We start from the raw sequence: 57538 nt of genomic DNA, 5'->3' as shown, positions 1-57538 counted from the left end.
CGCCTGCTGACGGGGCCACGGTGGCGGATCGGTGCGCGTGACCTGGCGCTGCTCGGAGCCCGGGCCCGTGAGTTGACCCACCGCGAGGGCGCGGGGCAGGAGGTGCCCGACCTGTTCGGCGAATTGGCCGAGGCCGTCTCCGACACCGACCCCACCGATGTGGTCAGCCTGCTCGATGCCACCGGCGACCTGGGGGAGGGACCCTACTCGCCCCAGGCCCGGGAACGGTTCTCTGCCTTCGCGGCAGAGATGGCACGACTCCGCCGACACTCCAGCGAGCCCGTGCTGGATCAGGTGCGCCGGGTGATCACGCTGCTCGGCCTGGACATCGAGCTCAACACCAGTGGACGCATCGGCGCCTCCGACCAGCTGGCTGCGTTCATCGACTGCATCGCCGACTACGTCGACGTCGACGGTGACTCGTCGCTCTCGGGCCTGCTGGCCTGGTTCCAGGCGGAACTCGACCACGGTGTGGGACTGGAGCAGGCCACTCCCAGTGCCCGGGACTCGGTCAAGCTGCTCACGGTGCACCGGGCCAAGGGTCTGGAGTGGGAGGTCGTCTACCTGCCGGCGTTGGTCGACAAGACGTTCCCCTCCGACCGGCTCACGGACAACTGGGTGACCACGGCCAGCGCCCTCCCCGCCGTGCTGCGCGGTGACGCCGACTCGATCGACCAGTTGCCCGAGTCCCTCACCAAGCAGGCACTCGATGACTACGCGGCGGCGCAGCGGGCCTCCAACCGGCTGGCCGAGGATCGGCTCGCCTACGTGGGGGTCACCCGGGCCAGGGAGGAACTGGTGGCCACCTGCCATGTGTGGCGACCGGCCCAGGCCAAGCCCAAGGAGGCCAGCAGCTACTTCACTGCTGTCGCCGCGCAGGCGATCGAGCAGGATCGCGTCGACCATCTCGCGGGCCCCACGGCTGATGTCAACCCGATGCTGGGCGGGGCCGAGACGACCGCGTGGCCGGTTCCGGTCGACGACGCACAACGCGGCCGGCGCATCGACGCGGCCGAACGGGTGATGCGAAGGATCGCCGACCCCGACGCGCCGTTGCCCGATCTGTCCACCGAGGACGCGAACCTGCTGGCGTCGTGGGACGCGACCCTGGCCGCCCTGGAGGACGAGCGCGCGGCTGATCTCGCCGACCGTGACCAGGTGACGCTGCCGGGCTCCCTGTCCGTCACCCAGGCGATGCGGCTGGCAGCCGATCCGGCGGAGTACCTCAAGCGGATCCTTCGACCGATGCCAGCTGCGGCCTCACGCTCGGCGAGCCTCGGCACGCAGTTCCACGCCTGGGTGGAGTCGCGACTGGGCCAGCAATCGCTGCTCGAACCTGAACCCGAGGACTCAACCGACGACGGTGACCCCGCCACCACCGCCAGATTGGCGGCCCTGCAGCGGGCGTTCGAGGCATCATCGTGGGCGCAGCGCACGCCCGTGGCGCTCGAGGTTCCCTTCGTCCTCACCGTCGGTGACGGATCCGCAGAGGGCGGAGCCGTGCAGCTGCGGGGTCAGATCGACGCCGTCTACCCGGGAACCGATGAGCACACCGATGCTGTGCTCGTGGACTGGAAGACCGGGCGCGGCGCCGCGGACGAGAACCAACTCGCCATCTACCGGCTCGCTTGGGCTCGCGCCCACGGGCTGCCCGTCGAGCGGGTTGCTGCGGGGTTCGTCTACGTGGGCAGTGGACGAGAGCACTGGTCGCAGCGTCACCTCGACGAAGCAGGCATCCTGTCGCTGATCACGGCTGCCCGACGTGATTCCCAGGACAGCACCACCTCGTGACGGGCACGAGGTGTCGGCCGCGGCGAGTGGACCCGCCGGGGGGTCCGGATCGGGCGGATAGGGTCGGGGCGTGGCCAGCATTCCTCGTAGCACCCGCGTCCTGCTCGACCGGCAAGCAGACTTGCGCTCCGACCATGGAGCCCTGGTGGGCCTGTGGCAGAAGGAGACCTCGCGACTGGTGGGGATCGACGCCTCGGGGGCCCTTCGCGGGGGCTTCGAGCGCCGACCCACGGGCGAGTTCGACCCCCAACGACACGTCTTCCTCGGGGTGGGTGGAGGTCGTGAGTGGTTCGCCGTCGAGGTCGGGGTGGACGCCGACACCTCCTCCATCCACACCCTGAGGGAGGGCACGCTCCACAACCTCGAAGAGGAGGTGGTTGCCACAGCCGCCGCCGTGCTGGGCTGGCACCGGCGCGAGCCTCGCTGCGAGAAGTGTTCGGGGACGACGTCGGTGGCCGAGGGCGGATTCGTCCGGTTGTGCAACGACTGTGGGGCGCAGGTCTTCCCCCGCACCGACCCAGCCATGATCGTGGTGCTGCTCGACCCCGCCGACCGACTCCTGCTCGCCCACGCGGTGGGGTGGCCCGAGCGTCGAATGTCGCTGTTGGCCGGCTTCGTCGAAGCGGGCGAGTCCCTGGAGGCGGCGGTGGTGCGCGAGGTCGATGAGGAGGCGAGGCTGCGGGTGACCCACGTCGGCTACCTGGCCAGTCAGCCCTGGCCGTTCCCGCGGTCATTGATGCTGGGCTGCGTCGCCCGGGTGGAGCCCGGGGAACCGCGCGTGGACGGGGTCGAGCTCGACCAGGCCACCTGGTTCAGCCGGGCCTCCATGGACGACGCTGTCGCCTCCGGGGACCTGGTGTTGTCACCGATGGGATCCATCGCACGCAGGATGATCGAGGCGTGGCGCGCAGGGTCGGTCAGTGCTGCGGACGCGGCTGTTGCGGTGGTTCGAGACGCAGGCCGCTGACCCGTTCGGTGTTGCGCAGGACGGCCGCGCGGACGGCGTCGGCTGTCCCGACCAGACGCACCCGATGGATCGCCCTGGTGACTGCCGTGTAGAGCAGTTCCCGGGTCAGCAGGGGCGAGGTCTCCGGTGGCAGCACCATGGTCACGGAGCCGAACTGTGACCCCTGCGACTTGTGCACCGTCAGCGCGTGCATCGTCTCCAGTCCGTCGACGAGTGAGGGTGCGATCAGACGAGCGCCCTCGGGGGTGGGCAGCGCGAGCAGGGTGGCGGGATGCCGTGCGGTCGCGGACCCACCGGAGGCCGACGGACCACGGATCGCCCCTGGGGTCGACTGGGGCGCGACGATCACTCCTGCGTCACCGTTGAACACCCCGATGTCGCGGGAGTTGGCGGTCACCAGGATCGGCCGGCCCGGATACCACTCCCCGGCCACGCCGTAGCCCTCGATGCGATGGCGCAGCAGGTGCTGCACCTGTCTGGTCCACCCGCCCACGCCGTGTCGTCCCTCGCGGTGGGCGAGAAGGATGCGATGGGCGTCGAGGGCGGCGAGCGCGGACGTCGCGTCCCCCGCCAGGGCCGCGGCATGCATCGCCTCGCCCTGGCTCACGAGTTCGTCGACCAGCCCGGGCACATCGGTGAGGTCTGGTCCGTCGGCACCGACCCAGGTGATCGACTCGTCCGAGCACCGCAACAGCCTCACGACCTCGTCGGCATCGCCCGCTTTGATGGCTTGGGCCAGGGTGTGGATGTCTCCGGGGTTGCGCCAGTTGCGCTGGAGTTCCACCACCGCCGACTCCTTCGAGGTCGCGGCGGTCGTCAACCCGCTCACGGCGACGTCGGCGAGCACCCGTCCGGCGTCCACGCTGCTGAGCTGGTGGGGGTCACCCACGACCACCAGCCGCGCCGTCGGACGCAGGGCCGAGAGCAGGGCCGAGAACATGGCCGTGTCGACCATGCTGGCCTCGTCGAGCACCACGACGTCGTGCGGAAGGGGATTGCCCGGCCCTCGGGTGAAGCCATTGCCCAGCCCGCGTGCCCCCAGCAGGGAGTGCAGCGTCTGGCCGGACGGGATGTCGGGCAAGGGCAGGGCAATCCCGGCCGCTTCGGATCTGACTGACTGCTCGAGCCGGGCGGCGGCCTTGCCACTGGGGGCGGCCAGCGCCACGGTGAGGTGCCGCTCGGTCTGGCTGGTCAGGACCGCCAGCAGCCGGGCCACCGTCGTGGTCTTGCCCGTGCCGGGGCCGCCGGCGATCACCGAGGTCCATGACCTCGCCGCCACGCTGGCGGCGAGCCGCTGCAGGTCGACCTCGCCGGGCTGGAGACGGTCACGGGCGAAGAGCGCGTCGAGGGCCCTTTCGAGTTCTTCCTCGTCGATGCGAGGGGGTTCTGCCGACTGACGCATCGTCAGGGCATGGCCGATCTCGCGCTCGTGGGTCCACCACCGGTTCAGGTAGAACAGCGTGCCCGCCAGCCAGTACGGACGGCGGGGGTCGTCGTGCCCCGGCTCGGCGCGACCCACTGACTCCGATCCGGCGATGGAGACGGCCCATGAGGCTGGCTCGGGCCACGGCAGGGCCTGTACCGCGGCCAGTCGATCCGCCGACGTGGTGTCGTCGCTCTGCCCGTCGCCATCGGTCACCTCAGCCAGCACGCGGTCGCGGATGGTCGACAGGTCAACGCAGACCGAGCCCTGGCGCAGTTGGCGGACAGCCAGCGCTGCGGCCAGTTGCACCTCCGGTTCGGTGATGGCGCACAGGCGGCAGATCACCTGAGCGAGTTGCACGTCGGGAACCTGCAGCACTCCGGCCTGGTTGAACAGTGCCAGGACGCCGGTGGCGCTGATCACGGTCCGAGGGTCGTGGGGGACCTCAGCGGAACTGAGCCTGGCTGCCGTGTTCACATCGACTCCTCGGAGCGTGCAGTCAGGAGTGCGTCAGCGGCCAGGACGAGAGCCGCCGAGGGCCGCCAGGCGAACACCCCGTACGGGGACGATGGTGTGCTGGCGGCGTCGGGACCGGCCATACCGCGGACGAAGAGGTAGCCCACGCCCCCCAGATGGATGGTGGGGTCGTAGCCGGGTTGCCGCCATCTCAGGAACCGGTGCAGGGCCACGCAGTAGAGCAGCGCCTGCAGCGGGTAGTGGGCCACCACCATGGCGTCGGTCATGGCCTCGGTCGTGTAGTCCTCCACGCGCAGGTCGCGGCCCGCAGGCAACCAGATGCGGTTGGTCTTGTAGTCGACGACGAGGTGGCGTGATTGGCCACCCTCGCCCGGGATCCGTAGCACCGCGTCGATGGAGCCGGTCAACCAACCGCTGAGTCGTTCCTCGGCGGCCGGACTCTCGGCCAGCGCCCGACCGTATTCGGCCAGCGGGTCGTCGGCCGGAACCAACGCACGGTCGTCGAACAGCCCCGCCAGGTCGGCGAGGGTGGCAGCACGGTCGGAGTGGGCGGCCATCGGCAACTCGAAGTCGAGTTCGGTGAGTCGGTCACGCAGGGGGATGTCGACGAGGGCTCGCCCGGCGGCCAACTGCCCCAGAGGAGTCCGCACGACGAGCCCGAGGCCGGCCGACAGCTCCGCCAGCCCCACGTCGGGGACCGGGTGCTGGGCATGGGTCTGCGCCACCACCCGCGCCAGCTCGGACGGCAGGTCGTCGCTCGTCCAGTCCAGCTGCTCGAGGGCGAGGTGCACCAGGCCTCCGAACTCGGTTCCGCCGGGCAATCCGGTCAGGGGCTGCGGGAACCGGGTGGCGGGGACATCCGAGGACGGCTCGGCGTCCGGCCGGGCTGAGGGTCCGGCGTCGGACAGGTCGGACACGGCCGGGTCGAGCAGTTTGTCGCTGCCGGCGCCTTCGTCGGTGGCCGGTTCGTCCTCGGTGGGGAGATCGCCGACCGGAATGCCGTGCGCGTGACGGGTGAGCCCGGTGTAGGAGGTGCGTCGCCACTCCTGGTCGAGTTGGCGCGTCCATGAGCGGGCCCGCTCGGGCAACACCGACAATGCCGTGCCCACGGGTGGCAACGGGGGCGGGGCCGACTCGCCCACCAGTTGCACGTCGATCAGGGGGGACCACAGCTCGTGGATCTGCTCGGCACGCTGCCGATCGGCGGTCACGTAGGGGGCAGGGACGCCGGGGGCGTCCGGCTGGTGCAGCAGCCGGTTGATCGCCGATTCACCGGTGCTCGGGTCGGCGCTCCACCAGATGCGCAACAGGTACTGGGGCCGGGTGGCGGCGACGTAGGCCAACCGCAGGAGTTCGTCGCGGTCATCGGCATCGATGCGCTCACGCTGCGCGGGCGTGGGCGCGGCCGCGATCACGGGTTCTCCCGTCTCGTGCAGCACCTGGGGGTGGCTGCGCTCCGGCTTGCGGCGAGCGGCTGTGGTCAGGTCGGGCAGGAACACCACCGGCAGGCTCAGACCCTTGGCCCGGTGAATGGTCATGACCTGCACCGCACCGCCATCTGCCTCGAGTCGGCGCGTCTGCTCGTCGGCCACCGCACGGTCATGCATCCGCTCGTCGAGCCACCGGGCGAGGTGAACCGCCAGGTTGGCCCGCGGCTGCGATGCCCCGATCACCGACGCTTGGGCGTGCAGGAGTTCGGCCAGGTGGCGCAGGTCTGTGAGCCGCCGTTCGCCACCGCGCCTGGACAGGAGGCGAGCCGGGACGCCACGTCGGGTGGACAGTTCCTCGAACATCGCTGCGACCGAGCCCTGCTCGAGACTTCGTGCGGCGCGACGCAGGTCGAGGCCGATGTCGGCCAGCTCGGCGTCGCTGACGCGGGCCAGGTCGGGGACCTCCAGTCCGAAGAAGTCCGTCAGCGCCGACCTGCGCAGAGTGGCCGAACCCGGTCGGACGAGAGCCTGCAGCAGCGCGGCCCAGTCCGTCGCAGCAGGCGAGGTGAACACGGAGTCGGCGCCCGCGAAGACCACGGGAACACCGGCCGAGGCGAGGTGTTCCCTCACCTGCTCGGCCCGCCGGTTGGCCCGCACGACGATGGCGACGTCCTGGGGACGGATGCGTCGTCCGGGCTGGTCGGCGGGCAGGTCGGGTTCCCGGACTTCTGCATTCGCCAACACCGACTTGACCTGCTCGGTGAGATCGCGCAGCACGATGGGCCACTGCTGACCGTCCCGATCGAACTCGGTGCCCTGGTCGGGCACCACCAGCCGCAGTTGCAGCGCCGGGACCGGCCCACCGTCGATGCCCCGCACGACCGACGAACTGCCGCCCGTGGCAGGGGGGCAGGTGATCTCGCGACCCAGGTCTCGTCCGCGGAACAACCGGTCGACCTGCGACACGAGCTCACTGGTGCTGCGCCGGTTGGTGCGCAGGGTGAACTGCTGGTCGGACGCGGCGCGGGCCGTCAGGTAGGCGTAGACGTCAGCCTGTCGGAAGGCGTAGATCGCCTGTTTGGGGTCGCCGATCAGGAACACCTGGCTGTGGTGGTGGAAGGCTGCCCGCACGATCTGCCACTGCAGGGAGTCGGTGTCCTGGTACTCGTCGATCATCACCAGCCGGAATCGACGGCTCAGCGCGTTGCGGGCAGCGGCCGCCGTCGGTGGTAGCCGGTCACGGTCGGCGGCATCCACCTCAGCCTGCAGGGCGCGATGGAGCCTGACCACCATGTCGTCGAAGTCATAGCTGCGCGACTGCCACTTGCGTTGCTCGATGCCTTCCCGAAGATCGGTGCCGAGGGCGACCTTCTCCAGGGTCGACGCTCCCGAGGGGGTGTCGAACCTGGCCTCACCCGACCGGACGAGGTCCATGAGTCGCCTGGCGTAGCTGAACCACGGCACGTTGGTGGTCTCGGCGGCGTGGTAGCGACGGGTGTAGGTCTCGTGCAGCACGTCCTCGAGCAGGTCGGCCGGATTCTCGACGAACTGGGCCGTGGCATCGAAGTCGGCGAGCACCCCCAGTTCGGCCAGCATGGCGTGGCAGAACTGGTGAGTGGTCGCGATCGTCGCCTGGTCGAAGTCCTGTCGTGCCCGCTGGAGTCGTTCGAGGCGCAGACGGAGCACCTCCGGTGGGCCGGCGAGCAACAGGTCACGCACACCATCGTGGAGCACTCCCGCCGTGGCGGGCCGCCTGCCGTCCAGTCTGGCCTCGAGCCCGTCAACCGTCTGCACCAGCCGGTCATGCAGCCCGGTGCGCAGTTCGCTCGCAGCCCTCCGGCCGAAGGTGACGAGCATCACCTGCGGCATCTCGTACCAGCCCTCAGCCAGGGCGCGGGTGGTCAGTGCGGCGATGGTGGTCGTCTTTCCCGTGCCCGCGCTTGCCTCGATGAGGGTGGTGGACATCATCGGCGCCATGGACAGGGGGTCGAAGTCTCTGACCTCGCTCATGGCAGCACCATGGCCTTCCGGATCGGTGCGAAGAGGTGATCGCCGAACTCGGCCACGGTGAACTCCAGGTCGGCGTGCACGGGGGCCTGCAACAGCGACGTCTGTGTCGGAGGCAGGAATCCGCTCCAGTCGTCGTCGCGTTGCAGAGTCCGGAACTCGCGAGCGATCTGCTTGTCGAGCTGGGCGCGTTCCTCCGATGGCATGGCCGCCGACCGCTGGCCGACCAGGTGGAGCAGCCTGACCGGTGACACCAGGATCGAACCCAGCCCGAGCGACCGCCACTCGAGGAGGTCGACCAGCAGGTCGCGACAACGTGCTGGACTCGGGGCCTGCAACACCATGGTGCGACTGTCGAGGTGCAGGCTGCGGGCGCGAAGGGGGGAGTCGAGTGCGACCGAGACGGCCAACAGCGTCAGCCATGACTCGAGCAGGGCGGCGCCGTTGAGTCGGGCGTACGAGACGGAGAACACCGTGTCGTGCCGCATCCTTGCCACTCCGCTGAGTTGCCAGCGCCCCAGGCTCAATGACAGCGGTTGGTCGAGCGGCTCGCCGGGCACCTCTGAGGCTGCCGCGGCGAGGTCTGCCGCCGTCTTCATCACCTGCTGCAGGGAGGCTCGTCCCAGCTGCCCCGGCGGTACGTCGCCACCCAGGGCGGCCGCCGTGCGCACCTGCTCGGGGGTCGCCCCCGCCAGCAATTGCTCCAAGGCCTGCTGTCCCACGCCGAACTCCGTCAGTCCCCACAACTCAAGGGGCACCTGCCGGCTGGACTGCCGCCCGTCGCGGTTGAGGCTGGTACCGATGGCGTGACGGAGCATCGCCCGGGCGGGGTTGCGCCAGAAGCCGGTCAGATCGGCCAGGGCCACCGCCCCGGGTGCCACGTCGGGGAAGCGCCACTGCAGGGGTGTGGGCTCCGCGGGTGCGGGTAGTTGCTGGGCTTGCGCCAGGGCCTGCGCGGCGGCGAGGGCCTCACCATCGAAGCTGAACGGATGCTCGTCGGTCCGCGGGTCGGAGACGAAGTTGACCGGGCTGTGGGGTTGCAGCGACATCGAGCGGGCCTTGAAGCCGGGGCAGACACGTTGCAGGGCCGCCGTCAGCTGGGCCACCGCCACGGGCGGTTCGACAGGTGCCCCGGTGCGCGGGTCGGATCCTTGGTGCACGACCAGCAAGCGCTGCCTGGCTGCGAGCAACGTCGTCAGCAGCGCTCCCTGCGACTGCACCCGGGGGTCGTGCTCGGCATCGAGCTGGCTGGCCAGCAGGTCGTCCCCCCAGCGCCTGGCGTGTTGCGGGAAGACCCGTTCGTCAAGTCCCAGCACGGCAACCACCCGATGCGGGATCCCGCGCAGTTCCTCCCACCCGACCGCGTGCACCGCACCGTTGCCGAACGCCGGCCTGGAGGGCCAGTCGGCGGCGAGGGTGCGCATCACCTGATGGACGTCATGCTGGTCGAGCGGGGCGGAAGAGGCAGCGGCGGAGGCCCAACGGCGAACGGCAGCGACGGTCGCGGTGATCGCTCCCTGCTGGTCCCACGGGAGATCGACGAACAGTTCGACAGCCCGCTGGATCCGTTCGGCCCACACTGGTGCGGTGGCAGCCTGCCGGAACTCCTGGTCGAGCCAACGCACGCGCGAGACCAGTTCGGCCAGCTGACCCACCAGCCGCAGGTCACCCGCCTCGACGTGGGAGATCGGCAGCGCGGTGCCGACCCAGGTGAGGGGCCTCTCCGCGAAGGTCGCACCCGCAACCATGCGCTCGATGGCATTCACCCACGTCCCCTGGGGAACCCCGGGCATCCCCAACTCCGCCCGCGTCCGGGAGTCGAGCCCCCACCGCAGCCGGGCACGTTCCACCAGCGCGCGAATGCGTTCGTGGTCGTCGTGGGAGAAGCCGAACCTGCGCGAGACGGGAGGAAGGGACACCAAGGTGTTCAGGTCTTCGGCGCCGGCCCGTCCGATCACCAACGCGAAGAGTTGGTCCACCACTTCGTGCACGGGGCCGCCCGTGCCGGAGCGCTGGGGCACCTGCACCCTCAGCTGGTGGCCGGGGTGCACGAAGCCGTCACTCTCCCTGGCCCCGAACGAGGCCTGCAGCAACGGTGCGTAGGTGGGCAGATCGGGGCAGACGATCACCACATCACGGGGCTCGAGGGTGGGGTCGTCCTCGAACAGTCCGCACAGGGCGTCCCGCAGCACCTCCACCTGTCGGTCGGGCCCGTGGCTGCGCAGCACCTGCACCGAGGTGTCGGGAGGACCCGTGCGGGAGTCCCCGGTGAGGATGGCCTCGCCCAGACGCCCGAGCACGGTCGTCGGTGCCCGGTCGACATCGTGGGCGGGGACCACCGCGGCGCCCAACTCGACCCAGCCGGCGACGGCGACCTGCTGGGCCTGCTGCAGCGGGTCGAGAACGGGGTGCTGGCCCTCGGATCGGGTCACGAGCTGGAGGCAGCGCAGGGGAGTGGCCCTGGCCAGGGCCACGGTCACTTCTCGTTCGTCGTGCCGCAGGGGTGAGAGGGCCGCGACACAGATGCGTTCCCAGTCGAGAGTGACCCGGGTCAGCCCCTCCAGCAGGGACTGGTGCTGGGCGCGGGGATGGTGCTCGCCGATGCGCTGGGCGCAGCGTCGCATCAGTTCGAACTGCCAGCGTTCGTGGTCGGCCAGCGGCTCGCCCGTCACCGTGACCGGGTTCCCGAGGCTCCATTCCTCGATCATCGCTGGTGCCAACCGGGAGTACCGGTGCACCAGACGCGCCCACCGATGGGCGGTCGCCCACAGGCGTCCGGGGCGCTGCTGCACTGGTGAGGGGCCGGGGCGCAGGTGTGCGCGCAGGGCGTCTGCCCAGCCGGGAGGGGTCGGGTCGTCGAGCACCTCGCACAGCACCTCACAGGCCGCCAGGGCCAGAGCGGGGACCGACCACGGGTCGCCGTCCTCGGTCAGGCCGAGCCGGTCGCGGAGATGGTGTCGGACCTGGTCCATCGACCAGAAGTCGACGCCCGCCGTGATGCCGAAGGTCAGTGCCACCTGCTGGGAGAGCCAGCGTGCCTGGCCCGGACTCGAGACGATGACGAGTTGACGTGCGAAGGGGTCCCGCAGGGGACCACCGACCCATGAGGCGACCTCGGACGCCACCGTCTCGCCCCGCGTGCACAACTGCACCTCGAATCCGGGGGACGGGTCTGTGGCGTGCGGCACTGTCATGATGCACCTGACCCTAGAGGCAGGCTGCGACATTTCCGTGGCCGGCCAGGTGACTGGGACGGGAGTGCGATCGAGGGCCCGATCGGGGGAGGACGACCAGGGGGTGATCCAACCGGGTCGAACTTGTCGGTGGCCGTGGCTACAGTCGCTCGGGTGAACCCGACCATCGCCACCGTGCTCGACGCACTCGATCCGGAGCAGCGACAGGTGGCTGAGGTGCTCGACCGCCCGATGGTGGTGATCGCTGGTGCCGGGACGGGCAAGACCAGGGCCATCACCCACCGCATCGCCCACGCCTCGCTCATCGGCGCCAAGGATCCTCGGCGCACCCTGGCGGTCACGTTCACCACGCGGGCCGCGGGCGAGATGCGCTCCCGGCTCGACCAGCTGGGTGTGAGCGGGGTTCAGGCCCGCACCTTCCACTCCGCTGCCCTGCGTCAACTGCAGCACTTCTGGCCACGCGCCCACCGGCGCGAGTTGCCACCTGTGACGGCCAACACGTTCTCGCTGGTGGCCGAGGCCGCGGGTCGCCACCGCCTGCGCACCGACACCGGCCTGCTGCGCGACCTGACCGGCGAGATCAGCTGGGCGAAGGTCACCAACGTCGCCCCGGGGGAGTATCCGCGGCTGGCCCGCGCAGCCCACCGATCCGTCTCCGGGCTCGACGAGACCACGGTGGCCCGAGTCCTGACCAGCTATGAGCAGGTGAAATCGGAGCGTGACCTGATCGACTTCGACGACATCCTGTTGCTGACCGTCGCACTGCTCGGCGAACACCCCGAGATCGCAGACGAGGTGAGGGGCCGTTACCGCCACGTGCTGGTCGACGAGTTCCAGGACGTCTCCCCGCTGCAGCGCAACGTGCTGGCCGCGTGGCTGGGCGATTCGGACGACCTGTGTGTGGTGGGCGACCCGCATCAATCCATCCACGCCTTCGCAGGGGCCCGGCCTGCCTATCTGACCGATTTCACGCTCACCCATCCCGATGCTGCCGTGGTCAGGCTGGTCCGTGACTACCGGTCGACGCCGCAGGTGGTCGGTTTGGCCAACGCCGTGCTCCGCACGGGCTTGGACAAGGCCGTCCCCCGCACGGGGCTGGACGGTTCCGTGCTCCGCACGGGCGACCCGCTGGTCAGCGGTGTCCCGACCCTGGTGGCCCAGCAACCCGACGGACCGCCACCCGAGGTGGTCGGTTCGGCGACGGAGGCCGACGAGGCCCACGACGTGGTTCGGTGGCTCCGCTCGCGCCACAGCGACGGAGTGCCGTGGGACGAGATGGCCGTCCTGTTCAGGATCCGCGCGCAGTCCCCGGCGATCGAGGCGGCGCTGGACGATGCCCGGATCCCCTACGTGGTGCGGGGGACTGAACGCTTCTACGAACGTGCCGAGATCCGTCAGGCGCTCGGTCAGGTGATGGCGCAGGCAGCACAAGGGCCTGACCAGCCCGGGCTGAGTGCCCTCAGTGGCATCCTGGCCGGCTTCGGTTGGCGCGAGACGGCACCGGAGGGTGCTGGCTCCGCACGCGAACGGTGGGAGTCGTTGACTGCGCTGCTCGACCTCGCCCGTGACTTCGACGACGAGTACGACGGCGTGACCTTGGGCGTGCTGGCCGAGGAACTCCAGAAGCGGGCCGACCTGCAGCATGCGCCCACCGCCAAGGGCGTCACCTTGGCCACCATCCACTCGGCCAAGGGTCTCGAGTGGGACGCCGTCGCGGTCACGGGCGTGCACGAGGGGAGCCTGCCTTTCGTCCTCGCGACGACGGACGAGCAGCTGGCCGAGGAGCAGCGCCTGCTCTACGTGGCCGTGACCCGGGCCCGCTTCCACCTGCGGGTCAGCTGGTCGCGCAGTTCGACGCAGGGACGCGGCAGCCGCAACCCGTCGAGGTTCCTCGGCTCGCTGGCGCCCCGGGTGAGTGCGCCCGAACGGGTGCGGGGAGCCGGACGCAAGCAGCGCGGGACGGCCCAGAGCGAGGTGTGCAGGGTCTGCGGCGAAGGGCTGCGGACGGGCTCGGACCGCAAACTGGGGCGTCACGTCGATTGCGCCAATGATGTCGACGAGATGTTGTTCGAGGCGCTGAGAACGTGGCGCAAGCAGGTGGCCGACGAAGCCTCGATGCCGGCCTTCGTCATCTTCACCGATGCCACCCTGATCGCTCTGGCTGAGCGGCGCCCCACGGATGGGGACGACCTGCTGAAGGTGCCGGGAGTGGGTCGTGCCAAGGCCGACAAGTTCGGCGAGCAGGTGCTGTCGATCATCGCGGCTGCCACCAGCTGAGCCTGCTGCGTTCCTGGCGGAGCGGGACGTGGCAGATCCGGGGGCGCGCTGGCAGACGGAGGCGACGGCCCACCCTCCGGAACTTCTGCCGGAAATGTGTCACTGCTTGCCATAAATGGGTTGCCAGCCAGAGGACCGTGCAGGGTAGTCTTCTCGGCAGGTCATGGGGTCCCATGTCCGTACGGCAAACAAGCTGCACCGCACGGTGGAGCGAGCACTGAGAGGAGGGCAACAAGATGTCGAACATCACAGGCGAGTCGAACCAGATCGTGGTGACCCGGAACGTGGTTGTTCTGCGTCCCGCTGCGCGCGTTGCCCTCACCACCACTGCGTCTCGCTTCGGCAAGCCCTTCGGCGCCCTCTATGGCGCCTGGATCACTGCCAACCCCACCCCTGCGGATCGCCGCTTGAGCGGAGACACCTGCTGACAGGTCTCTCTCCAGTCAAGGCTCAGGCCGTGAACCCGCCCCGGGATTCACGGCCTTCGTGTTTTCCGGACTCCGCCACTCCATCCCGGAAGAAACCACCTCATGAGCCTCGACATCCTGCTACCCGACCTGGCAGCCGATGACTTCGACCTTCCCTGCCATCGTGTCGACCCCGAACTGTTCTTCTCCGACGTACCCACCACTGTCGAGGAGGCCAAGGCCATCTGCGGGCCCTGCCCGCTGCGCGCCGAATGCCTCACCGGCGCCATCGAACGGCGTGAACCGCACGGTGTATGGGGTGGCGAACTGTTCGACAACGGGGTCGTCATACCCCGCAAGCGTCCCCGTGGGCGTCCTCGCAAGCACCCCCTCCCCGGCGAGGTGGCTGCCTGATGGGCACTGATCCCGCGGGCATCGACCCGACCAGAGAACCTGGCCTTCCCATGGGAGGTCAGGTTCTTTGCTTGTGCGGGCGATCGGCGCGCCGGGTCCCATGGGGGAGAATCGTCGCCATGGCTGAACTCCTGTTCGTGTGTTGGGGCAACATCTGTCGCAGTCCCATGGGGGAGGTGATCGCGCGGAACTGGGCCCGGCATCAGCGCATCGATGTGGACGTCGCCAGCGCCGGGGTCAGCCGCGAGGAGGAGGGTCGTCCCATGGATCGACGTGCCCGAGAGGCGTTGGTCGAGCACGGTTTCGACGTCGGGGGCACCCGTCCGGCCCGCCTCGTCAGCCAGGACATCTTCTCCGCGGCCCGACTGGTGGTTGCCGCCGAGGCCTCACACGCCAGGCGGATGGAGCGGTTGTCGAAGGCTTCGCCTGACGTCTCGGTGAGATTGGTCAGCGATTTCATCCCCGGTGCGGTGTCCGGCTCAGCGCTGGACGACCCCTGGTACGGCGACCTGGACGACTTCCGAGACACCAGGGCCGCCCTGATCGACGCCATGCCAGGTGTCTTCGCCGAACTCGACGCCCTGAGGGCGGCAGGGATCAGTCGACGCTGACCGAGCCGGTCACCGGTAGGGCGGTCTGGCAGGGGCAGTCCGGATGGGCCAGCCATTGACGGCACCACGGGCCGGCGGTCGACGACGCAGACCACACCGTCGCGGTGTCGACCCCATCCCCGGCCGGTGGGAGAGCCTGTGGCGACCGGGGAGCGCCAGCCGAGGTGACAGCGCCGACCAGGAGGGATGCCTGCCGCGCGGCCCAGCCCACCATCGCCTCGTCAGTGGACGCTCGCGTACGGGAGAGGGTGGCCACCGTCGTCGGCCACCGTGGGTCCCCGGCGGCCTTAACGATGTCGTCGCAGCACAGGCAGGGGCCTCGTCCGGGAACGACCATCGGTCCCACGTGGGCGGCCGCTCGGTGCTGGGTGACGATCAGATGGGTGAGCCCGCTGCGCTGGAGGTGATCGGTCACGGCACGGTCGGGAAGCACGGTGGGGGTGACCACCACGGCCACGTCCACGCCCTCGGCGGTGAGGTCGGCCCAGTGGCCTCCCACCACGAGGGTGCGTGGGGAGTCGACCCGCGAACGCAGCCACTGGTGCAGGGCACCGGCGCCCGTGGAGTCCCGGCTCCTGGGGTAGAGCCCTCGGTCCGGCGCGGACACGTCCACCAACACCAGGGTCGTCCCTGCTTGACGGCACGTGGCCAGACAGAACTCCTGGGCGAGTCGACCCGAGCCGATGACCGCGACCGTGCGCGGCCGGGGCTGGGTGTGGAGCGCGCCTGCGGACGCCAGTGCCCCGCACAGGTCCAGCCATTCGTCACGCCTGTGGGCTGGGAGGGTTGCTGCCAGTGCCACGGCACCATCGGTGCCCGTGCAGCGTCGCAAGGTGCTGACCAAGGTCGCGTCGAGGTCCCCGAGGTGCCAGATGCGCCCGACATCATCGATCAGCCTCCAGCCTCCGTCGTGGACGAGGTCGCCGGTCAGCAGGACTGGGGGGTCAGCGGTCATCCCCTCATCCCACCCGGCGATGAGTTGCCGGGGAGCCAGCGGGGGGTTCCGGACAACACCGGGACAACACCGGGACGACGCCGAAACATCGCGCCGCCTGCGACCTGCCCCGGAAACCAGAACGGACGACCCCCACCGGGGGTCGTCCGTCGCGGTGAATGGAGTTCTCAGGCCTTGCCGAGGATGCGGTTCAGGTTGGTGCCGCACTCGGGGCACTTGGCCTTGGCCATGCGGGTGCCCTTGTCGTTGACGACGACATTGCCCTCGGCGGTGCGCTTGGCCTTGCACTTCACGCAGTAGAACTCGCCGTTGTAGGTCTCGTCTGCCACTTTTCCTCCTTGTGTATGGGTTGACCCACTCGTGCCTCTCACAGAGTCCCGAGCGGGCAGCTACCGGATCACTGTAGCCAAGCCGGTGGCACTTGCCGGCGAACACGCGCTCGACGTGGCCCCTTTCCGGGCGAAGAGAAACCCCCGGAACCGGCTCGCTTGCCTTCCCCTGCACGCGATCGGCCCTCCGGGGGCTTCACGAAAAAGGTAGTGGGCACGTGGATCAGGCGTCAAGCGCCGCATCCGTCGCGAGGCTGACCCGACCAGGGCCGTGACCCGCGGGTCAGCCTTCGGCGTGATCAGCCCTCGGGCTTGTCCGACTCCTCGGCGAGCAGCTGCGCCAGGGCGCGGTCCATCTCGTCGCCCTCCGCCGGGGCCTCCGCCTCGGGAGTGGCGAAGCCCATCGGGTCGTCAAGGGCTGCCGCTGTCGGCAGGAGGTCGGGATGGCTCCAGAGGCGATCCCGTTCGTGCTGCCCACGCAGTTCGGTGACGGCCGCCCACAGGTTCGCCGCGTCACGCATCCGACGCGGACGCAGCTCCAGTCCCACCAACGACGCGAAGACCTCCTCGGCCGGACCGCCCGCACCCCGCCGCCTGCGCCACGACTCGGCGAGCGCCGCATGGTTGGGCATGTAGCGACCGGCAGCCTTCGCGACCAGTTCGTCGACCCATCCCTCGGTCAGCGCCAGCAGGGTCTCCAGACGACCGAGCACCTCGACCTGCTCGGGCGTCCGACTGGGTTCGAACAGCTTGCCCTGCAGCTGCTCGGAGAGCTCCTGCATGCGTTGCGGGGTCATCTGCTCCATCTCGTCGAAGTCGAACACGCTCTCGACAGCGGCTTGGTCAATCCGCGTCTCACGGGCGTAGTGCTCCACATAGGCCAACAGCTGGGGGCCCAGCCAACCGACGTGGGCGAACAGTCGCTGGCGTGCCGACTCGCGCAGGGTCAGGTAGAGACGCACGTCGTCCAGGGGCAGTTCGAGTTCCCCGAACTGGTCCTGGACATTCTTCGGCAGGATAGTCACCCGCGGCTCAGCCAGCAGCTGGAAGCCGATCTCGGCGCCGGATACGACCTTTCCCGAAAGGCTGGCGAGAGCTTGGGCGAACTGCAGCTGGTACATGCCGGCCGCCATCTGCTTCATCATGGGCGCCAGCATCTGGGTGAGGCCGGCCATCGGGTCATCGGCGGGAAGTTCGGCCTGCTGCTGGGTGAGCAGACCCATCATCGCGTCGGCCAGCGAACCGATGATCGGGTCAACGATCGGTTTCCACGACGCGACAGTCGACTCGATCCACTCCGCCCGGCTCCACGCCTGAGGGGTGCTCGCCACCTGGGGGAACTCGCACACCTCGTCCAGCCACAGATCGGCCAGCCGGACCGCGGACTGGACCGCGGACTGGTCGTGCAGGGTCGGGGTCGGGTCCGGACCCGCTTGGGCGGAGAGTTGCCGGGTGAGCTGGCGCACCTGCGTCCAGTTCAGGGATCCACCCTCGGGCTGCTCACCCGCGCCGGTGGAACCGGGCATGCCGGACAGTCCGGGAAAGCCCCCGAACCCGGGGAACGGCCCACCAGCCAGCAGGCCACCTGGGAACTCGCCCCCCTGGGCACCCAGCATCTGCTGCAGCCGGGCAGCCAACTCGTTGAAGTCGACCTGGCCACCGGCACCGGTCAGACCCAGTTGTTCGAACAGGGCCTCGAAGGGGTCCTTGGGCTGGTCGTCCCCGCCCGGGGTGGGCGAACCTGGGGTGGTCGGCGGTGTCAAGGGATCCTCCTGGCTGCTGCAGACCTTGCGGTCCGTGTCTGCTCCATTGAACCGCAGCGCGTCCCTCGACCCAAGGCCCCTGCGTCGCTGATGGCCCGGTTCGGGGGCACGGTAGGGTTCAGGCCATGACGGTCGGGCGCGGGACACCTCATCGGGTGGTTCGTGCCCTGGGACGGCGCCGTCGTGCCGCGCACGATCCCTGGTCGTCGAACAGCATCACGGCACTGGTGGCGGCCGTCGCCTTCGTCGGGCTGGGGCTGGTCATCTTCCTCGCGCCGATCCCCTTCGTGGCGTGGGCCCCGGGCGGCACCCTCGACGTCGCCGGTAAGGACCAGTCGGGCAAACCGCTGATCCAGGTGGGGGGAGTACCCAGCCAACCCGAGAACGGTCGGCTCTTCATGACGACGGTCTCGGTCACCACCGTCGACGGCCACCTCGGACTGGCAGAGGCCCTGGCCGACCACTGGCTGCCGCGCCATGACGTGCTTCCCCGTGAGGTCATCTACCCGCCCACCAAGTCCGACCAGCAGGTGAAGGCCGACGAGGTGGCCATGATGGACACCTCGCAGCGCGATGCCGTCGTCGCGGCTCTGAGGGCCGCGGGCCAACCGGTGCTGGAGTTGCCGCAGGTCCAGGGGGTGAGCGTGTCAGGGCCCTCCAACCAGAAGCTCCAACCGGGTGACCTGATCCTCAAGATCGACTCGGTGGCCGTCCAGACCAATGAGGACGTGCGCAGCCGCATCCGTCGCCACAAGGTGGGGGAGCAGGTGGTCTTCACCGTCGAACGCGCCGGCAAGCAGCTCACGGTCACCATCACCACTGCGGCCTCGGCGAAGGACGCCACCGTGCCGATCGTCGGGATCACCACGGCCACCGGCTACAAGTACGGCGCCACGGTGCAGTTCTCGCTCGATCCACGCATCGTGGGGCCCAGCGCCGGGCTGGTGTTCGCACTGGCCATCTACGACCGGATCGACCCCTCCGACATGCTCGCGGGTCGCAGTGTCGCCGGCACCGGCTCGATCGGACCGGACGGCAACGTCGGGGCGATCGGGGGCATCCAGGAGAAGATCGCCGGGGCCGAACGGGCCAAGGCGACGATCTTCCTGGTGCCGGCCGACAACTGCAAGGACCTCGCCGGTCTCGAGACCGATCTCCGACTGGTCAAGGTGGCCACCCTGCGCGACGCCATCTCGGCGCTGGCGCAGTTGCAGCAGGATCCATCCGGCAAGGAGGTGCCTCGCTGTTGAGCGAGCAGACCAACACCCTGATCGCGGCACTGGCCGAGATCGAACGACATGTCAGCCGCGCGGGTTGGGACCAGCCGGCACGGCTGTTCGCGCTCGTGCGCACCGATGTGCTCATCCAGCAGGAACCCAGCCTCGCCGCACACCTGACGGCAGGATCACCCGACTCCCTGTCGAGCATCGAGCAGGAGGACTTCGTCCTGGGTGACAGCCTGTTCGCCACCCTGTCGCGCATCCAGTGGCCGGCGACCGTCGCCGGGTGTGCCCTGGCCCTCGAACGGTCGTTCCTCCCGCCGGCGCTCGACTCCCAGATCCCGAGCGATCCGGCGGCCGCCGAGGAGTTCGTCCACCACCATCCGCAGCGCCAGGACGCACGCGTCGTGGTCGGCGCCCTGCGTGACGGCACGCAGCACGGTCTGGGACGACTGCTGAGCCATCCCGACGAACTGCTGGGCGGGGATGACTTCGTGCCCGGTCTGGCCACGGCACTATTGGGGACACTGAGATGACGACCGCAAGCATCCGCCACCCGGCCAAGACGGAGCACCGCTCCCGGTTGGGGTGGGTGGTGCTGGCCGTGGGTGTGTTGGTGATCGGCTGGCTGGTCGCGAGCCGGATCACCACGTCGGCGATGTGGTACTCGTCGGTGGGGGTGAGGTCGGTCTACGTGACCCGGCTGGTGACCTCGCTGCTCCTCTTCCTGGTCTTTGCGCTGGTGATGGGGGTCTCGGTTGCCCTGACCGTCATGGTCGCCCACCGCATGCGTCCCAAGGTGCGCACCCCAGCCGCCTCGCCCGTGCTGGCCCGCTACCGCGAACTCATCGAACAGCGGTGGTGGACGACGAGTCTGCTGCCCGCGGGCGTGCTCGGACTGCTCGCCGGGCTCGCCGCCGCCGACCAGACCGACAGATACCTGGCGTGGCGCAATGCGACGGACTTCGGCACCCGCGATCCCTACTCGGGGCTGGATGCCTCCTTCTTCGTGTTCGCCCTGCCGTGGTGGATGTTCGTCGTCGGGTTCGTGATCGCGGTGCTGGTGGCCTGCCTGGTGGTGGCGGGTGTGACCCACCTCGCCAACGGGGCGCTGCGGGCGATGGCTCCCCGGCTCGGGGGCCGCCCGGGCACGCGCCAGGCCTCGTCGCCGTTCGACTCACCCGCCCAGGCGCACCTGTCACTGCTGATGGCTGCCCTGCTGGTCGCCTACGGGGGACTGCAGTTGCTCGAGCGATTCACCTACCAGGTGAGCCCCAACTACCTGTTCACCGGTGTCGGCTACGCCGACGCCCATGCCCGCATCACAGGCAAGCTGGTGATGGCGGTGGTGTCTTTCCTGTGCGCCGCCGGGCTCGTCGTCAATGCCAAGTTGCGGCGGTGGCCCCTGGTCGGCTCGACCCTGGTGGTGATGCTGGTCACCTCGATCGTGGTGCAGGGGATCTATCCAGCGGCCCTTCAGCGACTGAGTGTTCGTCCGAGCTACCAGTCCAAGGAGTACGACTACGTGGCGGCCAACATCAAGGCCACCCGTGACGCGTACGGCATCGCGGGCACCGAGATCACCGACTACCCCGCCGTCACCACGGCCACAGCCGGCCAACTGAGGCAGGACGCGGAGGCACTTCCGTCCATCCGACTGATGGATCCGGCCGTCATCTCGGCCGCGTTCGAGCAACAGCAGCAGGTGCGCGGCTACTACTCCTTCCCCTCCGAACTCGATGTCGACCGCTACACCCTCGACGGTCAGACCACCGACGCGGTGGTCGCCGCCCGTGAGGTCGACGTGGACAAGTTGGCCGACAAGTCGTGGAACAACCTGCACACCGTCTACACCCATGGCTACGGCCTGGTCGCCGCCTACGGCAACCAGCGGGAGTTGAACGGTGAGCCGGTCTGGCTCGAGGGTGACCTGCCCTCCCGCGGCAAGTTGGGGGTCGAGCAGCCGCGCATCTACTTCGGCGAGGAGTCCAGCCAGTACGTGGTGGTGGGCGCACCCTCGGGCACGGCTCCCGTGGAGCTCGACCTGCCCACCAGCGGTGACCTCGGCAAGGACCAGAAGGTGACCTACTCCGGCGCCGGAGGGGTGTCGCTGCGCAACTGGCTGGTGCGGCTGATGTTCGCCACGACGAACGTCGACGCCAACCTGCTGTTGTCGAACCAGGTCAACGCGGACTCGAAGATCCTCTTCGACCGCGAGCCACGGGTGCGCGTGCAGCAGGTGGCGCCGTGGTTGACCGTCGACCAGGACCCGTACCCCACCGTTGTCAACGGACGAGTCGTCTGGGTCGTCGACGGCTACACCACCAGTGACTCCTACCCGAACTCCCAGCGGGTCGACCTCCGGGCGGCCACGACTGATTCCCAGTCGATCGGCGTCGCCCAGAAGAACGTCAACTACCTGCGCAACTCCGTGAAGGCTGTCGTCGACGCCTACGACGGCACGGTCACGCTGTACGCCTGGGACGAGACCGACCCGATCCTGCAGACCGAGATGAAGGTCTACCCGGGGGTGGTGAAGCCCAAGTCGGCCATCCCCAGCGCGCTGCTCAGCCACCTGCGCTACCCGCAGGACCTGTTCAAGGTGCAGCGCCAGGTGCTGGGCAAGTACCACACCACCAATCCGCTGACGCTGATGCAGAACTCCGACCTGTGGCGCGTGCCGGCCGACCCCACGCAGAGCGGAGGCAAGCTGGAGCCCCCGTACTACCTGACGATCAAGTGGCCGGGCGACTCCTCACCGGTGTTCAGCCAGACCTCGGTCTTCGTCCCCGACAAGCGCGAGAACCTGCGCTCGTACATGGCCGTCAACGCCGACGCGACCAGCGCCGACTACGGCAAGATCCGGATCCTGCGGATGGACGACTCGCAACAGATCCCCGGCCCCTCCCAGACGATGAACGCCATCACCACCAACACGGTCGTGGCCGAGAAGCTGCGTCCCTTCCTGAACCAGGGCAGCGCGCAGGCCATCTTCGGCAACCTGCTCACGCTCCCCTTGGGGGGTGGCCTGCTCTACGTGCAGCCGATCTACACCCAGCGCCAGTCGAGCGCCAACGGGGGATACCCCGCCCTGCAGTTCGTGGTGGTGCGGTTCGGTGAGCACGTGGGCATCGGTGACACCCTGCAGGAGGCGCTCGACGCGGTCTTCGGTGGTGACGCCGGTGGACAGACCGAGGAGAAACCGACCAGCCCGACCACCAATCCCACGACCAATCCCACCGCCGCGAAGCTGCTGGCCGAGGCCCAGGCAGCCTTCACCGCTGCCGACTCCGCCCTCAAGCAGGGCAACCTGGCCGAGTACCAGAAGCAGTTGACCATAGCGCGCACCAAGGTCGAGGAGGCCCTCAAGGTCGTCAAGTAGCTCGCGGGATGGCGTGGGCCTCGGCCCGGCTGCTGACGATCAGTCGTCGGCCCGGTGGGGGAGCACGGTGAACCCGCGGGCCTTCAGGGCGGGTCGCAGGGCATCAGCGGGGCCGACCATGACGGTCTGCTGGCTCTGCGGTGTGACCACCCGACTGAAGACCGCGGTGGCCTCGTCGGGGTCGGTGGCCGACATGCGCGCGAAGTAGCGGTTGATCCAGTCGACGTCGAGCCCGTCGGTGGCGATGGCCGCCGCCTGCCCGACGATCGCCGAGGCGGTCTCGTAACGCAGCGGTGCGATGGTGACGAGTTGGGCCCGGGCATCGTCCACCTCGCGATCGGTGAGCGGGTGGGACCCGAGGTCGAGCAGCGGGATGGTCTCGGCCAGGGCATCGGCGGCGACCTCGGTGCGCACGCTGGTGCTGACCTGCCAGCGCGAACTGCTGGACGAGGGTCGGTGGCTGAAGCCGATGCCGTAGGTGTAGCCCAGGTCTTCCCGCAGCCGCTCGTTCAGTCGGCTGAGAAAGCTGCCACCCACCGCGACACCGGCCAATTGCAGGGCGGGCAGGTCGCGGTCGCGCCGTGACAGCCCCACCCCACCGATGCGGAGGTCCACCTGCACGGCCTCGGGACGATCCACGAGGTGCACCACCCCCGCGCCCGCTGGGGGCAGGGCTGTGGGAACCTCGGCGGTGGTGACGGCGGGTGTGGTCGGGCGCACCCAGTCACCGAGCGCCTCGGTGACCAACCCGATCAGGTCGGGATGGTCGCCGGCGATCACGACCCGGGCGACGTCCGGACGCCAGGTGCTGGCGTGGAACGCGGCCAGGTCGTCGCGGGTGATGCGATGCAGGGTCTCGGCGGTGCCCCCGCTCGGACGGCCCCGTCGCTGGTCGCGGCCCCACATCAGTTGCCGGGTCGACCGGTTCGCGGTGGCCGGCCCGGAGACTCGCTCCTGCTCGATCTCGGCCAGGCGCAGGGAGACGTGACGGGAGAGGTCAGCCGGGTTGTGCTCCGGGGTGGTGAGGATCTCGCGGAAGAGGTCGAGGGCCGTCTGGATGCGGGTGGTCGGTGCGTCCAGGCTGCAGCCCGTGAAGTGGTGGTTGATCGCGCCGTCGTAGGCGGCGCCCGCCGACTCCAGGGCTTCGGCCAACCGGGGGCCGGGATGGTCGTGGCTGCCCTCGTCCGAGGTGCGCAGGGCCATGGTTGCGATGCCCTCCAGTTGCCTGGGCTCGACGGAGAGGTCGATGTCGAGGGTGAGGTCGAGCGCGATGACGTGCTGGCCGGGCAGGTTGTAGGCCCAGACCTCGAGGCCGTTGGCCAACCGGGCGATCTCGGGAATGGGGAACAGCCAGGGGTTCGCCGCGATCACCGACGGCCGCAGGTGGCGGGCGGTGGTGGGCTCGGTGATCGGGGTCATCGACGGGCTTCCTTCTCCGAAGCGGGCAGGGGGTTCGAAGCGGTCAGGTAGTCGAGGGTGAAGACGTCCTCGGGGGCGAGGTGCGTGCCCAGCGCGCGGCTGACGTCGTCGGCGTTGACCGCCGACAGGTCGGCCAGGTGGCGGTTGATGGCCGTCGGGTCGCCCGTGGTGGACGTCCACTGGTTGATCTCGTCGGCGCGAGCCTCCACGGTCGCGAGTTCTTCGAGCCACTCGCGCTCGGTCTGGGCATCGGCCCGATCGAGTTCCTCGTCGGTGGGCCCTTCGGTGGCGAGTGCCACGATCTCGGCCAGGAGCAGGTCGCGCACCTGCGCCGCTGACGACTCCGGACGGACGCGGGCGCTGACCAGGGCAAGGTTGGTGCCCGCCACCAGTCCCAGGGTGGAGGCGCTCACACCCTCGGCCACCTCGAGTTCACGGACGAGTCGCTGGTGCAGCCGGGCCGACTGCCCACCTGAGAGCAGGCCGAGCGCCACGTCGAGGGCGAGGTCGTCGCCGGAGTGCTGGGGGGGAACGGGCCAGACGAGGTGGACGGTGTCTCGGGGGACGTCACGGTGTACGACATGCCTGGCACCCCGCAGGTCGACCTGGGGAAGGCCAACGGTGGCCCGGGTCGGGCGCTCTCGCGCGGGGATGGCACCGAAGTGGTGCTGGGCGCGGGTCAGGGCCTCGTCCGCGGTGATCTGGCCGGCCAGGACCAGGACTGCATTCGACGGGCAGTACCAGTGGTCGTAGAAGGCCTGCACGTCGGCCAGGTCGGCGGAGTCGAGGTCGGCCATCGAGCCGATCGGGGTGTGCCCGTAGGGATGGTCGGCGCCGAAGGCCAGGGAGGTCAGCAACTCGAACGTGTCCCCGTAGGGCTGGTTGTCGTAGCGCTGACGCTTCTCCTCCTTGACGACCTCGCGCTGGGTGTCGAGGTTGGTCTGGTCGACCTTGAGGGCCTCCATCCGCTGCGCCTCCAGCCACAGGGCCAGATCGAGGGCCCCCGGGGTGACGGTCTCGAAGTAGTTGGTGCGGTCGAAACTGGTGGTTGCATTGGCGCCGCCACCCGTGGCTTGAATGGCAGCCAGGTGCTCGCCCACACCCACACCGGTCCAGGTGCCCTGGAACATCAGGTGTTCGAAGAGGTGGGCGAAGCCCGTGCGCTGGGCGACCTCATCGCGTGACCCCACCTGGTACCAGAGGTTGACGGCCACCCCCGGGCTGGAGGGGTCGGGGTTGACCACCACGCGCAGCCCGTTGTCGAGGGTGTGGTCGATCAGGTCGTAGTGCAGTCCGGACGAGGCCATGGGGTTCAGCTTGGCACAGGTGGGCCAAGGGTGCCCTTCGCCCGTCGGCGGGCCGACCGGTGCTCAGCTGAAACGACCGGTGGTGAAGTCGTCGCCGTCCGTGGGGCGGGGGAGCACGGGCGGCTCCTGGGCGAGGCAGCGCTTGGCCGTTGAACGGCTCGCCCTCGCTTCTGCCGTCAGGTCGTGCAGGGTCTCGACCAGCCGGCCGACGCTGAACGGCGTGGCTGCGATCACGGCTTGGAGGCAGATGCGGTCATCGACCACGGAGTAGTCGAACGGCCATGCCGAGGCGTTCAGCCGCTCCACCGCGATCGCGGCCCGGCCGGGATCGACCAGATGGGCGAGCACCGTGGAGCGCAGGACCACCCGTCCGAGATCGTCGCTCGGGCGAACCGAGACAGGCACCGACCCCCACATGCCCTGCACCCAGCCATCGGGCGAACGGTGGAAGGCCTCACCCTTGAAGTCGAAGGCACACTCGATGAGCATGTCGAGGTGGTACCTGTCGACGATCTCGACCTCGTCGTCGGCCTCGCGGGGCAGGGCGGGCGCGTCGAACGGCTCGACCGCCCGGCTCTGGATCAGCGGCTGGGCGAGCAGGGCCGGGTGGAGCAGTCCGTACGACTCGCGCAGGGCCGAGCAGACGTGGTCGGCCGCGCGGGTGCCATTGGACAGCGCGAAGACGCGCACGTAGTAGCCCGGCAACTGCCGGAGGTGTTGGAAGCCGAGGGCCCGGAGGTGGGCCATGCCGGCTGGGGTCAACCGACGCGAGGCCGGCAACAGCTTGTTGTCGAGGGCCAACACCGTCAGACCGGTGGCCGTCTTCGTCACCTCCATCAGCTTCTGGCTGCGGTGCCCGGCCAGCTGACGGATCGTCACCTTGCTCTCGAGTTCGAGCGTCTCCAGGCTCACCTCGAGCAGTTCCGCGAACTCGTCGAACGCCTCGTCCGTCGCGGCATCCAGGTCAAAGAAATCTGCGTTCATCGCCATCCCCCTTCGGTCATTCCCACGTTCATGACCATAGGAAGGGGCTCTGACAATTTCTGGGCAGAACGAAAGGCGGCCGTGGGAGAGAACCGACGGTATGTCAGCATCCTATTCCTGATTCGTACAGATGTCCAATACCAGGAGCTGTTCGAGCTTCTCCATCAGCCCTTTCGCGGGCGGGTCCGGCGTCTACACTCACGGCGTGAACACACCCGCGTCCAGCCAGAAGGACGACTCCCCGGGCACCGAGAGCATGGTCACCGTCGTGATCGCGCTGGTGGCCAACACCCTCATCGCGATCGCCAAGTCGGTGGTGGCCCTCCTGACGGGCTCCGCCTCGATGGTCGCGGAGGCGGCTCACTCCTGGGCTGACACCGGCAACGAGATCTTCCTGCTGGTGGCCGAACGCCGATCGGCCAAGGAGGCGGACGACTCCCACCCCTTGGGCTACGGTCGCGAGGCGTACGTGTGGTCGATGATCGCAGCGTTCGGATTGTTCGGGGCGGGGTCCATCGTCTCGGTCTGGCACGGCATCACCGCACTGAGCGCGCCGGAAGCAGAGGCGAACTACACGTGGGGGTATGTCGTCCTGGGCATCTCCTTCGTGCTGGAGGGCATCTCGTTCCTGCAGGCCCTGCGGTCGGTGCGAAGCCAGGCGCGCAGCCTCAGCCTTCATCCCCTGCACTTCGTCAGTTCCACCTCCAACCCCACGCTGCGGGCTGTGTTCGCCGAGGACGCCGCTGCCCTGGCCGGTCTGCTGATCGCGGCTCTGGGCATCGGCCTCCACCAGGCCACGGGCAATCCCGTGTACGACGCGGTTGGCTCGATCCTCGTCGGGGTACTGCTCGGGGTGGTCGCCATCTTCCTGATCGCGCGCAATCGTGACTTCCTCACCGGGCAGGCGGTCAACGAGAAGACCAGACAGGCCGCGATGAACATGCTGCTGGAGCAGACGCTGATCGAGCGCGTCAGCTTCCTCTACCTGGTCTACGTCGGTCCCGGCAAGGTGTTGCTGATCGCGGCGGTCGACCTGGCAGGGAACCTTGCCGAGTCCGACCTCGCCCACGAGTTGCAGGTGATCGAGGATCGCCTCAACAACCATGGCAACATCGAGCGCGCCATCCTGACGCTGAGCGCGCCCGAAAGGGCAGGGCTCTGAGTCGCCTGTTCTGACCCCCTGTTCTGGGGTCAGGTCTTCTGTGTGGCCGATGCGGGCTTTGTTCCCAGGAGCAGGTTGAGTCCCCATCCTGCGGCCGTGATGAGCAGGATGGCCCCGACCATGGACAGCAGTTGGCGTGGGGTCGTCAGGATGCCGAGGCTCACGATCAGCGTCGTCGCTCCGGCTGGTGGGTGCGGGGTGCGGAGCCAGGTGAGCACCAGCGTGGTGAGCGCGACGGAAAGGGCGCCAGCGGCCACGTGGGAGGGCGTGAGCCCACCGACCGGCGCCGACGGTGTGTGCTGGAGCCTGAGCGCATACAGGCAGACGACCCCCATGATGAGCCCGGTGCCGTGACCCACCACGGCGTTGACCGGACGAGAAGAGGGCTGCTCGGGTGATTCGAAGAACAGCATCACGGTGGGGCCGAGGCTCGGGAAGAGCCATGGCAGACGTAGCGCGATCCCGACGGCACCGGTGAGACCCAGGACGATCAGCGAGAGCGCGGCTGCGTACAGCGCGGGCCCCAGTGTGGTCCGTCGTGACGTGAGCCGTTCCAGCAGCGACGGGGTCATCATGTCAGCGCGCTGCGACAAGGGCCTGGGGTGCCGCCTGCTTCATGCGGGTCTGCAGCCAGCGGAGCTGGACCGAGGTCTCGTGGTCACAGTGGGCCACCACATCCAGGAGTTCCTCGTCGTGAAGCGCCGAACCGGCCTGCTTGAGCATGGTCCAGGTCACGTCGACGAAGCTGCCCAACAGGTAGAGGTCCTGCAGGTCGCGAAGCAGTCCCAGTGGGCCTTGGCGCGTCGTGGACAGACCCTCGGCGTGGAGGCGTTCCGGTTCGCCGTCGGACGCTTTGCCGTAGCGCTCGACCACGGGCTGCAGCCGATCGCTGTGTTCGTCACATTGTTTGGCCAGGGTGTGACACAGGGCGTACACATCGGGTTCGGAGGCGTGGCCATCCGCGACCTGGCGGAACGACTCCGCCAAAGTCGTCTCGGCGCGGTGGAGCATTCCCAGGTAGATGTTCACGTTCATGGCCGGCCCTCCTGCCCTTGACGTGCGCCCGAGAACGCGGCGCCTGAGGCGCCGGGCTTGATCGCCTCGGGGAAATGTGGCGGGGGTGCCGCATCCACCTGTTCCGTCGCGTGCGCGTCGCTGCCGCCCACGGTCGGCCTCATCCGGTTCCTGGCTGCGGCGACCGGGCGTGACGCGGTCGTGGTGGGTGCCGGAGCGGGTCCGCTGGCGTCGCCGATCTTCTCCACCTTCACAGCCGCATTCTTGAACACGGGCTGCTTCGAGACGGGATCCCACTCGGTGAGCGTGAGCTCGTTCGCCGCCGTGGGGTGGGCGCCCGGGGAGCCACCGGCGTCCCAGTACCCGTAGTGGAACGGTGCGAAGACGGTGTTGTCACGAATGTCGCTGATGCGTACCGGCACCTCGATCTTGCCTCGCCGTGAGGTAACGCGCACCAGGTCGCCCTCCTGGATGCCGAGCCGCTGGGCGTCGTTCGGGCTCAGCTCCACCCAGGCGCTCGGAGCGGCTTGCCGGAGAGGCCGAGACCGTCCCGTCTTGGTCCGGGTGTGGAAGTGGTAGGCGGTCCTACCGGTCGTGTAACGCATCGGGTAATCCGAGTCGGGCTCCTCGTGGGGCGGGGAGTAGTCAGCCGTCTTCAGGATGGCGCGTCCCGCCGGCACGGTGGCGCGGAACGCCTCGGAGCCGACGGTCGCGCCCGTGAGCAGATCGTGGCCGTAGCTTTCGCAGTAGTCGGGATCCGTGGCGAACACACCGTCCTCATACAGCCGTTCGCGCCCGTCCGGGTTCTCCTCGTTGCAGGGCCACTGGATGCCGCTGCCGCCTCGTAGCCGGTCGTAGCTGATGCCGGTGTAGTCACACGGACGACCACGCGAACACTCCTGCCAGGCACGGAAGCCGTCCTCGGGACCTGACCAACTCAGCAGGGGAGCACCGCTCAGGTTGGTGAACCCCATCCGCTTCGAGTAGTCGAGGAAGATGTCCAGATCGGTGTGCGCCTCCCCGGGAGGGTCCACCGCCTTGTCGGAGAGGTGGACGGTCCGGTTGACGTTGGTGAAGGTTCCTGTCTTCTCGCCCCAGCCCGCGGCGGGCAGCACGACGTCGGCGACCTGTGCGGTCTCGGTGAGGTAGAGGTCCTGCACCACGACGAAGAGCTCGGGCTTCTCCAGGATCCTGCGGATCCGGGAGAGGTCGGGCATCGAGACCGCAGGGTTGGTCGCGGAGATCCAGAGGAACTCGATGGAGCCCTGCTCCGCGTAGCGGAAGATCTGCATCGCATGCGTCGGCGGTGCCCAGTGGGGGATGGTCAGGGGATCGACGTCCCAGAGGTCGGCGAGTTCCTGCACGTGGTTCGGGTTCTCCCAATTCCGGAACCCCGGCAGGTCGCCGTCCGCCCCGCACTCGCGATTGTTCTGCGCTGTGGGCTGGCCGTTCATCTGCAGGATGCCGCAACCCGGACGCCCCAGCAGCCCCCGGAGCAGGTGCAGATTGTTGACCTGGCAGGACGACGCGGTGGCCTGCGCGGACTGGTAGAACCCCTGCAGGACGGTGGACAGGACCCGGGCAGAGGTGCCGAAGATCCGCGCGGCTTCGCGGATGTCGTCGGCACCCACGTCGCAGATCCCCGCCGCCTTCTCGGGCGTCCAGGCCGCCACGGTCGCCTTCAGCTGGTCGAGGCCCGTCGTGTGCGCCTGCACGTACTCCTCGTCCCACCAACCGTTCGCCAGGACCTCGTGGATCAGCGCATTCATCAGCGCCATGTTCGTGCCCGGTCGCACGGCAAGGTGAACGTCGGCGTGGCGGGCCACCTCAGTGTCACGCGGATCGACGCACACGACCTTCGGTCGGTCGGGTCCCTCGATGCGGTCGAGCACTCGCGACCACAGCACCGTCTGCGTCTCGGCCATGTTGTGCCCGTACAGGAAGATCGCGTCACAGCTGTCGATGTCGGTGTAGGACCCCGGCTGTCCGTCGGCGCCGAAGCTCTCCTTCATGGCCGCTGCAGCTGTGGCCGTGCAGAGGCGGGTGTTGCCGTCCATGTGGGGGGTCCCGATGCCCGCCTTCCCGATGATGGCGAGGGCGTAGTACTCCTCGATGAACAGCTGGCCGCTGGTGTAGAAGCCGTGGCTCAGCGGGCCACGGGTCCGCAACAGCTCCCGGCTGCGTTCGGTGATGCGGTTCATGGCGGTGTCCCAGTCGCATTCGACCAGTTCGCCGTTCTCGCGGATCAGGGGGCGCGTCAGACGGTCCGGATGCGACATGCCCTGCCAACTGGCGAACAGGCCCTTGGGTCCCAGGCGGCCATGGTTGACCAGGTCCCCCGCGCGCCCCCGGATACCCACCATCGCTCCGTCCTTGACGGCGATGTCGCAGGCGCAGCCGTTGCTGCACAGCACGCACGCGGACTGCACCCACCGGTCGATGTCGGCCTCCGTGACGCCCTCGGCCAGGGCTTGGTCGACGCGTACCGGCCACAGTCCGTCTCGTGGGTAGGGAGTCCTGGTTCCCCAGATCTCGGCAATCCGATCAACCACGATCGTCTCCTCCTCCATGCGAGGCCCAGAGGTCCCCGGCCGGCACCGTTGCCGGGACCAGACTTACCACCGGGCCCCGGTGGAGTAAAGCGATTCGGCCACGGTGGTCGCGCGAGCAGTCACGCTGGTTGTGGAGGGCCTCGCACGAGGGCTCCAGTCCTGCGCCCGGACTTCTGCGCGCTCCCGAGGCGAGGATTCCGTCCACACGGCCCTCGTCCCACATCCCTGGTCTGGTTAGCATGGCGCATGACCAGACCGGTGATCCGAGCGACCGTCATCACGGTGTCGGACGAGGTGGTGAACCACACCGACGACGACCGGGCGGGGGCACTCGCCGAACGTCTGCTGGCGGCCTTGGCTGTCGACGTGGCGCGAATGGTGGTCCCCGACGATCCGACACAGCTGCTCGCTGCGGTGAGCTCGGCGATCGCCGACGGATCTCGGCTCGTCATGACCTGCGGAGGGACGGGAATCGGACCCGCCGACCGGACGAGCGATGCGGTGGCCGAACTCCTCACCTTCCAGATCCCGGGCATCGCCGAGGAGATCAGACGCCGCGGCATCGCCCACGCCGCACCCGCGGTGGTGTCACGCGAGATCGCGGGAGTCATCGTCCGGGCAGGTGAACCCTCGGTCTTCGTCCTGTGCGCTCCCGGCTCGCGGGGCGGGGTGCAGGACGCGGTCGACGTGATCGGTCCGGTTTTGCCCTACATCTTCGCGGAACTGGACGGGCGCTAGGTGGCTCGTCGCGAGCGCGGTTCTTGGCGGAGTCGCCCTCGTCCCTCACCCGGTCTGCCGCCCGGAGGCACGTGGGACCGGCGCTACTGCGGTAGGTAGAGGTCGAGATTGCGCATCATTGTCCTCAGGAGTTCGCGCTCGTGAACCTGTTCACCCCGGTCACTCCCGAGGCCAAGGCCAAGTTCGGGGTGTAGCTGTAGCCGGGGGAACCAAGAAGGCCTTGCGAAACCGGACATGAATCCAGTTTCACAAGGCCTTTTCGTAGCGGGGACAGGATTTGAACCTGTGACCTCCGGGTTATGAGCCCGGCGAGCTACCGAGCTGCTCCACCCCGCGTCGGTACTTGTAGAAGCTTACACAGACTCCGGCGAGAGCTCAAATCGCGGCGGGCTCCTCCCCGAACGGGTCCCCTCAGGACTTCTCGGCGAGGGCCTTGAGGCGCTCGATCGATGCCAGCAGGGCCTCGGGCTGCAACCTCTTGCCGTAGTCCACACGTCCGGGGTGGCTCTGCTGGGAGTAGTCGTAGCTGTGCGTCACGCGGGTGCCGTCCTGGACGCGCTCGAAGTCCCAGCGCCAGACATGCCCGGTGGGCTCCTCCCCGGCGTCAGCGGGGGCCCAAGCGATCGTCCGGCCCTCCTCGAACGCGACGACTCGGTTGTGCTTGACCTTGCCCGAGGTGTTGTTCATGACGAACACGTCGCCCACGGCGTGCACTCTCTGGCCTTGGTCGGCGTTCGAAAGGTTGTCGTTACCGTCCCACGAGGGCTGCTTGGCGGGATCGGCGACAAGCTCGAAGATGACCTCAGCGGGTGCCTGGACGACGGCCGAGGCACTCACGGTGCTGTCTTCGAGGCTCTTGCTCAGATGCTTCTCGTTCTGGGTGTTCTCGCTCATGGACACCATGGAACCATCTGCGGCCTCATCCCGACAGGGTGGAGGACGAAGCCGTCAGGTACCGGGGATCTTGACCAGGACCGCACTCAGTTGGCCGATCGGCAAGGAAGCGGTTGAGTCCGTGGTCACGCTCTCCACTCCCGACTGACCCAGCGCTGTCCACGTGACCCGCCAGGTGGCCCGGGTGGTCACTCTGTAGCTGCCCTCCGGCAAGGAAGCCTTCGTGTACGCGTGACCGCAGGTGGGGGAAGCCTCCCCATGCGGAGCGCGAGCGGCGGAGTAGGGAGTCGTGGCGGTGCAGTGGACGACGGTTCCGTCGCCCATGTCGACGTCGAGGGCTGTCCGGCGGGCGTGCAGGGTCACTGTGTAGCCGCGAACGGTGGTCGAGCTCGACAGGGTGCCCGACGTGTCGGTCCACAACCAAAGGTTGTAGTGGACCGGGATCATGCCCCACTCATTGCCCTCGGGGTCGGGTCCGAAGGAAGTGGTGGGCGCGGGCAGATGAAGGTTCGTGACGGCCTCGAGCCCCAGCAGTGCCGGGTTGGGAGGCGGCGCCTTCTGCTTCGGGGGAGCGAGGGGTAGTCCCGGGGCGCACACCTGCCGATAGGTGTTGTTGAGAGCGATGCTGCCCTCGGCGCTGAGCAGGTTCTTGGTGCGCAGATCGGTGAACATGGTGTCGCAGCCGGACGCCATGTTGTTCCACGTATTGGTGATGGACGACTTGGTGCGGGTGCGCGAGTGGCCGTTGGTGAGCTGACCACCAGTCCCACCTGCGTCGCTGTTCTTCGTCTTGATCCCCACACTCACATCAGCGCCGGAGGTGGACCTGTGGTCGTCATACCTGATGGCGGTCTCTCGCTTCTTGTCCTTCGCCTCCGCATGCGAAGCCACGCTGATGGTCAACGCTGCGCACAAGGCTGCCGCGAGCAGCGAACGAACTAGACGCATGACTTGACCCGCTCGCTCGACCAGTCGGAAACCTTAAGCTCTCCTGCTGAATCCCTCTTCACATACACGACGTACCTTGCAAAGGTGCCTGTCTTCGTCGAGCCATCTGGGTACTCGAAGGTCCATTGCGATGCGTCACGGCAGGAAGAGACAGCTACCAGAGCCCCGTCCGGATCATCGGCGAGCTTGGTCCCAGACATCCTTTGTCGGCTATTCGAAGTGGCATGAGCCCCGTCCTCCCAGACCTTCCAAAGGATGTTCAGCCTTGCCTCTAGGCCGTCGCCAGGCAGCATGATGTCGGTGATGGATTTCGGGCGGGTGCCACGAGGGACCCCGCTCCTTTCCAGCGCCGAGACGACATCGAACTCCTTCTGGTTCAGGGCCAAGGCCTCCTTCACCAGCGCCGCATCCGGACTCCCCGACACCATGGTTGGCGACCCTGACACCGAACTCGCGGTCGACGCCGCGGGACTCGCGCTCGTCCCCGTCGCCGTGGGACTCGAGGCGCTGGGTGTCGCGCTCCTGGGTGCCGAGACACTGGGCGTCTCCGTGGGACTGCCTCCACCACTCGTGCACCCGGCCAGCAGAACTCCGAGCGCCAGCATGGGCGCCACCACCCGCAGGGGGAACGTCGGCGTCATCGGGCCTCCTTGCGCGGGGCGCGTCCTCCGCGCCCTTCCTCACGCCGTCGACACTCTCACGCAGAGGGGTCGGAGCTCGAGGGCCTTCGAAGATCTGTGGACAACCCCGTCAACCGCCCACGAGCTGTGGACAAGACCCGTCAGTCCATCTCGGGAACCAGTTCACGGGCATCGGGATAGTCCAGCCCCGTCAACTCCAACAGGTCGACACAGATCGATCGCAACTGGGCCACCACCACCGACGACGACAGCGAGCCCAACTCGAGGTGGCTGGTCTCGCGCGCCACGGCCACGATCCGCTCGCGAGCCCGCTCCGGCAGCCTTCGTGCCCGCAGTTCGGCAGCACAGAACTCCGTCACCGAGGCCACCTCTCCCATCAGCCTGAGGTGCTCGTCCGAGATCTGCTCCTCGCGCCACACCAGCACCACCGCGCGGCGAGCCAGCACTCGGAGGTTGCGGGTGAGCCGGTCGAGCGGCGCGACGAGGTCGGCCACCTGCTGCACGTGGTCGCGCTCCCCGCGCTGGAACGGTGAGTAGCGCACCACCGCGACTCCTTCAGCCGCCGCAGCCGACAGCGCCGACAGCGCGCGCTCGGAGCCCCGCGCCTGGATCAGGGTGCGCTCCGCCGCCTCCTGGTCGCCGGCGGCCAGCGCATCCCGGGCCGCATGCAAGGTCTGGGCCACCTCGGTGAGCACCTGCGCCGCCCTGATCCGGGGCCTCTGCACCGGCGAGGTGGGTGCGACCATCGCGAACGCCAGGGCGATGGCACAACCGAGCAGCGCGTCCACGAACCTGCTGCCCGCGCGGGTGGGGTCGGGCAACAGGGTCATCACGGTCGCGGCCTGGATGCCCGCCTGGTTGATCATCAGCGGACGAGCGCCCACCCAGGTGGCCACGCTCATTGCCGCGAAGATCACCAGCGCCACCTGCCACCAGCCGGTGCCGAAGACCACGATGAACGCATCGCCCATCAGCACCCCGATGGCCACCCCCAGGCACACCTCCAGCACCCGACTGGTCCGCTGCCCGAACGACATGCCCAGCGCGAGCATGGCCGAGACGGGGGCGAAGACCGGCAGGTAGCGGTGCATCACGTCGTTGGCGATGAACCATGCCAGCGCTGCCGCGAGGGCGGACTGCGCGATCATGAAGGCGCGCCCCCGCCACCGCAAGACCCGGGTGCGCTGCTCGGCCAATGACCAGCGGGCCGTCCGCTCGCTGACGTCGAAGGCTCGCAGGGTGATGCGTCTGGCGGCCACCGCCGCCCGGTTCGGCCGCGGGTCGGGGTCGGGCGTGCTCATGGGCCCAGTGTCCCAGCCCTGCCGTCCTGACCGCCCGCCGGGTGGTCACGCCCTCGCAGCGGTTCGGCTTGTAGACTCTTGCCCGTCTCTGGGCCGACCGGGTCAAGGGCAGAGGGAAGGAACCCCACCGGATGGGTCAGAATTCTTGGGGACGGACCCAGCTGGGGCGCCGCAGCCTGATCGCGGGAGTGGCGGCGGCCGCCGTCGTCGCGGCAGCCGGCTGCAGCACGTCGAAGACCGGCGAGCAACCCTCCTCCTCCAATCCCGGGCGGAGCCTGTTCATCGGGGCCGTGACGATGCCTGAGACCTTCGACCTGGTCACCAACAACGATGCGGCCATTCCACAGGTGTTGCTCTACAACGTCTACGAGACGCTGGTGAAGATCGACGGTGACGGCCAACTGCGTCCCCTGCTGGCGACCGCCTGGACCGTCTCGGATGACCGGCTCACCTACACCTTCACCCTGCAGAGCGGCGCGAAGTTCGCCTCCGGCACGCCGGTCAACGCCGACGCCGTGATGAAGTCGCTGAACCTGCTGCGCCAGACCGGCAACGCCGTGATCAAGGCGCGTCACCAGATGGTCGAGACGATCGAGGCGACCGACGACAAGACCCTGACGGTGACGCTGTCGAAGCCCAGCCAGGAGTGGCTGTACTCGTTGACCTCGAGTTCAGGCGTGGTCATCGACCCCGACGGGTTCACCACCCTCGCGACCAAGCCGATGGGCTCGGGGCCGTTCGCGTTCGACTCCTGGAACAAGGGCTCCGACATCACCCTGGTCAGGAACGGCAGTTACTGGGGTACGGGCACCCGCTTCGACAAGGTGACCTGGCGCTATTTCAAGGACGCCAACGCCATGAACGCCGCCATGCTGTCGGGTGATCTCGACATCATCTCCAACGTGGCGGCTCCGCAGACACTTCCGCAGTTCTCCGACCCGGCCAAGTTCACGGTGCTCGAGGGGACCACCAATGGTGAGGTGGTGCTCGGTTTCAACCACGACACTCCGGCGCTGAAGAACCTCAAGCTGCGGCAGGCGATCTGCCACGCCATCGACCGTCAGGCCGTCATCGACACGGTGTGGGGTGGCAAGGGAACCCTGATCGGCTCGATGGTGCCTCCCACCGACCCCTGGTACGAGGACCTGTCGAACACCTACCCCTACGACGTCGAGAAGGCCAAGCAGTTGGTCGCCGAGTCGGGCATCAAGAACCCGACCCTGCGCCTGCGGGTGCCGAGCCTGCCCTATGCGACGGGTGCGGTGCAGTTGCTGACCTCACAACTGAAGGCCGCCGGCATCACGCTGAAGTCCGACGTGCTGGAGTTCCCCGGACGCTGGCTCGACGTCGTCTACACCAAGGGTGACTACGACCTCACCATCGTCGCGCACGTCGAGTCACACGACCTGGGCAACTGGGCCAACCCCAAGTACTACTGGCACTACGACAACCCGACCTTCCAGGCGTTGATGGCCGAAGCCGATGCTTCCGACGAGCAGACCGCCATCGAGAAGTACAAGCAGGCTGCCAAGATCCTCGCGGACGATGCGGCCGCGGACTTCTTGTTCCTGTTGCCGAACCTGATCGTCACCAAGCCCGACATCCACGGCGTCTCACCCAACGCCACGTCGTTGAGCTTCGACCTGACCACGGTCACGTCCAAGCTGACCTGAGACAGTCGGCCCATGTTGCCACTTCTCGGGGAGACCGGGCGTCTTCGACTCGTGCTCGGTCGAGTGGCTGTGCTGGTGGCAAGTCTGCTGGCAGCGTCCGCGATCGTGTTCTGGCTCGTCAACGCGCTGCCGGGCGACGTGGCGCAGGTGATGCTCGGCAACTCCTCCGATCCCGCGTCGGTGGCGGAGTTGCGGGCCCGACTGGGGCTCGATCGTCCCCTCCTGGTGCGCTACGGCGACTGGCTCGCAGGGCTGGCCACCGGTGACCTGGGCCACTCGGCCTTCACGGGTGAGCCGGTCGGTGGGCTGGTGGCTCGTCCGTTGACGGTCACCTTCTGGCTGGTGGCACTCGGCACTCTCGGTTCGCTGGTGGTCGCCGTCCCGGCAGGTCTGTGGGCGGCGCACCGGCGCCGTCACTGGGACGGCTTTGCCGTCAACGCCCTCAGCCAGGTCGGTATGGCGGTGCCGGCGTTCCTGGCCGGCATCGCCCTGGTGCTGCTGTTCGCGGTCAACCTGCGCTGGCTGCCCGCCAACGGGTACGTGTCGTTCGGGTCAGACCCGGCGGGCTGGCTCCGGACGATGCTGCTGCCGGTTGTCTCGATCTCGGTCATCCAGGGCGCGGCCCTGACCCGCTACGTGCGCTCGGCCTTCGTCGAGGTCGGAACCTCCGACCACATCCGGACGGCCCGCTCGATCGGCTGGGGCCGGTTGTCGGCGTTGTGGCGCCACGGTCGCAGGGAGGCCTCGTTGCAGGTGGTGACCGTGCTCGGGCTGCAGGTGGCGGCCGGTTTCGCGGGCGCCATCGTCGTCGAGCAGGTCTTCGTGCTGCCCGGACTGGGCTCGATGCTGATGAACGCCGTTGCCAGTCGCGACCTGATGGTGGTGCAGTCGGTGGTGATGGTGCTGGTCGCCATCGTGTTGGTCGTGATGGCGCTGCTCGACCTCAGCTACGTGGCCCTTGACCCCCGCTTGCGCACGCGTTGCGATGGACGAGGAGGCCAGTGATGCGCCGCGCCTCGCTGGTGATCGGCACCACCCTGGTCGCCCTGACCGTCCTGTCGGGGCTGCTGTCACTGGTCTGGACCCCCTTCGACCCGGTCGGCGTCGACCCTCGCTCCGCCCTGCAGGCACCCAGCGGCGCCCACTGGATGGGCACCGACCAACTGGGCAGCGACGTCTTCTCCCGGTTGATCAGCGGCGCGCAGATCTGCTTGGTCGTCGGACTGGTCTCAGTCGGCATCGCGGCCGTGGTCGGTATCCCGCTGGGAGTGCTGTCAGGCATGGGCCCGGACTGGTTGTCACGCCTGGTCGTCCGCGTGACCGACGTGCTGTACGCCTTCCCGGCGGTGCTGCTCGCCATCTTGTTGGCCGCAGTCCTGGGCGGGTCGACCGTCACTGGCCTGATCGCCATCGGCGTGGCCACCATCCCGGTGTTCACCCGGGTCACCAGAGCGGGTGCCCTGCAGGTGATGAGCCAGGACCACATCACGGCGGCCAGGGTCGCCGGGATCGGCTGGTTCACCATCGCGCGCCGACACGTCCTGCCCAACATCGCGCCGCTGCTGGGGGTGCAGGCGTCGGTGAGCTTCGCGATGGCTGTGCTCGCCGAGGCCGCGCTGAGTTACCTGGGCCTGGGTACCCAACCGCCGACGCCGACCTGGGGGCGGATGCTCTACGACGCCCGCGTGTTGCTGTTCTCCCACCCGGGCCTCGCGCTGTGGCCCGCGGCCGCGATCGCTGCGGCGGTGCTGGGGTTCAACCTGCTCGGTGACGGGCTGCGCGACCTGCTCGACCCCCGCCTGCGGGAGGTGCGCTGATGCCCCCGATGCTGCAGGTACGAGACCTCACCGTGCGGTTCGGACGTCGCCAGCAGTTGGCCGTCGAGGGCCTCGACCTCGACCTCGACAGGGGAGCACGGGTCGGTCTGATCGGCGAGTCCGGCTCTGGGAAGTCGGTGACGGCCCTCGCCATCATGGGGCTGCTGCCCGAGAACGCCCTTGTGACCGGGTCGATCCGGCTCGAGGGCACCGAACTGGTCGGCAGGTCCGACCGGCACCTCACCCGGCTCCGCGGAGACGCCCTCGGCATGGTCTTCCAGGAGCCGATGACCGCTCTCGACCCCACCATGAAGGCCGGTCGGCAGGTGGCCGAGGTCTATCGCCTGCACGGCCGTGGGGGTGCCAAGGGCCACGCCCGGGAGGCCGTCATCGGTGAACTGGCAGCCATGGGGCTGGACGAGCCCGAACGGGTGGCCGACTCCTACCCGCACCAGCTCTCCGGTGGCCAGCGGCAGCGGGTGCTGATGGCCATGGCCCTGGCCAATCGCCCGAACCTGGTGATCTGCGACGAGCCCACCACCGCCCTCGACGTGACGGTGCAGGCACGGGTGCTGCAGACCCTGCGACGGCGGCTCGACGTGGTCGACGACGCCCAGCAAACCGGTGCGGCGTGCCTGTTCATCAGCCACGACCTCGCCGTCGTCGCCAGCATGTGTGACCACCTGCTCGTCATGCGGAACGGACGGGTCGTCGAACGGGGATCCCTGCACCAGGTCATCTCCGGCCCGCGCCACCCCTACACCCGCGGGCTGATGGCCACCAGCCGCCTCGACCTGGCCACCCCCGGCTCACGGCTGCCCACCATCGAGGAGGGGGCATGACGGCTCTGTTCACGGCCAGCGACCTGGTCGTCCGCTTCGGACGCACCACCGCCCTCGACGGGGTCACCCTCGCCATCTCCGCGGGTGACCGTCTCGGCATCGTGGGGGAGTCCGGATCGGGCAAGACGACCCTGGTCCGGTGCCTGCTGGGCCTGCAGACGCCCAGCGCTGGCGCCCTCACCCGAACCCCCGACGCCCAGCTCGTCTTCCAGGACCCCCGTAGTTCGCTCGACCCGCGCATGCGGGTGCGCGACATCGTCGCCGAACCGCTCACGTCGCGCCGGTTGCGGTCGCAGTACCCCCGGGCGGTGCGCCGGGCGCGAGCCGCCGAGGTGCTCACCCAGGTCGGACTGCGACCTGACGAGGGGGACCGCTACCCGCACGAGTTCTCGGGAGGCCAGCGCCAACGGATCGCCATCGCGAGGGCGCTGGCGCCTCGTCCGACCGTGCTGTTCGCCGACGAGCCCGTGTCGGCCCTGGACGTGTCCGTGCGGGCGCAGGTGCTGAACCTGCTCACCGACCTCGTCGACACCGAGCAGCTCACCCTCGTACTGGTGAGCCACGACCTGGCGGTGGTGCGCCACCTGTGCGAGCGGGTCGTGGTGATGAGAACGGGCAGGATCGTCGAGCAGGGACCCACCGAGCAGGTCTACGGCGATCCGAGGGAGGACTACACCCGCGAGCTGCTGGCGGCCGTCCCCACCCTGGGATCGCTGGATGAGCGTGGACCAGCCGATGGGCTGCGGCGCTGAGACTCCCGCCCGTGCCTTCCCCAGCGCTCCTAGGATGGCCCCGTGAAAGCGCTGCTCCTCGAGAACATCCATCCTGAAGCCACCCGCATCCTCACCGAAGCGGGATTCGAGGTCGAGAACCGGTCGGGCGCACTGGCCGAGCAGGAGTTGATCGACGCCCTCGACGGGGTCGATTTCGTCGGCATCCGTTCGCGCACCTACGTCACCGAGAAGGTGCTCGCCGCCCGCGGCAGCACCCTGCAGGCGATCGGGGCGTTCTGCATCGGCACCAACCAGATCGACCTGGCCGAGGCGGCCCGCCACGGTGTCACCGTGTTCAACGCTCCCTACTCGAACACCAGGTCGGTGGTGGAGCTCGCGATCGGGGAGATCATCATGATGGCCCGCCACCTCGGCGACAAGTCCTCGATGATGCACGCAGGTGTCTGGGACAAGTCGGCCAAGGGTGCCCACGAGGTCCGCGGACGCACCCTCGGGATCGTCGGGTACGGCAACATCGGCTCCCAGCTCTCGGTGGTCGCCGAGGCCTTGGGCATGCGGGTCATGTTCTACGACGTCGCCGACAAGCTCGCGCTGGGCAACGCGCGCAAGGCCGAGAGCCTCGACGAACTGCTGGGGGAGTGCGAGACCATCACCCTGCACGTGGACGGGCGTCCCTCGAACGCCAACTTCTTCGGGGCGGCCGAGTTCGCCAAGATGCGTCCGCGTTCGCTGTTCCTCAACCTGTGCCGTGGCATCGTCGTCGATCACCACGCCCTGGTGGAGAACCTGCGATCCGGCCACATCGCCGGTGCCGCGATCGACGTCTTCCCCTCCGAGCCCAAGGCACCCGGGGAGCCCTTCGTCTCGGAGCTGCAGGGACTGCCCAACGTCGTGCTCACCCCCCACATCGGTGGGTCGACCCAGGAGGCGCAGACCGACATCGGACGATTCGTGGCCGGCAAGCTGGTCGACTTCCACCGCTACGGTGCGACGGGCATGAACGTCAACCTGCCGCAGATCGTCGCGCCCGCCCAGGACGGTAGCCGGGTGTTGCACCTGCACCGCAACGTGCCCGGCGTGATGGCCCGGCTCAACCAGTTGTTCGCGGAGCACGGTGCCAACATCGGCAGCCAGCAGCTGTCGACCAAGGGCGACTACGGCTACTCCGTCACCGACATCTCGGACGTCGACACCGATCTCGTGCAGAAGCTCGAGCAGATGCCCGAGACCATTCGGGCCCGCATCCTCTGAGCCCGTCGGGCGTCAGTCGGCGTCCTCGGCCAGCCTGGCCAGCACCTCGTCGTGCAGCAGCCCGTTGGTGGCCAGCGCCCCGGGACCGCCGACCCCGTCGGCTCCGTCCACGTTGGTGAACCGGCCACCGGCCTCACGCACGATCACGTCGAGGGCGGCCATGTCGTAGAGCTCCAACTCGGGCTCGGTGGCGATGTCGACGGCTCCCTCGGCCACCAGCATGTAGCTCCAGAAGTCGCCGAAGGCGCGGGTGCGCCAGCACTCGCGCATGAGGTCGACGAACTGCTGCCCACGGCCGGTGCGCACCCAACCGTCGATGCTGGCGTAGCTGAGCGAGGAGTCCTCGACCCGCGAGACCTTCGAGACATGGATGGGGGCACCGCGCAACAGGGTGGTTCCCGAGAACGCGCCGCCACCCTTCGAAGCCCACCAGCGTCGCGACAGAGCGGGAGCCGACACCACCGAGGCAACGATCTCACCGTCCACCGACAGCGCGATCAGGGTGGCCCAGACGGGCACCCCACGGACGAAGTTGGCGGTGCCGTCGATCGGGTCGATGATCCAGCGACGAGGCCCCCACCCGGTGTCGTCCCCCTCCTCGCCGTGCACGGCGTCGCGGGGCCGAGCCTTCTTCAGCGTCGCCCTGATTCCCTGCTCCACGGCGGTGTCCGCATCGGTGACGTGGGTCATGTTCGGCTTCATGGACACCTCCAGGTCACGGGCCTTGAAACGGCTCATCGTGATCGAGTCGGCGTTGTCGGCCAGCAAATGGGCGAGTCTGAGGTCGTCGGTGAAGTCTCCAGCCATGCGGGTCAGCCTAGACCGTGGCGGGGTGGGGTCAGTGACCGGCCAGTTCCATGCGTCGGTACGACTCCACCCTCGCTGCGGGCAGTCGCCCCTCGGCAACTGCCTCGTCGAGGGCGCAGTCGGGTGCATCGGCGCGGTGGGTGCAGCCGCGCGGGCAGTTCTCGGCCACCTCGGAGAGGTCGCCGAACGAACCCAGCACCGACTCCCGGTTGACGTGGCTCAGCCCGAAGGACCGGACCCCGGGCGTGTCGATCACCCACGACTCGTCCCCGTTCAGCGTGGGCAGCACCAAGGCGATGGCCGAGGTGGACGTGTGCTTGCCACGACCCGTCACCTCGTTGACCTCACCGATGGAGCGGTGTGCATCAGGGATCAGCGCGTTCACCAGCGTCGACTTGCCCACCCCCGAGTGGCCCACGAAGACGGTCACATGACCGGCGAGCAGAGCGCGGATCGTGTCGAGGTCGGCGCCCGGTTCGGTGACCACCACGCGCACGTCGAGCGGCTCGTAGGCGGCGATCAGGTCGGCGGGGCTCGCCAGGTCGGCCTTGGTCAGGCACAGGATGGGGTCGATGCCGGCATCGAATGCAGCCACGAGGATGCGGTCGATCATGCCCACCCTCGGTGGCGGGTCCGCCAGGGCGGTCACGATCATCAGCTGGTCGGCGTTGGCGACGATGGGCCGCTCCCACGGGTCGTTGTCGTCGGCCGTGCGGCGCAGCACCGTGGTGCGCTCCTCGACCTCGACGATCCTGGCCAAGCTGCCCTGGTCGCCGGAGACATTGCCGTCGAGGCGCACCTGGTCACCGACGATGGCTGCCTTGCGTCCCAGCTGGCGCGCCTTGGTGGCCGAGACCATCACCTCGCCGACCAGGCACCGGAACCGGCCCCGGTCCACGGTGATGACCCGACCGATGGGCAGCGCGGAGTAGTTCGGACGATCCTTGGTCCGTGGTCGGGTGCCCTTGCCCGGTCGTCCGAACGAGGCATCGTCCTCGTCGCGGATCGAGCCACGCACTGCCCGGCTCAAGCGTGGGCTCCGACGTGGTCAAGCATGCCGTCCCACAGGCCGGGGAAGTCACGAATCGTCTTGTTGGTGCAGGTGACGTCGCTCAGCACCATCCCGTCGACGACCAGTCCGGCGAGCGCCCCGGCGTGGGCCATGCGATGGTCGGCGTAGGTCTCGAACCTGTCCGGAGCCCTGAGCCCCGCACCGTGACGTCCTGTGCCACGGATCACGAGGCCGTCCTCGGTCTCGCGCACCTGGGCGCCCAGTTTGGTGAACTCCGTGCGCAGGGCCGCGAGCCGGTCGGTCTCGTGGCCACGGATGTTGGCGACCCCCCGAATCGTGGTCTGGCCGGTGGCGAACAGGGCGACCGCGGCGGCACAGGGGGTGAGGTCTGCCCCGTCGCGGAGGTCGAGGTCTGCGCCCTGCAGGTCCCCGGACGAACGAACCGTCAACCCCACCGGGGTGAGGTCGGTGGTGCACCCGAACGCCTCCAGCACCGTGCGGAACAGGTCCCCCGACTGGGTGGTGTGGCGGGGCCACCCCTCGATGGTGAGTTCTCCCCCCACGATCGCGGCGGCCGCCAGGAAGACGGACGCGCCCGTCAGGTCGGGTTCGATCTGCGTGTCGAGGGCCGCGACGGGGCCAGGCAGCACTCGCCAGGTGCGGTCGTCGATGCGTTGGGCGTCGACGCCCCGGTCGCGCAACATGGCGACGCTCATCTGGATCGGCGGGATCGAGGGGAACTGTGCCCCCGTGTGGTGCACCTCGACCCCGTGCGGGAATCGGGCGGCGCACAACAGCAGCGCCGAGATGAACTGGCTGGAGCCCGTCGAGTCGATCTCGACCCGCGGGCCCGCCAGTCCTCCAGCGGGCGCGGTGACGGTCAGCGGCAGGTGGTCGGAGTCGATGCTGCAGCCCAGTTGGCGCAGGCCGTCGAGCATTGGCTTCATGGGTCGCGCGAAGGACTCTTCGTCGCCGGTGAAGGAGGTGGAGCCCCCCGCGGCGGCGGCCAGTGGCGGCACGAACCGCATCACCGTGCCGGCGAGACCGCAGTCAATGGCGTGCTCGGGCTGGAGGAACTCGGCCGGTGGGGTGACCACCCACGGCTCGCGGGGGTCTGGCGACACCTGGATGTCAACCCCGAAAGCTTCGAGGGCGCCCCGCATGAGGTCGGAGTCGCGGCTGTCGAGCGCTCCGCGAAGTCGGGAGGGTCCATGGGCCAGAGCGGCCAGGAGCAACGCCCGGTTGGTCTCGGACTTCGAGCCGGGCACAGAAACGTGCGCACGGATTTCTCCGTGCGCACGCGGTGCAGACCAGGGGAGGACGTGGCTCACGAAACCGCCTTCGCGATCTGCTTCTTGGCTGCCTTGGCCTCCTTGGCGATCTGCTTCTTCCGCGAGGAAGTCTCCTTGGACAGCTTGCGCTGTGCCTGCTCGGCGCGCCACCCCAGGCCGGGGCGGCCCTGGGTGTCGCCAGCGGCGATCATGGCCGCGCCGAGCAGGGCGACGTTGCGCAGCAGCAGACTGCGGGCGTGCGCCCGCTCCTCGGCGTTGGCCCCCTTGGGTGCGCGGGAGGCGATCACGTGGGGGACCATCGACAGGGCCAGCACTCCCGCACCCAGCTGCCGTCCGATGCCCGTGGCCAGCATCAGACCACCGGCCACCTGGGCGCCACCGGAGATGCGCACGAGGGTCTCGGTGTCGTCGGGGATGTGGTTCGCGACGCTCGGGGGCGCCAGCCGCTGGGCGAGGGGCACCACTTTGGTGGCAATCGGCTCGGCGCTCTCGACGAGCTCCTGTGGCTTGGTGAACGACTTGATGCCGTTGGCCACGAAGAAGCTGGCGAGCATGGTTCGACCTGCGAAGCGGAGAAGACTCATGGGCCCATTCTGCCCTGTTGGGGGCAGGGGTGCGAGGAACTAGGGTCTTCACATGTGCGGACGATATGCGGCGTCGGCCAGCGCCGACCGGCTGGTCGAGACCTTCGAGGTGGACGAGGTCGTCGCCCCGGGACCCGATCCAGCGCCCTGGCTGCTGCCCCGGTGGAACATCGCGCCCACCGATCCGGTGGCGGTGGTGATGGAGCGCGCGGGCAAGCAGAACGGTGAGGTGACCCGAAGGCTCGCCGGACTGCGCTGGGGGCTGGTACCGAGTTGGTCGAAGGGGCCCAGGTCCCAGGCCCCCCTGATCAACGCTCGCCTCGAGACCGTCACCGAGAAGCCCAGCTTCCGCAAACCGATGGCCTCCCGCCGCTGCATCCTGCCCGCCGATGGCTACTACGAGTGGTACGCCCTGACCGAGCCTGATGGCAGCCCGGTGCTGACCCCACGCGGCAAGCCGAGCAAGCAACCGTTCTACATCCACCCGGTCTCGGGGCCGATGGTGATGGCGGGGCTGTACGAGTACTGGCGCGACCCCTCCAAACCACCGGAGGACGAGGATGCGTGGGTGGTCAGCACCTGCATCATCACCACCCGCGCCGTCGACGAGTTGGGCCACATCCACGACCGCATGCCGGTGCAACTCGAACCCGGACGGATCGACGCATGGCTCGACCCGACCCTCACCGATGCGGCGGCGGCGGTCGAATTGCTGCACCTGCCCGAGCCCGGGGAGATGACGGCGCACGCCGTGTCGACGGCGGTCAACACGGTCAAGAACGACGGCCCCGAACTGGTGCAACCGCTGCCGGACGAGGACTTCGTCCAGGAGGGTCTGCTGTGACCGAGGAGTTCGTGGTCGACACCCCCGAGGGACCCGGCCTGTGGACGATCAGCCCGGCCGCTTCACGCGGTGGCACCGTGGTCGCGCTGGGCCATGGTGCCGGGGGACAGATCACCGCCAAGGATCTCGTCGTCCTCTCCCGACTGCTCCCGGCGCACGGCCTGCACGTCGCCCGGTTCACCCAGCCGTGGAAGGTAGCCGGACGCAGGATCACCGCGGGCGCGCCAGCACTCGATCGGGCCTGGCTGGCCGCCGTGGAGCAGGTGGTGGCGCACGTGGGTGCCGACAGGTTGGTCAGTGGCGGCCGCTCGAACGGTGCCCGGGTGGCCTGCCGCACCCAGGTGGAGTCGGGTGCCGTCGCCGTGGTCTGTCTGGCCTTCCCCCTGCATCCGCCGGGCAAACCGGCCCAGTCACGGGCCCAGGAACTCCTGGCCTCCCGCTCCCCGACACTCGTGCTCCAGGGCTCGACGGATCCGTTCGGCTCCGCCGAGGAGGTGCGCGCCGTGCTGCCCGAGGGCTCGCCCGTGCGCGTGGTCGAGGTCGGCGGAGCACCCCACAGTCTGCAACCGCCTGCTCGGGTGCGCTCCGCGGACGAGCACTGGCGCTGGCTGGGGGACGAGGTGCTCGCCTTCCTGGGGTTGCTGGCCTGATCGGGCGCGCCGACTGGACCCGCGCGGGACAATGGCGCCATGTTCACGTGGACGATCGTGCCGCTGGGCCCCGAGACGCGCCCGCTGCACGACGAGTTGGTCGCAGCTAACGGTGGCCACGTCGGACAGTGCTGTCCGGACGCCCGGGCAGCGCTGGTGCTGGATGCGGACGGGAGCTGTCTGGGGTGGGCCAAGTACGGCACGCCCGAGGAGGTGCCCACCCTCAGGCACGGCCGTGGCTACCCGGAGGGTGCCCTGCCCACACCCGACTGGAGGATCAGCTGCGTCTTCGTGGGTCGCGGTTTCCGCAAGCTGGGGGTCGCCCGCGCTGCCGTCGAGGGTGCACTCGATCTGATCGCGGCCGAGGGTGGCGGTGTCGTCGAGGCGATCAGCGATCCCACCGACGACCACGAGGTGCAGCCACGATCCTTGCCGTGCGCCACCGTGGAACTCTTCGAGCGGCACGGTTTCAGCCGTGTGCTGCGGGTGGGCGCCCACAGTTGGGTGGTGGTGCGAACCGTGGAGCCGCGTGATGACTGAAGCTGCGCCGGGCCAACTGTGGGACCGGGTGGCGCCGCACTACGACCGCACCTCGGCATGGCTGGAGCGTCGGTTCATGGCGGGTGCCCGCCAGTGGGTGTGCGAGCGAGCCAGCGGACGAGTGCTCGATGTCGGCGTCGGGACGGGCGCCAACCTGGGACTGCTGGGCCACGCCGACGGGGTGGTCGGCATCGACCCTTCCGAGGGCATGCTCGAGGTCGCACGGGGCAAGCCCGCATCGGCAGGGGTGACCCTGCTGCGTGGGGTCGCCGACGACCTACCGTTCGCGGACTCCAGTTTCGACACCGTCGTGATCACCTTCGTGCTCTGCGGCGTGCCCGACGTCGGCGGGGCCCTCAGGGAGGCGGCCCGGGTGCTCCGTCCTGGAGGGAGCCTGCTGTTGGCCGACCACGTGGCGTCGACCACCGCTCCACTGCGCTGGGGGCAGCGCCTGCTGGAGTCGATCACCGGACCGCGCCAGGGGGAGTGGTGGACGAGGCGTCCCTTGCCCCTGTTGCCCGAGCGGGGCTGGGCGGTGAGGGAGTCTCGCCGCCGTCATTTCGGCATCATCGAGAGCGTCTGGGCCTCCCGGGAGGACGCCAACTCGTCCGGGGAATAGCACGGGGAGTCGTCGGTGTTGTGTCAGGCATGAGCGCACCCGCAGTGATGGATCGTCCGGTCGTCCCGGCGACCGCCGTCCTGCCCGGCAGCACGCGTGAGTGGGTAGGATCGTCCCTTGTGACCCTGAATCACGCAGAAACCATCCCCGATGTCTCGAACGAGACGCCCGAAGAACGGGCCGCACGCTTCGAGGCCGACGCGATGCAGTACCTCGACCAGTTGTACGGCGCGGCGCTGCGGATGACCCGCAACCCGGCCGACGCCGAGGATGTCGTGCAGGACACCTACGCCAAGGCCTTCCAGTCGTTCGGCCAGTTCACTCCCGGCACCAACCTCAAGGCGTGGCTCTACCGGATCCTGACGAACACCTACATCAACACCTACCGCAAGGCGCAGCGCCAGCCCAAGACCAGCGGCGCCGGTGAGGACGTGGAGGACTGGCAGCTCGCCAAGGCCTCCCAGCACGACTCCACCGGTCTGCGCTCGGCCGAGGTGGAGGCGCTGGAGTCGCTGCCCGACCAGGACATCGTGGCGGCGCTGAACGAACTCTCCCCGGACTTCCGGCAGGCCGTCATGCTGGCCGACGTCGAGGGGTTCGCCTACAAGGAGATCGCCGAGATCATGGGCACGCCCATCGGCACGGTGATGTCGCGGCTCAACCGTGGACGGTCCCAGCTGCGGGCACTGCTCGCCGGGGTTGCGCACGAGCGGGGGATCGGGCTCGACCACGATTCCCAGGGGAGAAAGATCCAGACCACTCAGCGGGGCAAGGAAGAGCAGTCATGACCGCCGAACGCCACACCGACGCTGGTCACCCACACGAGTCGGCCGAGCACAATGCCTGCCTGAGTGCCCTCTCGCAGCTGCAGGAATTCTTGCACCACGAACTCGCGACCTGCGATGAGGACGCCATCCGGGCCCACCTCGCAGCCTGCGACAAGTGTCTGGAGACCTTCGACATCGAGCAGACCATCACCATGCTCGTGAAGCGCTGTCATCCCGAACAGCAGGCCTCCGCCGACCTGCGCATGCGCGTCATGAAGCTCTCGGTCACCATGCACGATCCCCAGACCTGACCCGCTCGGCGCACCTGCCCTGACATGCACACACCCCCGACCTCGGACGAGGTTCGGGGGTGTTGGTGTCTGGGGCGAACGACGGCTCAGGCGTTGGGACGCTTGCCGTGGTTCGCTGCGTTCTTGCGACGAGCGCGACGCTTGCGTCCACCCTTGCCCATGGCAGCCTCCTGAGTTGTTCGATGTCAGTGCAGGGACTGCACCGAGGGGTCATTCTGCCAGATGCGAGCACCCATCCCCAACCCGCACCGCCCGGGGCCGAGGGCCGGAGGGCTGCCCCTAGAATCCTGCGCATGGCATCCCTCGGGCAGATCCTCGCCGACCACACCACCTTGGCGCCGGCCGACGCGGACTGGCTGAAGGCGTTCGTCAACGAGTGGCACCTGCTGGCCGACACGTCCTTCTCCGACCTGATCCTGTGGGTCCCGGACGTGGACGACAACATCTTCTGGGCGGCTGCCCAGATCCGTCCCAACACCGGGCCCACCGCGCTCGAGGACGACGTGGTGGGCGAGAGCATCAGCTACGAGCCGGAGCACCTGGTGCTCGAGGCCTACCTGTCCGAGGAGATCTGCGAGACCTCCGACAACCAACTGCGCGCCGGCATCCCGGTGGACGTCTGGGCGATCCCGATCATCCGCAACGACCGGGTGATCGGCGTGGTGGAGCGCCACACGAACCGGATGGGCGTGCGTGCACCCGGTGCCCTCGAGGACGCCTACCTCGAGACCGCCGACATCCTGTCGGGGATGGTGTGGCAGGGCACCTTCCCGGTGTACCCGCCCTCCGACCCCTCGCTGAGCCCCAAGGTCGGGGACGGCATGGTGCTGACCAGCGTCGCGGGGATCATCAGCTATGCCACGCCCAATGCGGTCTCTGCCTTCCGTCGGATGGGCTACGTCGGTGACCTCGAGGGCGACGACATCCGCCAGATCATCCAGGACGTGCTGGCCCGCTATCCCCAACTGGGTCAGACCATCACCGCCGACCTCACCGGCACGGTGGTGCGCGAACTCGACCTCGAGTCGAACCAGGCCACCATCCGGATGCGCGTCGTCCCCCTCTCGGACGTGGACGGCGGCCTGGGCACCATGCTGTTGGTGCGAGACACCACCGAACTGCGCCACCGGGAACGGGCGTTGGTCACCAAGGACGCCACCATCCGCGAGATCCACCACCGGGTGAAGAACAACCTGCAGACGGTCGCTGCCCTGTTGCGGTTGCAGTCACGGCGCATGCAGTCATCCGAGGCCCAAGGTGCCCTGAAGGACGCCATGAGCCGGGTGCAGGCCATCGCAGTGGTGCACGAGATCCTCAGCCAGGCCTTCGACGAGACGGTGGTCTTCGACGACGTCGCCGATCGCATCCTGCGGATGGTCGGAGACGTCGCGGCCGCGCAGGGGAGCGTGGACGCCCGACGCGAGGGCAGCTTCGGCATGGTGCCCGCAGCGTTGGCCACCAACCTGGCCCTGGTCATCACCGAGCTGTGCCAGAACGCCGTCGAGCACGGCCTGAACCAACGATCGGGCCAGGTCCGCGTGCTGCCGACCCGGGTCGGTCAGCAGCTCACGGTCGAGGTGCGTGACGACGGTGAGGGCGTGCCCGAGGACTTCTCGATCGAGACCTCGCCCAGCCTGGGGCTGAACATCGTCAACACCCTCGTCCGTGACATGGGCGGCACGTTCAGCCTCGCCAATGCCAGCGACCGTCCCGGCAACGGGAGGGGAGCGGTCGCCACCCTGCAGTTGCAGATCAGGGAGTGACTGTCGTTCAGGAGTTGCGCAGGCGGGAGCGGGCCTGACGCCGCTTCATGGCGCGACGTTCGTCCTCGCTCAGACCGCCCCACACTCCGTGGTCCTGACCAGCCTCGAGGGCCCAGGCCAGGCACTGCTCACGCACCTCGCAGCGACGGCAGACGAGCTTGGCCTGTTCGATCTGCAGAATGGCCGGGCCGGTGTTCCCGATGGGGAAGAACAGCTCCGGGTCTTCGGTGAGGCATGCCGCGCGGTGGCGCCAGTCCATGACAGTGTGACTCCTTCTCGATGCTGGGGCACCGTGACGTGCAAGTCCCAAGAGTGGGCTCGCCGGACATCCCATGTGACGGGCTCGGGCTCACGCCACCCTACCGCCGACTCCTGGCCGGCGAGCGGAAACGGTACCGAGCGCATGGGAACAACGCTCTAGAGTATCCCGGTGACCCCCGTGCAGACCACCCCTGAGCATGTCCGCCGTCCGCTGATTGTCGCCGGTGGCCTGACAGGAGCGGCCGCTGCTGCGCTGGTGGTGCTCGGGGTGGTGGTCGCGGCCCAGCGCCACGGCATCTTCTCCGTCGGGGTCGGCATCATGCTGCTGCTCTACGGGCTGCTGGTGGGCGCGGTGGCGTGGTGGGCGCTTCGCGGACGATTCTGGACCACCGGTCCGATGGTCGCCGCCGCCCTGCTGCACCTGTTGGTGGTCGTCGCCATCGCCCCCGACGCCAGTGCCTGGTGGTGGGCGCTGGTGCTGCCCCTGGCCGTGACGGCGGCCGTGGCGCTGGTCGCGCGCGTGCGCGCCCAACGCGTCGAGGTCGACTGACCCCCCGCCACTAGAGGATTCTGCGCGCCCCGGCTGCGGGGGTGGCCGTGAACCAGGCAGGGGCGCCGTAGCCGGCGTCGGCGAACGCCCCGGCGATCGTCTGCCCGATGGTGTCGCCCTCCCCGGCGCGGCACAGGGCAATGATGCAGCCGCCGAACCCGCCACCGGTCATGCGGGCACCGAGTGCCCCGGCCGCCCGGGCCCTCTCGACGGCCAGGTCGACCGTGGGAACGGTGATCTCGAAGTCGTCGCGCATCGAGGCGTGGGAGGCGTCGAGCAGGGGGGCCAGGGCCTCGAACTCGCCGGCCTGGGCCAACTCGGCCGCGCGGAGCACCCGCTCGTCCTCGGTGACGACGTGCCGCACCCGCTTGGTCAGCAGTTCGGCATCGTCAGCGGTGGCCAGCTTCGCCAGCGCCTCGTCCAGGTCGGTCACGTCACGCAGGGCCGGGACGCCGAGCAGCAGCGCCGCCCGTTCACAGCTGGCGCGTCGTTCGACGTACTCACCGTCGACGTGGCTGTGCGGGGTCTTGGTGTCGAACACGAGGATCTCGAGTCCAGCGGCCCCGAGGTCCATGGGCACCTGCTCGGTGTCGTGGGTGCGGCAGTCAAGAACCAGGGTGTTCCCCTCGGTGCACAACGTCGAGGCGGCCTGGTCGAGCAGTCCCGTGGGTGCACCGACGTAGGCGTTCTCGGCCTTGCGGGCCAGGGTGGCCCGTTCCAGGGGGGCGATGTCGAGACCGAACAGGTCACACAACCCCCCGATCATGGCGCACTCGATGGCGGCTGAACTCGACAGACCCGCGCCGAAGGGCACGTCGGACGACAACACCACCGTCACCCCGGTCGGAATGCCCCCGATGGCCCAGATGCACCCCGTGAGGTAGTCCCACCACCCGCGCTCGCCGGCTTCGGGATGGTCGAAGGGACGAAGTTCGTCGAGACCCACCTCGTGGCGTTGGTCGAGGTCGAGGGCCTGGACGAGTACCCGGTCGTCGTCCCGCTTCGAGAGGCTGACCAGTGCGCACTGTTCCAGCGCGAAGGGCATCACGAAGCCGTCGTTGTAGTCGGTGTGTTCACCGATCAGGTTCACCCGACCCGGCCCGGCCCACACCAGTTCGGGTTCGACCCCGGCCAGTTCACGATGGGCCGCCAGCAGCACCTGGATGTCTTTCATGTCAGGAGTCCTCATCATCGTCGTCGAGTCGTGCCAGCCAGGTGGCCAGCCGCTCGACCGGGGTTTCGAACTCGGGATTGAGGTCGACGAACGTGCGCAGCTGCTCGGCCAGCCACCCTAGGCTGACCTCCTCCTCGCCGCGGCGCCGATCGAGTTCCTCGATCCCGCGATCGGTGAAGTACACGGCTCAGCCCTCGACTGCGTCGAAGGCGCGTTGCAGCAACTCGGCCTCCTGGGCCTGGTGAACCTTCGACAGGCCCACCGACGGCGCAGAGGCCGGGGGACGGGTGATGCCCGTGAACGAGAGTTCGTAGTTGCTCATGTGCCGCGCAACAGCCGCGGGCAGGTGCAGCTTCATGAACTCGTAGGCACCCTGGTTCTCGGGCTCGTCCTGCACGAAGCGCACGTCGTCGACGTGGCGGTAGCGCCCCAGGATGGCGGCGAGTGCCTCATCGGGCAGCGGGTAGAGCCGCTCGAGCGAGACGATCGCGACCTGCCCCTCGAGCCCGCGGCGCTTGCGCTCGGCCACCAGGTCCCAGCGGATCTTGCCCGAGCACAACAGCACGGTCCTGACCGAGGCCGGATCGGTGATGGTCGGGTCGTCGAGTGCCGGCTGCCAGGTGCCCGTGGTGAACTCCTCGGGCATGGACGTCGACAGCTTGTTGCGCAACATCGACTTGGGGGTGGCGATCACCACGGGACGGTGCCAGTTCACGTAGGCGTGCTGACGCAGCAGGTGGAAGTGGCTGGCGGGTGTCGAGGGCTGGCAGACCGCCAGGGCACCCTCGCTGCACAACTGCAGCCAACGCTCGATCCGGGCGGAGCTGTGGTCGGGACCCTGCCCGTCATGCCCGTGGGGGAGCAGCAGGACGACTCCGGACTTCTGGGTCCACTTGGCCGCGCCGGAGCTGATGAACTCGTCCGCGATGGTCTGGGCGCCGTTGGCGAAGTCGCCGAACTGTGCCTCCCACAGCACCAGCGCCTCGGGTGCGGCCACGGAGTAGCCGTACTCGAAGCCCATCACGGCGTACTCGCTCAACAGGGAGTCGAACACCTCGAAGGTCGCCTGGTCCTCGCTGAGGTGCTTGAGCGGAACCCACGAGTCGTTCGTGTGCCGGTCGACGATGGCCGCGAAACGCTGGACGAAGGTGCCGCGCCTCGAGTCCTGCCCGGTCAGGCGCACCGGCCTGCCCTCCAGCAGCAGCGAGCCGAAGGCGAGCAACTCGGCGGTGGCCCAGTCGATGGGCCCCTCCATGATCGCCTTGGCGCGACGCTCCAGCTGGGGCAGCACCTTGGGATGGACGGTGAACCCGTCGGGGAAGCTGGAGTGCACCTCGGCGACCTTGGCCAGCACGTCGGGAGTCGTGGCCGTGCCCTTGAACCCGCCCGGCTTGACGGGGTAGACCGGAACCTTCTTGTACTCGTCGGCGTCGGGAGCGGCCTCGCGGACCTCCTTGAAGACGTTCTCGAGACGGCTGCGGAAGCGGTCCATCACCTCTTCGGCGTCCGCGACGGAGATGTCACCGCGTCCGATCAACGACTCGGTGTACAACTTGCGGGTCGAGCGCTTCTGCTCGATCAGGTCGTACATCCTGGGCTGCGTGAAGCTGGGGTCGTCACCCTCGTTGTGGCCGCGGCGGCGGTAACAGATCAGGTCGATGACGACGTCCTTGTTGAACTTCTGGCGGAACTCGTAGGCCATCCGCGAGGCCTCGACGCAGGCGTCGGGGTCGTCCCCGTTGACGTGGAAGACGGGCGCCTCGATCACCTTGGCCACGTCGGTGCAGTACACCGAGGTGCGCGACTCGCTGGGCGAGGTGGTGAACCCGACCTGGTTGTTCACCACGAGGTGGATCGTGCCACCGGTCTTGTATCCGCGCAGTTGGCTCATCTGCAGGGTCTCGTAGACCACGCCCTGACCGGCGAACGAGGCGTCACCGTGCATGAGGATGGGCACCACGGGGTAGACGCCGCCGCTCGAGCGCAACCGGTCGAGCTTGGCCCGGGCGATGCCCTCGAGCACGGGGTTGACCGCCTCGAGGTGTGAGGGGTTGGCAGCCACCGAGGCCTTGACGGTGGCGCCGGACAGTGCCGTGAACTGGCCCTCGGCTCCGAGGTGGTACTTGACGTCACCGGTTCCCTGCGAGTTGCGGGGGTCCATGTTCCCGTCGAACTCGGCGAAGATCTGGCCGTACTTCTTGCCGATGATGTTGGCCAGCACGTTCAGGCGTCCACGGTGGGGCATGCCGATGCACACCTCGTCGAGGTTGTCATTGGCCGCCTGCTCGCAGATCTCGTCGAGTGCGACGATCGCCGACTCGCCACCCTCGAGCGAGAACCTCTTCTGACCCACGAACTTGGTCTGCAGGAAGGTCTCGAAGATCTCGGCCTCGTTGAGCTTGTCGAGGATGCGCAGGTGCTCGTCGCGGGGGAGCGCCACGTGGGGCTTCTCCATCCGCTCCTGGAACCAGGTGCGCTGGTCGGGATCGGTGATGTGCATGTACTCGACGCCCAGGGTGTGGCAGTACGAGTCGCGCAGGATGTCGAGGATCTCGCGCAAGGTCAGGTAGGCGCGGCGGTTGCCGCCGAACCGGCCGACCGCGAACTCACGGTCGAGGTCCCAGATGGTCAGCCCATGGGTCTCGAGCTGCAGGTCGGGGTGGCTCCCGACGCGGTACTCGAGCGGGTCGATGTCTGCGGCCAGGTGGCCAAGCGATCGGTAGGCCTGGATCAACTCGACCACCCGGGCGGCCTTCGCCACTTGGTTGGTGCGGTGGCCCGAGATGTCGTTGGCCCAGCGCAACGGGGCGTAGGGGATGCGCAACGCCTTGAAGATGTCGTCGTAGAAGCCGTCCTGCCCGATCAGGAGCTCGTGCAGCTTCTTGAGGAACTCACCCGACTGGGCGCCCTGGATGACGCGGTGGTCGTAGGTGCTGGTCAGCGTGGTGAGCTTGCCGATGCCGAGGTCGTTGAGCCTGGACTCGGAGTTGCCCTGGAACTCCGGCGGGTAGTCGATCGAGCCGACTCCCAGGATGGTGCCCTGGCCGTTCATCAGCCGGGGAACCGAGTGGTTGGTGCCGATACCGCCGGGGTTGGTCAATGAGGCGGTGGTGCCGGCGAAGTCGTCGACGGTCAGTTCGCCCCTGCGCGCCTTGGCCACGACCTCCTCGTAGGCGCCCCAGAACTGGTTGAAGTCCAGCGACTCGCAGTTCTTGATGTTGGGCACCAACAGTTGGCGGGTGCCGTCCTTCTTCGCCACGTCGATCGCCAGACCGAGGTTGATCGACGGGTTGGTGACCAGGGCAGGCTTGCCGTCGACCTCTGCGTAGGCGTTGTTCATGGCCGGGACGGCCTTGAGGGCCTGCACCATGGCGTAGCCGATGAGGTGGGTGAAGCTGACCTTGCCGCCCTTGCTGCGACGCAGGAAGTTGTTGATCATCGTCCGCTGGTCGATGACCAGTTTCATGGGCACGGAACGCACCGAGGTGGCCGTTGGCATGGTGAGCGACGAGTCCATGTTCTTGGCCGTGCGCATCGGTGCACCCTTCATCACCGTCGTCACGGGAGCAGCGGACTCCACGGTCGGGCGGCGGGTGGGGTTGGGTGCGTCGGCCGACAGGCCGCCCGAGGCACCGGGCACCGAGGGGCGGTTCGGACGGTTCTCGGGAACCTTGCGCGGTGAGTTGGCGGCGTTGGGGGCCGGCTTCGGATCGGCCGGGATCGCCTCGGGTGACTGCCCGGGCGTGGGCCTGGACGGATCCGGCTGGGGTGTCTCAGCCGTCGCCTTGACCGGGGCCTGGCCGTTGGGGGCCGGCTTGGTCTGGGCGGGCTTGGTCTGGGCGGCGGCGGTCGGCTCGGGGCTCACCGATGCGGGGGCAGACTGGTGGTTCGACTCCCGGTCGAAGTAGGTACGCCAGCTGGGGTCGAGCTCGTCCGGGTTCTTCTCGTACGTCTCTCGCAACTCATCGATCAGCCAGTCATTGGCTCCGAAGTCACTCGCCTGGTCGTGGGACATGCTGTCTGAGGTGGAGGGAGCCACCATCGCCTTCTTCCGCTGAGAGCCGCCGCCAGGCTTCCGTGCCTGATCCTCTGACAAGGCTATCGAAAGCCAACGGCCTGACCAACACACACGCACGGACTGGTGCCGCCCCCGTTCGGGCTCAGCGACGCCCGACCCTGCGCAGCAGCACGACCACCGCCGACACCTGGGTCGCCACCCAGACGGCCACCATCAACAGGTTGCGAGCCACCAGCACGGAGGTGGCCGCCGAGGAACTGTGGGGGTTGCCGATCAGCCCGGCGTACTGCACGGGATAGACCTGCTGGGTCAACCACGCCAGCACGATGCAGGTGACCGCAACCGCGGCGGCCAGCAGGTACATCAGTCGGGTCCTGGCCTCGACCAGCAGGGCCGCCACCGGGGCAGCCAGCCAGACCAGG

General features: G+C 68.7%; 51 protein-coding genes and 1 tRNA gene (2 of these 52 only partly in view). 25 read left to right on the top strand and 27 right to left on the bottom strand.

The window, feature by feature from the left end:
* A protein-coding gene (locus QQZ11_RS12465) for an ATP-dependent DNA helicase (protein ID WP_284550640.1) crosses the window boundary here: on the top strand, positions 1-1791 show its 3' portion. Its footprint begins 1467 nt before the window's first position; the window shows 1791 of its 3258 coding nt (coding positions 1468-3258); the start codon falls outside the window, past its left edge; it ends in the stop codon at positions 1789-1791.
* Between the two features lie 70 nt (positions 1792-1861).
* Complete coding sequence (nudC, locus tag QQZ11_RS12460) at positions 1862-2758, top strand: NAD(+) diphosphatase (protein ID WP_284550639.1); 897 nt, start codon at positions 1862-1864, stop codon at positions 2756-2758.
* Here nudC and recD read toward each other — a convergent pair.
* Genes recD through QQZ11_RS12445 form a run of 3 tightly spaced genes read right to left on the bottom strand, consistent with a single transcriptional unit; the run spans position 2709 to position 11289 of the window.
* Positions 2709-4604, bottom strand: a complete 1896-nt coding sequence (recD, locus tag QQZ11_RS12455; protein ID WP_284550638.1) for an exodeoxyribonuclease V subunit alpha — start codon at positions 4602-4604, stop codon at positions 2709-2711. The genes nudC and recD overlap by 50 nt on opposite strands.
* A gap of 50 nt (positions 4605-4654) precedes the next feature.
* Entirely contained in the window at positions 4655-8098 is a 3444-nt protein-coding gene (locus QQZ11_RS12450; RefSeq protein WP_284550637.1) for a UvrD-helicase domain-containing protein, read from the bottom strand.
* A complete protein-coding gene (locus QQZ11_RS12445; protein ID WP_284550636.1) occupies positions 8095-11289 on the bottom strand; it encodes an exodeoxyribonuclease V subunit gamma in 3195 nt (1064 codons plus the stop codon). Before QQZ11_RS12445 ends, QQZ11_RS12450 begins: the two co-directional genes overlap by 4 nt.
* A 153-nt stretch (positions 11290-11442) precedes the next feature.
* Here QQZ11_RS12445 and QQZ11_RS12440 point away from each other — a divergent pair, with 153 nt between their 5' ends.
* From QQZ11_RS12440 to QQZ11_RS12425, 4 genes are all read left to right on the top strand, one after another.
* The gene (locus QQZ11_RS12440) at positions 11443-13566 is read left to right on the top strand and encodes an ATP-dependent DNA helicase UvrD2 (protein WP_284550635.1); all 2124 of its coding nucleotides are present in this window, start codon (positions 11443-11445) and stop codon (positions 13564-13566) included.
* Positions 13567-13802: 236 nt separating this feature from the next.
* Positions 13803-13994, top strand: a complete 192-nt coding sequence (locus QQZ11_RS12435) for a hypothetical protein (protein WP_284550634.1) — start codon at positions 13803-13805, stop codon at positions 13992-13994.
* A gap of 102 nt (positions 13995-14096) precedes the next feature.
* Positions 14097-14387, top strand: coding sequence for a WhiB family transcriptional regulator (locus QQZ11_RS12430; RefSeq protein ID WP_022910430.1), 291 nt, complete (start codon positions 14097-14099; stop codon positions 14385-14387).
* A gap of 119 nt (positions 14388-14506) precedes the next feature.
* A complete protein-coding gene (locus tag QQZ11_RS12425) occupies positions 14507-14998 on the top strand; it encodes an arsenate reductase/protein-tyrosine-phosphatase family protein (protein ID WP_284550633.1) in 492 nt (163 codons plus the stop codon).
* Here the strand turns inward: QQZ11_RS12425 and QQZ11_RS12420 are convergent.
* The 3 genes from QQZ11_RS12420 to QQZ11_RS12410 all read right to left on the bottom strand — a co-directional run bounded on the left by QQZ11_RS12420 (position 14985) and on the right by QQZ11_RS12410 (position 18045).
* Positions 14985-15953 carry a hypothetical protein gene (locus tag QQZ11_RS12420; protein WP_284550632.1) on the bottom strand — a complete coding sequence of 323 codons (969 nt, stop codon included), beginning with the start codon at positions 15951-15953 and terminating at the stop codon, positions 14985-14987. The genes QQZ11_RS12425 and QQZ11_RS12420 overlap by 14 nt on opposite strands.
* A gap of 167 nt (positions 15954-16120) precedes the next feature.
* On the bottom strand, positions 16121-16282 hold the full coding sequence (locus tag QQZ11_RS12415) for a DUF5679 domain-containing protein (protein ID WP_022910427.1): 162 nt from the start codon (positions 16280-16282) through the stop codon (positions 16121-16123).
* A gap of 299 nt (positions 16283-16581) precedes the next feature.
* Positions 16582-18045, bottom strand: a complete 1464-nt coding sequence (locus QQZ11_RS12410) for a zinc-dependent metalloprotease (RefSeq protein ID WP_284550631.1) — start codon at positions 18043-18045, stop codon at positions 16582-16584.
* A 125-nt stretch (positions 18046-18170) separates the two neighbouring features.
* Here QQZ11_RS12410 and QQZ11_RS12405 point away from each other — a divergent pair, with 125 nt between their 5' ends.
* Genes QQZ11_RS12405 through QQZ11_RS12395 form a run of 3 tightly spaced genes read left to right on the top strand, consistent with a single transcriptional unit; the run spans position 18171 to position 22647 of the window.
* Positions 18171-19295, top strand: coding sequence for a YlbL family protein (locus QQZ11_RS12405; RefSeq protein WP_084707730.1), 1125 nt, complete (start codon positions 18171-18173; stop codon positions 19293-19295).
* A complete protein-coding gene (locus QQZ11_RS12400) occupies positions 19292-19801 on the top strand; it encodes a PPA1309 family protein (RefSeq protein WP_022910424.1) in 510 nt (169 codons plus the stop codon). Before QQZ11_RS12405 ends, QQZ11_RS12400 begins: the two co-directional genes overlap by 4 nt.
* A complete protein-coding gene (locus tag QQZ11_RS12395; RefSeq protein ID WP_284550630.1) occupies positions 19798-22647 on the top strand; it encodes a UPF0182 family membrane protein in 2850 nt (949 codons plus the stop codon). Before QQZ11_RS12400 ends, QQZ11_RS12395 begins: the two co-directional genes overlap by 4 nt.
* A gap of 39 nt (positions 22648-22686) precedes the next feature.
* On the opposite strand, the gene QQZ11_RS12390 is transcribed toward QQZ11_RS12395, so the two are convergent.
* The 3 genes from QQZ11_RS12390 to QQZ11_RS12380 all read right to left on the bottom strand — a co-directional run bounded on the left by QQZ11_RS12390 (position 22687) and on the right by QQZ11_RS12380 (position 26357).
* The gene (locus tag QQZ11_RS12390) at positions 22687-24066 is read right to left on the bottom strand and encodes a M16 family metallopeptidase (protein WP_284550629.1); all 1380 of its coding nucleotides are present in this window, start codon (positions 24064-24066) and stop codon (positions 22687-22689) included.
* Positions 24063-25373 (bottom strand): M16 family metallopeptidase, encoded by a 1311-nt coding sequence (locus tag QQZ11_RS12385; protein WP_284550628.1) that lies wholly within the window; start codon positions 25371-25373, stop codon positions 24063-24065. Before QQZ11_RS12385 ends, QQZ11_RS12390 begins: the two co-directional genes overlap by 4 nt.
* Before the next feature lie 63 nt (positions 25374-25436).
* On the bottom strand, positions 25437-26357 hold the full coding sequence (locus QQZ11_RS12380) for a TY-Chap domain-containing protein (RefSeq protein WP_284550627.1): 921 nt from the start codon (positions 26355-26357) through the stop codon (positions 25437-25439).
* Positions 26358-26562: 205 nt separating this feature from the next.
* Between QQZ11_RS12380 and QQZ11_RS12375 the strand changes: the two genes are divergently transcribed.
* Complete coding sequence (locus QQZ11_RS12375) at positions 26563-27519, top strand: cation diffusion facilitator family transporter (protein ID WP_284550626.1); 957 nt, start codon at positions 26563-26565, stop codon at positions 27517-27519.
* A 29-nt stretch (positions 27520-27548) separates the two neighbouring features.
* Here QQZ11_RS12375 and QQZ11_RS12370 read toward each other — a convergent pair whose 3' ends face one another.
* Genes QQZ11_RS12370 through QQZ11_RS12360 form a run of 3 tightly spaced genes read right to left on the bottom strand, consistent with a single transcriptional unit; the run spans position 27549 to position 31085 of the window.
* A complete protein-coding gene (locus QQZ11_RS12370; protein ID WP_284550625.1) occupies positions 27549-28094 on the bottom strand; it encodes an HPP family protein in 546 nt (181 codons plus the stop codon).
* A 1-nt stretch (position 28095) separates the two neighbouring features.
* Positions 28096-28554 (bottom strand): hypothetical protein, encoded by a 459-nt coding sequence (locus QQZ11_RS12365; protein ID WP_284550624.1) that lies wholly within the window; start codon positions 28552-28554, stop codon positions 28096-28098.
* Positions 28551-31085, bottom strand: coding sequence for a molybdopterin oxidoreductase family protein (locus QQZ11_RS12360; protein ID WP_284550623.1), 2535 nt, complete (start codon positions 31083-31085; stop codon positions 28551-28553). The genes QQZ11_RS12365 and QQZ11_RS12360 overlap by 4 nt, the downstream gene beginning before the upstream one ends.
* Positions 31086-31331: 246 nt before the next feature.
* On the opposite strand from QQZ11_RS12360, the gene QQZ11_RS12355 reads away from it, so the two are divergent.
* On the top strand, positions 31332-31823 hold the full coding sequence (locus tag QQZ11_RS12355; protein WP_051139733.1) for a MogA/MoaB family molybdenum cofactor biosynthesis protein: 492 nt from the start codon (positions 31332-31334) through the stop codon (positions 31821-31823).
* Between the two features lie 262 nt (positions 31824-32085).
* On the opposite strand, the gene QQZ11_RS12350 is transcribed toward QQZ11_RS12355, so the two are convergent.
* From QQZ11_RS12350 to QQZ11_RS12330, 5 genes are all read right to left on the bottom strand, one after another.
* A tRNA-Met gene (locus tag QQZ11_RS12350) sits at positions 32086-32159 on the bottom strand.
* Positions 32160-32234: 75 nt separating this feature from the next.
* Positions 32235-32717 (bottom strand): SRPBCC family protein, encoded by a 483-nt coding sequence (locus tag QQZ11_RS12345; RefSeq protein WP_284550622.1) that lies wholly within the window; start codon positions 32715-32717, stop codon positions 32235-32237.
* Between the two features lie 54 nt (positions 32718-32771).
* Complete coding sequence (locus QQZ11_RS12340; protein ID WP_284550621.1) at positions 32772-33608, bottom strand: hypothetical protein; 837 nt, start codon at positions 33606-33608, stop codon at positions 32772-32774.
* A 47-nt stretch (positions 33609-33655) separates the two neighbouring features.
* Positions 33656-34306, bottom strand: coding sequence for a hypothetical protein (locus tag QQZ11_RS12335; RefSeq protein ID WP_284550620.1), 651 nt, complete (start codon positions 34304-34306; stop codon positions 33656-33658).
* Between the two features lie 140 nt (positions 34307-34446).
* Complete coding sequence (locus tag QQZ11_RS12330; protein WP_284550619.1) at positions 34447-35607, bottom strand: FUSC family protein; 1161 nt, start codon at positions 35605-35607, stop codon at positions 34447-34449.
* Between the two features lie 131 nt (positions 35608-35738).
* On the opposite strand from QQZ11_RS12330, the gene QQZ11_RS12325 reads away from it, so the two are divergent.
* The 6 genes from QQZ11_RS12325 to serA are packed head-to-tail and all read left to right on the top strand — an operon-like array spanning position 35739 to position 41924.
* Positions 35739-37280, top strand: coding sequence for an ABC transporter substrate-binding protein (locus tag QQZ11_RS12325; protein WP_284550618.1), 1542 nt, complete (start codon positions 35739-35741; stop codon positions 37278-37280).
* A gap of 12 nt (positions 37281-37292) precedes the next feature.
* Positions 37293-38285, top strand: coding sequence for an ABC transporter permease (locus tag QQZ11_RS12320; protein WP_284550617.1), 993 nt, complete (start codon positions 37293-37295; stop codon positions 38283-38285).
* Positions 38285-39097, top strand: coding sequence for an ABC transporter permease (locus QQZ11_RS12315; RefSeq protein ID WP_284550616.1), 813 nt, complete (start codon positions 38285-38287; stop codon positions 39095-39097). Before QQZ11_RS12320 ends, QQZ11_RS12315 begins: the two co-directional genes overlap by 1 nt.
* Positions 39097-39939 (top strand): ABC transporter ATP-binding protein, encoded by an 843-nt coding sequence (locus QQZ11_RS12310; RefSeq protein WP_284550615.1) that lies wholly within the window; start codon positions 39097-39099, stop codon positions 39937-39939. Before QQZ11_RS12315 ends, QQZ11_RS12310 begins: the two co-directional genes overlap by 1 nt.
* Complete coding sequence (locus tag QQZ11_RS12305; protein ID WP_284550614.1) at positions 39936-40691, top strand: ATP-binding cassette domain-containing protein; 756 nt, start codon at positions 39936-39938, stop codon at positions 40689-40691. Before QQZ11_RS12310 ends, QQZ11_RS12305 begins: the two co-directional genes overlap by 4 nt.
* A gap of 42 nt (positions 40692-40733) precedes the next feature.
* The gene (gene serA, locus QQZ11_RS12300; RefSeq protein WP_022910406.1) at positions 40734-41924 is read left to right on the top strand and encodes a phosphoglycerate dehydrogenase; all 1191 of its coding nucleotides are present in this window, start codon (positions 40734-40736) and stop codon (positions 41922-41924) included.
* A 12-nt stretch (positions 41925-41936) separates the two neighbouring features.
* On the opposite strand, the gene QQZ11_RS12295 is transcribed toward serA, so the two are convergent.
* The 4 genes from QQZ11_RS12295 to QQZ11_RS12280 are packed head-to-tail and all read right to left on the bottom strand — an operon-like array spanning position 41937 to position 45619.
* Positions 41937-42731, bottom strand: coding sequence for an inositol monophosphatase family protein (locus QQZ11_RS12295; RefSeq protein ID WP_284550613.1), 795 nt, complete (start codon positions 42729-42731; stop codon positions 41937-41939).
* Between the two features lie 31 nt (positions 42732-42762).
* Positions 42763-43761, bottom strand: a complete 999-nt coding sequence (rsgA, locus tag QQZ11_RS12290) for a ribosome small subunit-dependent GTPase A (RefSeq protein WP_284550612.1) — start codon at positions 43759-43761, stop codon at positions 42763-42765.
* Positions 43758-45074 carry a 3-phosphoshikimate 1-carboxyvinyltransferase gene (aroA, locus tag QQZ11_RS12285; RefSeq protein ID WP_284550611.1) on the bottom strand — a complete coding sequence of 439 codons (1317 nt, stop codon included), beginning with the start codon at positions 45072-45074 and terminating at the stop codon, positions 43758-43760. Before aroA ends, rsgA begins: the two co-directional genes overlap by 4 nt.
* Positions 45071-45619 (bottom strand): DoxX family membrane protein, encoded by a 549-nt coding sequence (locus tag QQZ11_RS12280; protein ID WP_051139730.1) that lies wholly within the window; start codon positions 45617-45619, stop codon positions 45071-45073. Before QQZ11_RS12280 ends, aroA begins: the two co-directional genes overlap by 4 nt.
* Before the next feature lie 52 nt (positions 45620-45671).
* Here QQZ11_RS12280 and QQZ11_RS12275 point away from each other — a divergent pair, with 52 nt between their 5' ends.
* The 6 genes from QQZ11_RS12275 to QQZ11_RS12250 all read left to right on the top strand — a co-directional run bounded on the left by QQZ11_RS12275 (position 45672) and on the right by QQZ11_RS12250 (position 49350).
* Positions 45672-46463 carry an SOS response-associated peptidase gene (locus QQZ11_RS12275; protein ID WP_284550610.1) on the top strand — a complete coding sequence of 264 codons (792 nt, stop codon included), beginning with the start codon at positions 45672-45674 and terminating at the stop codon, positions 46461-46463.
* Positions 46460-47113 carry an alpha/beta hydrolase family protein gene (locus QQZ11_RS12270; protein WP_284550609.1) on the top strand — a complete coding sequence of 218 codons (654 nt, stop codon included), beginning with the start codon at positions 46460-46462 and terminating at the stop codon, positions 47111-47113. Before QQZ11_RS12275 ends, QQZ11_RS12270 begins: the two co-directional genes overlap by 4 nt.
* Positions 47114-47152: 39 nt before the next feature.
* Positions 47153-47653, top strand: coding sequence for a GNAT family N-acetyltransferase (locus QQZ11_RS12265; RefSeq protein WP_022910400.1), 501 nt, complete (start codon positions 47153-47155; stop codon positions 47651-47653).
* A complete protein-coding gene (locus QQZ11_RS12260) occupies positions 47646-48272 on the top strand; it encodes a class I SAM-dependent methyltransferase (RefSeq protein WP_284550608.1) in 627 nt (208 codons plus the stop codon). The genes QQZ11_RS12265 and QQZ11_RS12260 overlap by 8 nt, the downstream gene beginning before the upstream one ends.
* Positions 48273-48391: 119 nt before the next feature.
* Complete coding sequence (locus QQZ11_RS12255; protein ID WP_446698856.1) at positions 48392-49060, top strand: sigma-70 family RNA polymerase sigma factor; 669 nt, start codon at positions 48392-48394, stop codon at positions 49058-49060.
* The gene (locus tag QQZ11_RS12250; protein WP_022910397.1) at positions 49057-49350 is read left to right on the top strand and encodes a mycothiol system anti-sigma-R factor; all 294 of its coding nucleotides are present in this window, start codon (positions 49057-49059) and stop codon (positions 49348-49350) included. The genes QQZ11_RS12255 and QQZ11_RS12250 overlap by 4 nt, the downstream gene beginning before the upstream one ends.
* An 86-nt stretch (positions 49351-49436) precedes the next feature.
* On the opposite strand, the gene QQZ11_RS13695 is transcribed toward QQZ11_RS12250, so the two are convergent.
* A complete protein-coding gene (locus tag QQZ11_RS13695; RefSeq protein WP_425393311.1) occupies positions 49437-49511 on the bottom strand; it encodes a 50S ribosomal protein bL37 in 75 nt (24 codons plus the stop codon).
* A gap of 132 nt (positions 49512-49643) precedes the next feature.
* On the opposite strand from QQZ11_RS13695, the gene QQZ11_RS12245 reads away from it, so the two are divergent.
* The gene (locus QQZ11_RS12245; protein WP_022910396.1) at positions 49644-51113 is read left to right on the top strand and encodes a sensor histidine kinase; all 1470 of its coding nucleotides are present in this window, start codon (positions 49644-49646) and stop codon (positions 51111-51113) included.
* A gap of 7 nt (positions 51114-51120) precedes the next feature.
* On the opposite strand, the gene QQZ11_RS12240 is transcribed toward QQZ11_RS12245, so the two are convergent.
* Positions 51121-51372 (bottom strand): WhiB family transcriptional regulator, encoded by a 252-nt coding sequence (locus tag QQZ11_RS12240; RefSeq protein WP_022910395.1) that lies wholly within the window; start codon positions 51370-51372, stop codon positions 51121-51123.
* A gap of 171 nt (positions 51373-51543) precedes the next feature.
* Between QQZ11_RS12240 and QQZ11_RS12235 the strand changes: the two genes are divergently transcribed.
* Positions 51544-51924, top strand: a complete 381-nt coding sequence (locus QQZ11_RS12235; protein WP_284550607.1) for a hypothetical protein — start codon at positions 51544-51546, stop codon at positions 51922-51924.
* A 10-nt stretch (positions 51925-51934) separates the two neighbouring features.
* Here the strand turns inward: QQZ11_RS12235 and galK are convergent, their stop codons facing one another.
* The 4 genes from galK to QQZ11_RS12215 form a co-directional block, all read right to left on the bottom strand.
* Positions 51935-53098: a galactokinase gene (galK, locus tag QQZ11_RS12230; RefSeq protein ID WP_284550606.1), complete on the bottom strand. Its 1164-nt coding sequence runs from the start codon at positions 53096-53098 to the stop codon at positions 51935-51937.
* Position 53099: 1 nt separating this feature from the next.
* Positions 53100-53282, bottom strand: coding sequence for a DUF6104 family protein (locus QQZ11_RS12225; RefSeq protein WP_022910392.1), 183 nt, complete (start codon positions 53280-53282; stop codon positions 53100-53102).
* 3 nt (positions 53283-53285) lie between these two features.
* Complete coding sequence (locus QQZ11_RS12220; protein ID WP_284550605.1) at positions 53286-57140, bottom strand: multifunctional oxoglutarate decarboxylase/oxoglutarate dehydrogenase thiamine pyrophosphate-binding subunit/dihydrolipoyllysine-residue succinyltransferase subunit; 3855 nt, start codon at positions 57138-57140, stop codon at positions 53286-53288.
* A 118-nt stretch (positions 57141-57258) separates the two neighbouring features.
* A protein-coding gene (locus tag QQZ11_RS12215; protein ID WP_284550604.1) for a glycosyltransferase 87 family protein crosses the window boundary here: on the bottom strand, positions 57259-57538 show its 3' portion. 956 nt of this gene lie beyond the right edge of the window; only the last 280 of its 1236 coding nucleotides appear in the window; its start codon lies off the right edge, out of view; the stop codon is at positions 57259-57261.

This window comes from Aestuariimicrobium sp. T2.26MG-19.2B, assembly GCF_950101875.1.
In the GTDB taxonomy this organism is placed as follows: Bacteria; Actinomycetota; Actinomycetes; order Propionibacteriales; family Propionibacteriaceae; genus Aestuariimicrobium; species Aestuariimicrobium kwangyangense.
The sequence above is the reverse complement of the archived record's forward strand: the minus strand, read 5'-3'. Positions and strand labels throughout refer to the sequence as shown.

Coding starts and splice junctions, on each gene's coding strand:
- QQZ11_RS12450 (WP_284550637.1), bottom strand. CDS start 8,098: ATGAGCGAGGTCAGAGACTTCGACCCCCTGTCCATGGCGCCGATGATG.
- QQZ11_RS12445 (WP_284550636.1), bottom strand. CDS start 11,289: ATGACAGTGCCGCACGCCACAGACCCGTCCCCCGGATTCGAGGTGCAG.
- QQZ11_RS12435 (WP_284550634.1), top strand. CDS start 13,803: ATGTCGAACATCACAGGCGAGTCGAACCAGATCGTGGTGACCCGGAAC.
- QQZ11_RS12430 (WP_022910430.1), top strand. CDS start 14,097: ATGAGCCTCGACATCCTGCTACCCGACCTGGCAGCCGATGACTTCGAC.
- QQZ11_RS12425 (WP_284550633.1), top strand. CDS start 14,507: ATGGCTGAACTCCTGTTCGTGTGTTGGGGCAACATCTGTCGCAGTCCC.
- QQZ11_RS12420 (WP_284550632.1), bottom strand. CDS start 15,953: ATGACCGCTGACCCCCCAGTCCTGCTGACCGGCGACCTCGTCCACGAC.
- QQZ11_RS12405 (WP_084707730.1), top strand. CDS start 18,171: ATGACGGTCGGGCGCGGGACACCTCATCGGGTGGTTCGTGCCCTGGGA.
- QQZ11_RS12395 (WP_284550630.1), top strand. CDS start 19,798: ATGACGACCGCAAGCATCCGCCACCCGGCCAAGACGGAGCACCGCTCC.
- QQZ11_RS12390 (WP_284550629.1), bottom strand. CDS start 24,066: ATGACCCCGATCACCGAGCCCACCACCGCCCGCCACCTGCGGCCGTCG.
- QQZ11_RS12385 (WP_284550628.1), bottom strand. CDS start 25,373: ATGGCCTCGTCCGGACTGCACTACGACCTGATCGACCACACCCTCGAC.
- QQZ11_RS12380 (WP_284550627.1), bottom strand. CDS start 26,357: ATGAACGCAGATTTCTTTGACCTGGATGCCGCGACGGACGAGGCGTTC.
- QQZ11_RS12370 (WP_284550625.1), bottom strand. CDS start 28,094: ATGATGACCCCGTCGCTGCTGGAACGGCTCACGTCACGACGGACCACA.
- QQZ11_RS12365 (WP_284550624.1), bottom strand. CDS start 28,554: ATGAACGTGAACATCTACCTGGGAATGCTCCACCGCGCCGAGACGACT.
- QQZ11_RS12355 (WP_051139733.1), top strand. CDS start 31,332: ATGACCAGACCGGTGATCCGAGCGACCGTCATCACGGTGTCGGACGAG.
- QQZ11_RS12345 (WP_284550622.1), bottom strand. CDS start 32,717: ATGAGCGAGAACACCCAGAACGAGAAGCATCTGAGCAAGAGCCTCGAA.
- QQZ11_RS12335 (WP_284550620.1), bottom strand. CDS start 34,306: ATGACGCCGACGTTCCCCCTGCGGGTGGTGGCGCCCATGCTGGCGCTC.
- QQZ11_RS12330 (WP_284550619.1), bottom strand. CDS start 35,607: ATGAGCACGCCCGACCCCGACCCGCGGCCGAACCGGGCGGCGGTGGCC.
- QQZ11_RS12325 (WP_284550618.1), top strand. CDS start 35,739: ATGGGTCAGAATTCTTGGGGACGGACCCAGCTGGGGCGCCGCAGCCTG.
- QQZ11_RS12320 (WP_284550617.1), top strand. CDS start 37,293: ATGTTGCCACTTCTCGGGGAGACCGGGCGTCTTCGACTCGTGCTCGGT.
- QQZ11_RS12315 (WP_284550616.1), top strand. CDS start 38,285: ATGCGCCGCGCCTCGCTGGTGATCGGCACCACCCTGGTCGCCCTGACC.
- QQZ11_RS12310 (WP_284550615.1), top strand. CDS start 39,097: ATGCCCCCGATGCTGCAGGTACGAGACCTCACCGTGCGGTTCGGACGT.
- QQZ11_RS12305 (WP_284550614.1), top strand. CDS start 39,936: ATGACGGCTCTGTTCACGGCCAGCGACCTGGTCGTCCGCTTCGGACGC.
- QQZ11_RS12295 (WP_284550613.1), bottom strand. CDS start 42,731: ATGGCTGGAGACTTCACCGACGACCTCAGACTCGCCCATTTGCTGGCC.
- QQZ11_RS12280 (WP_051139730.1), bottom strand. CDS start 45,619: ATGAGTCTTCTCCGCTTCGCAGGTCGAACCATGCTCGCCAGCTTCTTC.
- QQZ11_RS12275 (WP_284550610.1), top strand. CDS start 45,672: ATGTGCGGACGATATGCGGCGTCGGCCAGCGCCGACCGGCTGGTCGAG.
- QQZ11_RS12265 (WP_022910400.1), top strand. CDS start 47,153: ATGTTCACGTGGACGATCGTGCCGCTGGGCCCCGAGACGCGCCCGCTG.
- QQZ11_RS12260 (WP_284550608.1), top strand. CDS start 47,646: ATGACTGAAGCTGCGCCGGGCCAACTGTGGGACCGGGTGGCGCCGCAC.
- QQZ11_RS12250 (WP_022910397.1), top strand. CDS start 49,057: ATGACCGCCGAACGCCACACCGACGCTGGTCACCCACACGAGTCGGCC.
- QQZ11_RS12245 (WP_022910396.1), top strand. CDS start 49,644: ATGGCATCCCTCGGGCAGATCCTCGCCGACCACACCACCTTGGCGCCG.
- QQZ11_RS12240 (WP_022910395.1), bottom strand. CDS start 51,372: ATGGACTGGCGCCACCGCGCGGCATGCCTCACCGAAGACCCGGAGCTG.
- galK (WP_284550606.1), bottom strand. CDS start 53,098: ATGAAAGACATCCAGGTGCTGCTGGCGGCCCATCGTGAACTGGCCGGG.
- QQZ11_RS12220 (WP_284550605.1), bottom strand. CDS start 57,140: ATGGTGGCTCCCTCCACCTCAGACAGCATGTCCCACGACCAGGCGAGT.